This window comes from Acanthopleuribacter pedis (assembly GCF_017377855.1).
Taxonomy (GTDB): Bacteria; Acidobacteriota; Holophagae; order Acanthopleuribacterales; family Acanthopleuribacteraceae; genus Acanthopleuribacter; species Acanthopleuribacter pedis.
Window position 1 is genome coordinate 1 of sequence record NZ_JAFREP010000048.1, and the last position, 56,272, is coordinate 56,272.

General features: G+C 56.1%; 35 protein-coding genes and 1 rRNA gene. 22 read left to right on the forward strand and 14 right to left on the reverse strand.

The window, feature by feature from the left end:
* Positions 1 to 85 (forward strand): 5S ribosomal RNA (gene rrf, locus J3U88_RS31530); the annotation flags it as partial.
* Between the two features lie 1,237 nt (positions 86 to 1,322).
* Here the strand turns inward: rrf and J3U88_RS31535 are convergent.
* The 3 genes from J3U88_RS31535 to J3U88_RS31545 form a co-directional block, all read right to left on the reverse strand.
* Positions 1,323 to 1,772 (reverse strand): hypothetical protein, encoded by a 450-nt coding sequence (locus J3U88_RS31535; protein ID WP_207863010.1) that lies wholly within the window; start codon positions 1,770 to 1,772, stop codon positions 1,323 to 1,325.
* Complete coding sequence (locus J3U88_RS31540) at positions 1,773 to 2,288, reverse strand: RNA polymerase sigma factor (protein ID WP_207863011.1); 516 nt, start codon at positions 2,286 to 2,288, stop codon at positions 1,773 to 1,775.
* Positions 2,289 to 2,416: 128 nt separating this feature from the next.
* Positions 2,417 to 3,082, reverse strand: a complete 666-nt coding sequence (locus J3U88_RS31545; protein ID WP_207863012.1) for a nitroreductase family protein — start codon at positions 3,080 to 3,082, stop codon at positions 2,417 to 2,419.
* A gap of 581 nt (positions 3,083 to 3,663) precedes the next feature.
* Between J3U88_RS31545 and J3U88_RS31550 the strand changes: the two genes are divergently transcribed.
* Positions 3,664 to 8,208, forward strand: coding sequence for a SpoIIE family protein phosphatase (locus J3U88_RS31550; protein ID WP_341535206.1), 4,545 nt, complete (start codon positions 3,664 to 3,666; stop codon positions 8,206 to 8,208).
* Positions 8,209 to 8,211: 3 nt separating this feature from the next.
* On the opposite strand, the gene J3U88_RS31555 is transcribed toward J3U88_RS31550, so the two are convergent.
* A complete protein-coding gene (locus J3U88_RS31555) occupies positions 8,212 to 9,570 on the reverse strand; it encodes a DUF2252 domain-containing protein (protein ID WP_207863014.1) in 1,359 nt (452 codons plus the stop codon).
* Positions 9,571 to 9,840: 270 nt separating this feature from the next.
* Here J3U88_RS31555 and J3U88_RS31560 point away from each other — a divergent pair, with 270 nt between their 5' ends.
* The 8 genes from J3U88_RS31560 to J3U88_RS31595 all read left to right on the forward strand — a co-directional run bounded on the left by J3U88_RS31560 (position 9,841) and on the right by J3U88_RS31595 (position 19,729).
* Complete coding sequence (locus tag J3U88_RS31560; RefSeq protein WP_207863015.1) at positions 9,841 to 10,374, forward strand: chemotaxis protein CheX; 534 nt, start codon at positions 9,841 to 9,843, stop codon at positions 10,372 to 10,374.
* Between the two features lie 153 nt (positions 10,375 to 10,527).
* Positions 10,528 to 10,995, forward strand: coding sequence for a YHS domain-containing (seleno)protein (locus J3U88_RS31565; RefSeq protein WP_207863016.1), 468 nt, complete (start codon positions 10,528 to 10,530; stop codon positions 10,993 to 10,995).
* A gap of 218 nt (positions 10,996 to 11,213) precedes the next feature.
* Entirely contained in the window at positions 11,214 to 11,834 is a 621-nt protein-coding gene (locus J3U88_RS35155; RefSeq protein WP_207863017.1) for a glutathione S-transferase N-terminal domain-containing protein, read from the forward strand.
* A gap of 456 nt (positions 11,835 to 12,290) precedes the next feature.
* Entirely contained in the window at positions 12,291 to 13,286 is a 996-nt protein-coding gene (locus tag J3U88_RS31575) for a CAP domain-containing protein (protein WP_207863018.1), read from the forward strand.
* A gap of 176 nt (positions 13,287 to 13,462) precedes the next feature.
* Complete coding sequence (locus tag J3U88_RS31580; protein WP_207863019.1) at positions 13,463 to 17,293, forward strand: serine/threonine-protein kinase; 3,831 nt, start codon at positions 13,463 to 13,465, stop codon at positions 17,291 to 17,293.
* Between the two features lie 393 nt (positions 17,294 to 17,686).
* Complete coding sequence (locus J3U88_RS31585; protein WP_207863020.1) at positions 17,687 to 18,364, forward strand: hypothetical protein; 678 nt, start codon at positions 17,687 to 17,689, stop codon at positions 18,362 to 18,364.
* A gap of 57 nt (positions 18,365 to 18,421) precedes the next feature.
* On the forward strand, positions 18,422 to 18,790 hold the full coding sequence (locus J3U88_RS31590) for a VOC family protein (RefSeq protein ID WP_207863021.1): 369 nt from the start codon (positions 18,422 to 18,424) through the stop codon (positions 18,788 to 18,790).
* Positions 18,791 to 19,300: 510 nt separating this feature from the next.
* A complete protein-coding gene (locus tag J3U88_RS31595) occupies positions 19,301 to 19,729 on the forward strand; it encodes a hypothetical protein (RefSeq protein ID WP_207863022.1) in 429 nt (142 codons plus the stop codon).
* A 667-nt stretch (positions 19,730 to 20,396) separates the two neighbouring features.
* On the opposite strand, the gene J3U88_RS31600 is transcribed toward J3U88_RS31595, so the two are convergent.
* The 3 genes from J3U88_RS31600 to J3U88_RS31610 form a co-directional block, all read right to left on the reverse strand.
* Positions 20,397 to 22,670 (reverse strand): carboxy terminal-processing peptidase, encoded by a 2,274-nt coding sequence (locus J3U88_RS31600; protein ID WP_207863023.1) that lies wholly within the window; start codon positions 22,668 to 22,670, stop codon positions 20,397 to 20,399.
* A gap of 80 nt (positions 22,671 to 22,750) precedes the next feature.
* Complete coding sequence (locus tag J3U88_RS31605; RefSeq protein WP_207863024.1) at positions 22,751 to 23,347, reverse strand: gamma carbonic anhydrase family protein; 597 nt, start codon at positions 23,345 to 23,347, stop codon at positions 22,751 to 22,753.
* A gap of 140 nt (positions 23,348 to 23,487) precedes the next feature.
* Positions 23,488 to 24,570, reverse strand: a complete 1,083-nt coding sequence (locus tag J3U88_RS31610; protein WP_207863025.1) for a UDP-N-acetylmuramate dehydrogenase — start codon at positions 24,568 to 24,570, stop codon at positions 23,488 to 23,490.
* 398 nt (positions 24,571 to 24,968) lie between these two features.
* On the opposite strand from J3U88_RS31610, the gene J3U88_RS31615 reads away from it, so the two are divergent.
* Entirely contained in the window at positions 24,969 to 26,594 is a 1,626-nt protein-coding gene (locus tag J3U88_RS31615; protein WP_207863026.1) for an NAD(P)/FAD-dependent oxidoreductase, read from the forward strand.
* Positions 26,595 to 26,839: 245 nt separating this feature from the next.
* On the opposite strand, the gene J3U88_RS31620 is transcribed toward J3U88_RS31615, so the two are convergent.
* Positions 26,840 to 27,172, reverse strand: a complete 333-nt coding sequence (locus tag J3U88_RS31620) for a DUF6572 domain-containing protein (protein ID WP_207863027.1) — start codon at positions 27,170 to 27,172, stop codon at positions 26,840 to 26,842.
* A gap of 114 nt (positions 27,173 to 27,286) precedes the next feature.
* The gene (locus J3U88_RS31625) at positions 27,287 to 30,565 is read right to left on the reverse strand and encodes a S41 family peptidase (protein WP_207863028.1); all 3,279 of its coding nucleotides are present in this window, start codon (positions 30,563 to 30,565) and stop codon (positions 27,287 to 27,289) included.
* 485 nt (positions 30,566 to 31,050) lie between these two features.
* Here J3U88_RS31625 and J3U88_RS31630 point away from each other — a divergent pair, with 485 nt between their 5' ends.
* Positions 31,051 to 32,835: a hypothetical protein gene (locus J3U88_RS31630; RefSeq protein ID WP_207863029.1), complete on the forward strand. Its 1,785-nt coding sequence runs from the start codon at positions 31,051 to 31,053 to the stop codon at positions 32,833 to 32,835.
* 114 nt (positions 32,836 to 32,949) lie between these two features.
* On the opposite strand, the gene J3U88_RS31635 is transcribed toward J3U88_RS31630, so the two are convergent.
* The gene (locus J3U88_RS31635; protein WP_207863030.1) at positions 32,950 to 34,605 is read right to left on the reverse strand and encodes an ATP-binding protein; all 1,656 of its coding nucleotides are present in this window, start codon (positions 34,603 to 34,605) and stop codon (positions 32,950 to 32,952) included.
* A gap of 461 nt (positions 34,606 to 35,066) precedes the next feature.
* Here J3U88_RS31635 and J3U88_RS31640 point away from each other — a divergent pair, with 461 nt between their 5' ends.
* Positions 35,067 to 35,339, forward strand: a complete 273-nt coding sequence (locus tag J3U88_RS31640; RefSeq protein WP_207863031.1) for a hypothetical protein — start codon at positions 35,067 to 35,069, stop codon at positions 35,337 to 35,339.
* A gap of 340 nt (positions 35,340 to 35,679) precedes the next feature.
* Here J3U88_RS31640 and J3U88_RS31645 read toward each other — a convergent pair whose 3' ends face one another.
* The 4 genes from J3U88_RS31645 to J3U88_RS31660 all read right to left on the reverse strand — a co-directional run bounded on the left by J3U88_RS31645 (position 35,680) and on the right by J3U88_RS31660 (position 40,762).
* The gene (locus J3U88_RS31645) at positions 35,680 to 36,927 is read right to left on the reverse strand and encodes an MFS transporter (protein ID WP_207863032.1); all 1,248 of its coding nucleotides are present in this window, start codon (positions 36,925 to 36,927) and stop codon (positions 35,680 to 35,682) included.
* Between the two features lie 55 nt (positions 36,928 to 36,982).
* Entirely contained in the window at positions 36,983 to 37,825 is an 843-nt protein-coding gene (gene panC / locus J3U88_RS31650) for a pantoate--beta-alanine ligase (protein WP_207863033.1), read from the reverse strand.
* Between the two features lie 246 nt (positions 37,826 to 38,071).
* Positions 38,072 to 38,974, reverse strand: a complete 903-nt coding sequence (panB, locus tag J3U88_RS31655) for a 3-methyl-2-oxobutanoate hydroxymethyltransferase (protein WP_207863034.1) — start codon at positions 38,972 to 38,974, stop codon at positions 38,072 to 38,074.
* Positions 38,975 to 40,120: 1,146 nt separating this feature from the next.
* Entirely contained in the window at positions 40,121 to 40,762 is a 642-nt protein-coding gene (locus J3U88_RS31660; RefSeq protein WP_207863035.1) for a deoxynucleoside kinase, read from the reverse strand.
* 606 nt (positions 40,763 to 41,368) lie between these two features.
* Between J3U88_RS31660 and J3U88_RS31665 the strand changes: the two genes are divergently transcribed.
* From J3U88_RS31665 to J3U88_RS31705, 9 genes are all read left to right on the forward strand, one after another.
* Positions 41,369 to 42,763 carry a S1 RNA-binding domain-containing protein gene (locus J3U88_RS31665; protein ID WP_207863036.1) on the forward strand — a complete coding sequence of 465 codons (1,395 nt, stop codon included), beginning with the start codon at positions 41,369 to 41,371 and terminating at the stop codon, positions 42,761 to 42,763.
* 165 nt (positions 42,764 to 42,928) lie between these two features.
* Positions 42,929 to 43,621: a hypothetical protein gene (locus J3U88_RS31670; RefSeq protein ID WP_207863037.1), complete on the forward strand. Its 693-nt coding sequence runs from the start codon at positions 42,929 to 42,931 to the stop codon at positions 43,619 to 43,621.
* 370 nt (positions 43,622 to 43,991) lie between these two features.
* On the forward strand, positions 43,992 to 44,912 hold the full coding sequence (locus J3U88_RS31675; protein ID WP_207863038.1) for a DUF58 domain-containing protein: 921 nt from the start codon (positions 43,992 to 43,994) through the stop codon (positions 44,910 to 44,912).
* Between the two features lie 34 nt (positions 44,913 to 44,946).
* The gene (locus tag J3U88_RS31680; RefSeq protein ID WP_207863039.1) at positions 44,947 to 46,941 is read left to right on the forward strand and encodes a vWA domain-containing protein; all 1,995 of its coding nucleotides are present in this window, start codon (positions 44,947 to 44,949) and stop codon (positions 46,939 to 46,941) included.
* A complete protein-coding gene (locus J3U88_RS31685) occupies positions 46,941 to 47,687 on the forward strand; it encodes a DUF4159 domain-containing protein (RefSeq protein ID WP_207863040.1) in 747 nt (248 codons plus the stop codon). Before J3U88_RS31680 ends, J3U88_RS31685 begins: the two co-directional genes overlap by 1 nt.
* On the forward strand, positions 47,684 to 49,909 hold the full coding sequence (locus J3U88_RS31690) for a hypothetical protein (protein WP_207863041.1): 2,226 nt from the start codon (positions 47,684 to 47,686) through the stop codon (positions 49,907 to 49,909). The genes J3U88_RS31685 and J3U88_RS31690 overlap by 4 nt, the downstream gene beginning before the upstream one ends.
* Before the next feature lie 7 nt (positions 49,910 to 49,916).
* Entirely contained in the window at positions 49,917 to 53,039 is a 3,123-nt protein-coding gene (locus J3U88_RS31695) for a DUF4175 family protein (protein WP_207863042.1), read from the forward strand.
* Positions 53,017 to 54,747 carry a peptidase MA family metallohydrolase gene (locus tag J3U88_RS31700; protein ID WP_207863043.1) on the forward strand — a complete coding sequence of 577 codons (1,731 nt, stop codon included), beginning with the start codon at positions 53,017 to 53,019 and terminating at the stop codon, positions 54,745 to 54,747. Before J3U88_RS31695 ends, J3U88_RS31700 begins: the two co-directional genes overlap by 23 nt.
* A 94-nt stretch (positions 54,748 to 54,841) precedes the next feature.
* Positions 54,842 to 55,858 carry an AAA family ATPase gene (locus J3U88_RS31705; protein WP_207863044.1) on the forward strand — a complete coding sequence of 339 codons (1,017 nt, stop codon included), beginning with the start codon at positions 54,842 to 54,844 and terminating at the stop codon, positions 55,856 to 55,858.
* Positions 55,859 to 56,272: the final 414 nt, after the last annotated feature.

Sequence of the window (56,272 nt, forward strand, 5' to 3'; positions counted from 1 at the left end):
GGTTCCCATTCCGAACACCGTAGTTAAGTCCGATAGAGCCGATGATACTGGGGTTCGACCCTGGGAAAGTAGGTCACTGCCAGAGCCACACACTGAAGAGCCCGCGAAAGCGGGCTTTTCTTATTTCTGGATGTTTGTTGGTTCCCAGCGGGCGGGCTCGTTGACGATCTGGGAACAGGTAATGCATGTTGGTCGATCCGGCGTGTACCGGCCGTGGTTTTCCAAGAAATGAAATGCATGGCGGGGTGGTTGATCGGGCGTGTACCGGCCGTGGTTTTCCGATAAACGGAATGCCTGGCGGGGTGGTTGATCGGGCGTATACCGGCCGTGGTTTTCCGATAAACGGAATGCCTGGTGGGGTGAATCATCCGGCGTGTGCTAAACGTACACGCACACCGCCATGCGGGGCCCATGCTTTATTTGAACGTGAGGCGGCGCCGAACCTCTTCTCGCTGCCCTGGAGGGGCTAACTATGGCAGCCCGGGGTCAAGGAACGAAGTGACTGCAACCCTGGGTCGCTTCGATTAACCGGAAACCCAGTCCTGTAGGGACTGGCGGCGGAACCCTTTCCACCATCGGAACGCCCGTGGGGAAGCCCACGGAAAACCGTAACATTTGTTGGGTTCCTGATCGGAAAACCGAAACGCTCGCGTGCCAAGCCACGGAAAACCGAAACGCCCGCGTGGCAAGCCACGGAACACCGAAACGCCTGCACGGCAATCCACGGAAAACCGAAACGCTCGTTTGTTTTCTCGATGACATCGGCGTATCCCGAAAGGGCTTCGGGGCCGGCACTTTCAGCGCCTGCGTTTCGGGAACCGCGGAGACCCAGGGTCGGTCCCTTTTTCAAAGGGCCCGACCCTTCGCTGCCATAGTTAGTCCTTACAGGACAGCGGGTTGTGGTCCGCCTTCGGCGAACGTTTAAATCAACGGTGGGCCCGGCATGGCGGTGTGTTCGTCCCTTCAGGACGAACGGAACGAACGGGATCGCATTGGTCGGGATTCCATCGGTGGTTGCAACGACGCCCCCGGGGCCAACCGTGATGGGAGAACGAACAGGATCGCGATGGTCGGGACCACATCGGTGGTTGTAACGGCGACAAGGGTGCGAACCGCGATGCGGAAAACGAACCGGATCGCGTTTGTCGGGCATCCATCGGTGGTTGCAACGACGCCCCCGGGGCCAACCGTGATGCGAGGGATGAGCCGGTTCGCGATGGGCCGGCACCACAACCGAAATAGAAAAGCCCGCCTGACGCTTTGCGTCGGCGGGCTTTTCTATTCGTTGCGGAGCGATTGTGCTAAACCTTTGTGCCTCGTAGCTAGCGGGGGAGACGGTTCACCAAATCTTTTACCGTCGTATCCTTGCCCCAATCCGCAACATCCTGTTGGTAATTGATCTGGGCGACGCGGTCTAATAGCGCCGGCGTGGCTTGGGTGGTGGTCTCGAGCTGGGCCAGGACCGGTGCGGTTGGGGCTGCCTCTTCCGCGACGGGCTTGCTGTCGCGAATGTACGGGGTGATCGCCATGATCATGACCGCCGCGACACCGAGCACGTATTTCAGAGGGATCGGCTTGCGTTGCGGTTTTTCTTTGACCAGTTTGGTTTGGCCGATCTGCATCTCTTTTAATTTTTGGTCTAACTCGTTCAGCGCGCGAAAGTCCTGACTGCACTGCCGACAGGACAAAATATGTTCCCGCCAGTCTTTTAAATCGTTCTCTGCGCCCTGGTTTTTAAGCAGTTGGTTGAACTGGTCCAGATTTAAGTGCATTTAACGACCTCCTAAAACGGCAAGCTTCTTTTTGGTTCGCGATATCAAATTGCGAACTCTTCCTTCGCTGGTTCCCATCAGGACGCTAATCTCCTGATTGGAGAAACCTTTGAGGTAGGCCTGAATCATTTGGCGCTCTTCCGTTTTGAGTTGCGCCAGCAGGTTGTCCAACTGCATGCGTTTAAACGCATCCTGGTCGGCGCGCTCCTGCGCGTGATCGGCCAGTTCTTCTAGCTCCTCTTGATCCGCTTCCTGATCCAAGCTGCGAACGGCGTCCCACAAGGTGGTCTGAACCGTCCTGTATAGATAAGACTTGAAATTGACCACATTGTTCTCATTTTTTTTGAAATGAACCCAAAGTTTGGCCCAGATCTCTTGGGAGAGGTCCTCGGCATGGTCGCGGAGTCTGCCGCTGTAGTAGCGGTTGATCAAGGAAAAAACCAATTTGTGGTATTGCGCGACCTGTTGGGCAAACGCGGCCTGTTGGTCGTTGGTCGGATCGTCTGGTTGGTTCATGGTGGTACTTTTGAAACTAACGTTGCCGGGTCTGCCGGGCTGGAAACAGCCCACATTGTAGCGTCTTTAGCCGCTCGGGGGATGAAAAGGCGTGTACGGTCACCAACCAGACGGCACACGCCGAGACGCTAATAAACCTTGCGAATTGCCTCAATCGGTTTACGAGTTAGATCGGGAACCTGGGTTCCTTCTTTGGCGTAACCAACCGGCATCAACAGCACGGGAACCTCGTTTTTTGGGCGTTCCAAGATTTCGTTGAGGAAGGCCATGGGGTTCGGCGTATGGGTTAAGGTCTGTAAACCGGCATGATGCAGGGCGGCAATCAACATACCCGCGGCGATACCGACCGATTCGTTGACGTAGTAGTTCTTTTCGCGGCGGCCGTCGACAAAGCGGTAATTCTCCTTGAACACCACGATGATCGCGGGTGCGATATCGATGTACTCTTTGACCTCGTCTGTTCCGAAAATCGCCAAATCGTCTTTCCAGTCCTGGGGGAAACGCTGCTGGTAGTTGAGGGTTTCCTCGTGTTCGGCGGCCAGGCGAATTTTGTGTTTGATGTCGGGATCACGGACGACGGCGAAGAACCAAGGTTGTTTATGGGCGCCGGAGGGGGCGGTACTCGCGGTTTGAATGGCGAGGTCCAGTAAATCGTCGGAAACCTCGCGATCACTGAACTCGCGCACGCTACGCCGTTTGTCGGCATAGGCAAAATACTCGGTGGCACGCCGAAGCATTTCCTCCGGGGGAAAAGTCGGTGGCACATAGGTGATGGGGTTGTCTAAAGTTTTCATGGTGTGTCTCCTTTAAGTCGCCGCGAGGCTTGGGATGGGGGACCACCAGAATGACGAAGAAAGAAGGGGGCAAACAGAAGGTGCCCAAGAAAAAAGACGCAGAAAGCGCCAAATAATAAACGCTAGGTTATCACAGATGCCACGGCCTGTGGCCTCAAAGACGGTCTACCCGTTGGGGCGCTCCGGTCTGAGGACCTTTTTCTGTGATGCCTGGTACCTCGCCGCACGAAAAACCGTTTGAGTCACGTGCGCTCTTCCGGTTAGGCTTGCAAGCGTAAAGCGAAACCCGATCCCCTCTCTTGGCGTAATAATAGAGTCGGAATCCCTTTTAGGTCCTCTTCGTTTAAATCCCGCTGACCCATCTCGGGACGCGCGCCCTAAAAGTGCCGTTTTTCGGCAATCCGTACCATAACCTCGGGAGACCGATCTCCCACGGCGCCGCGGCCACTTTTGTTCCGGTGCCCCGTGCGGGAAAACCCGCGCCCCTTGTCGGAGGTAGACCCGTGCAGCTTTCTCAGCAACCCGCGAATCCCCTTGCCCGATTTTTGACCACATGCACGTATGCCGGCAGGTCTGTTTTGGTGTGGTCGCTCCTTGTCCTCGCTTGTGCGCCGCTCTTGGCGGGGCGTGAGGTACTGGTTGATAAAGTCTGGATCGCCGAGGAAGAGGGAGAGCCTTTTTCCGTAAAGCAGGTGGTGCAAGGGCCGCGTGGTTTCCTCTGGATCCTTACCGATGTGGGGCTTTTCCGCTATGACGGCTACGATTACTTGAAGATCAAAGCACGGCGGGGCGGGGGCGGACACCTCTTAAGCAACGATATTTCGGTCCTGTTCCGCGATTCACGGAAACGCATTTGGGTCGGCACCTCCGAAGGATTAAGCATTATTTCTGATCCGTTTGAACCCTTCCGCAACTTCGAATTCCAAGAAGGGCTCGATGAAGGCCTGCTCGACAACAATGTCAGCGCGATTAGCGAAGACAGCGAGGGTAATGTTTGGGTGGCGACCCGCGACGGTTTCAACCGTTACGACGAAGAAACCTTTTCTTTTGAACGTTTTGCGGTCCCCAATCTCGGCGAGAAAAAAGATACTTTAACCGAATCATTTGTCGTCGATGACGAAAACCAAATTTGGTTTGGTAATAAAATCGGGCTCTCCCGCTTCAATCCCCGCAGCCAAACCATCGCGACCCTCACGCCCGGGGCGCTGTTCGGCGTGGACGTTGCCGAGATTTCGGTTAAAAACCTCTTCCTCGACCAAAACCGACTTTGGGTTCTCTTCGAACGCGAGGTTGGCAGCGGCGCCGACATCGCGGGCCAAGTCGTTTACGACTTGGAAAAAGAAGCATTTATGTACCCCGAATGGGGTGGCGAGAATCCGCCGGACTTTGACCGTATCGCGGTGACCCGAATGATGCGAGACGCCGACGGCCGTTTGTGGTTAGGTACCCGCAAAAACGGGGCCTACCTCTACGATGGGAAACGCCGCCAATGGGAACATTTTGGCAACGTCGGCGGTAAATCGAACCAACTCTTCATGGGCTCGGTTCTGTGCCTGTATCAAGACTTAGGTGGGATCGTCTGGGTCGGTACCCAAACCGGCCTCAATAAGATCCTCGAAACGCAAAACAACTTCTTTCAGATTTTTGTCGGAAACTCAGAGGCATCCGAGGCGCCGCGCGATGTGCAGCGATTAACCGTTGATGCAAAGGGTGATCTGTGGGCCGCGGTGGATGATGTTTTGTACCGCCGTAAGGCGGGAAGCCGGGAATTTGAACGTTATACCGCGGATGATGACGACCCCACCGCCTTGCGTGAGGGGACCATTCTCAAAATCGTCTCCGATTCGCAAGGGGTGGTGTATGTTCTGAACAAATACGAGCTGCATCGTTTTGAGCGCGAGAAAAACCAGTTCGAACGGATGTTGGAAGGCGTGGGTGATCCCGATATAAAATCCTTCCTTGTGCAAAGCATCTTTGTCGACAAGAAAAACCGTTTATGGATGCCCGGCGGCGGCACAGATACGGATATCCGCATTGTGCGATTTGATCCCAAGTACGAAAAATTTAAGATCTTTTCTACCCAGAACCCCGACATCAATCTCCATCCGCAAAACCACTACACGGGGTATTGTGATCGCGAGGGAAGGGTTTGGCTGGGCGGTGATAAAGGTGTCCTAACCCGTTACATCGAGCGTAAGAACAAGTTCGTTCACTTCGAGCTGACCAAAGAGAAGGTTCGCGAGCGCAAGGAATTGCACGTTTACTCAATTACCAGTGACCCGTCCGGTAACTTATGGCTCTCCACCGGCTACTCCCTGTTTCGTTTTAATCCCGATAAGGAAAAATTTCGTCTTTTCGATTCTACGGACAGCATCCCCGACCGGGAAATCTATGCCGTGGTTGCCGACAAAACCGGTTACCTGTGGTTAACCCATGGGAAAGGCCTGACCCGGTACCTTCCCGAAACCCGCGAAGCGGTGAACTACAACATGCGGGACGGCGTTAACAACCGCTTCCACTGGGCTTCCTACGCCCATGACGCCAGAGGCATGATTTACTTCGGCGGCACCAACGGCATTACCATGTTTCATCCCAAAGAAATTCAGGCAAGTGATTACATTCCGCCGATCACCTTAACCTACGTCGATTCCTCTGAAGGCAAAATGTCGGTTCGTGCGCTGCAAGACGGCGGTACCCTCCGCCTTGCCTACGGCGAACTGTTTTTTAAGGTTGGGGTGGCCGCGATGGATTTTTCCCAGCCGCGCCGTAATTTGTACCGTTTCAAATTGGAGCCGCGCGACGAGGAATGGAGCTTACCCCAGACGAACAACGCGATTTCTGTGAAACACCTTTCGCCCGGTTTCTACAAGCTCCACATTGAGGGCTCTAACAGCAACGGTAGTTGGCGCCGCTTGGAACCGCCGATTCATGTGGAAATTGTTCCGCCCTTCTGGCGTTCGACCCCGGCCTTAATTTTCTACGCCGTCATGATTCCTTGTTTGTGGTACGGCAGCAACCGTTGGCGCTACCGTCACATGGCGCGTCGCTCCGCGGAACTGGAAAGCATGGTGGAAGAACGCACCGAAAGCCTGCGCCGCGAAAAACGCAAAACCGAGGAGCAGGCGCGTCAGTTAATGGAAATGGACAAACTGAAGACGCAGTTCTTTTCCAACATTTCTCACGAGTTTCGTACCCCACTGACCCTCATCCTTGGACCCCTGGAAAGCTTGCTCAACGCGGCGGGCGTACCCAGCCGAGAGCGTTTGAACCAACAGCACGAGATTATGTTGCGCAACGGCCGTCGTTTGCTTCGGTTGATTAACCAATTGCTGGATATCTCGCGGCTGGAAGCCGGCCGCATGAAAATGGCGGCCCGCAAGCTCAACATCACGGCCTTTGCCAAACCGATTTTGGCGGCTTTTGACAGCCTGGCGCGTACCCGCGAGATTAAGCTCAGTATCGAATCAACCGATCCCGATCTCGAGGTTTGGTTTGACGCGGAAAAAGTAGAAAAAATTCTGTTTAACCTTTTGGCCAACGCCTTTCAATTCACCGATAACGGCGGTTCGATCAGCCTGTCGCTTTCCGTTACCCGCGACAACCTGAACCGCGATGCGGTGCAGTTGTGTGTCACCGACACCGGTTGCGGCATTGACGAAAAACAGCGTGTCCACATTTTTGATCGTTTTCGCCAAGTCGACGGATCCCATACCCGCGAACGCGAGGGGACCGGTATTGGGCTCTCGCTGGTTAAAGAGCTGGTCGGCTTGCATCACGGCCAGGTATGGGTCGAATCGGAAATCGGCAAGGGCAGTTCCTTTTTTGTGGTGTTGCCGCTGGGGAAAAAACACTTTAAAGCGAAGGAACTGTGTCAAGAACACAGCGATCCCGATCAATTCGCCGCACCAGGCCAAGCCCAAATTGAAATCGCCCACTTGCGCGATGAGCAGGAAAAGGCGGGCGCCTTGCGTGACCGCGGCCTGGGCGAAACGGTGCTGGTCGTCGACGATCACCCCGACATTCGCGATTACATTCGCAACACCATGGAAACCGATTACCGTGTGATTGAGGCGGTCGACGGCCGTCACGGGCTGGAAATGGCGCGGCAGCACAAACCGGACCTCATTATTAGCGATGTCATGATGCCCGTGATGGACGGTTACGAGATGTGCCGCCAAATCAGACGGGACCGCGACCTCAACCACACCCCGATCATTATGCTGACCGCCAAGGCCAGCGACGAAATGAAGGTCGAGGGTTTGGAAATCGGCGCCAACGATTACATTTCAAAACCCTTTAACGCCCGTGAGTTGTGTGCCCGTGTTCGCAACCTGCTCAACATCCGCGAGCAGGAACGCAACATGAAACGTTCGTTGGAAATGGCGCACAAGGCGCAGGTGTGCATGTTGCCCGCCAAGGTGCCCAGCTTCGAGGGGCTCGAAATCGCGTCCTTCTCCCAGCCGGCCCGTGAGGTAGGCGGTGACTACTTTGATTTTGTGATGCGCGACGGCGGGCGTTTGGGTGTGGTGATTGGTGATGTATCCGGTAAGGGCATGCCCGCGGCGCTGTACATGACCATGACCAAAGGGTTGGTGCAAGCTTATTCCGCCGATACCGACTCGCCGAAGGAAGCGCTGAGCCACATTAACCGGCAGTTCCACCGCGCCTCGGCCGCCAACATCTTCCTCAGCCTGCAATACGCCATTTTTGACCCTGAGAAGGGTTCGATGTTGATGGCCAACGGCGGGCACAACCCGCCCATCCTTTACCGTCGCGAGCAGCAAACCACCGAGTTTGTCAAAAGTCGCGGCATGGCCATCGGCTTGGAGTCGGGCAATGTGTTTGACCGCGTGGTTGAAGAGAATACGATCACCGTGGCGCCCGGTGACATCCTGGTCTTTTACACCGACGGTATTGTCGAGGCCATGAACGAACAACACGAGGTTTTTGGTGAAAGCCGTTTGGCCGACTTAGTGCGGGCCAACCACGAGATGACGCCCAACGAGTTACTCGAGGTCGTCCGACGTGAATACGGTGGGTTCGTTGGGCACATGGACCAGTTTGACGATATGACCTTGGTGATTGTGCGCATCCCGCCGGCGCAGGCCGGCAGGACCGCGGCCTGAAGATTACCCAAGCGATCCCTGATCCCGCAGTTTACAGAACAGCGCAAAATCGATGCTTACCTGTTTGGCGTAACTTTCGGCAAATAAGCGCACTTCCTCCTGGAATGCCGCGCGGTTCTTGTGGGTCAGGTCGGTGACAGCCTCCTCAAAGATGTGGCTGATGCGTTGGCTGTCGTAATCGCCGTCGCCGCGCGCGTGGCCGCCCGCGAGAATCGTGCCCCAGTGGTGGGCCATGTCGTGAAAGTCTTTGCGTTTGTTGAGTTTTTCCAGCTTAAAACTCTTTTTGAACGGTGAGCGCTCGCGCACGGAAAAACTCCGTCCCAGAATCGTGATCGAACCCAGATGTTTGCCGGCGTCCATCAACATGGCTTTTTGGGCCTCGGCCACCCGTTGGCCCGACTTACTTTCGTCGTGAATCTCAAGCAAGCGGTCCCGTTCGGCCTGTTCCAAAAAGGGGAAAAAGGAGGGCAGTCCCTGCTGTTTGACGTCGAGAATCCGACAGGTATGAGGGTCGTTGTCCTCACCGCGAATGAGCACGTAATAGCGCGGCGTCCCGAGCGAGCCGACGCCGGCATGAATACGGAGCGCCGCGTCCTGAACCTTGAAATAGTCTTTATTCCCGCGTAGATCGGAGTCGAGATGATCCTTGTAGACCTTAATGGCCGTGCGCAGCAAGCGCAGGTCGTCGTTGGTGATGGGTTCCAGCAGTGGGTCGTCCAAATTAAAGCGCCGCTCGGTTCCTTCAACCAGGGTCCAATCTTCCAACATGGCTTGGCGCGAGTTGCGCGTGATGGCTTTGGTAAGGAATTTTTTGAGGGGGCCGCGGGCTTGGTCGATGGTGACCTTGTCCAGGTTTCGCCCTTCCTTGCCGCGGGCGATCTCGAGTTCGTTGAGGTATTCGTGGGTGAACTCGTCGATAAACGCCATGCGGTGTTTGCGTTTAAACGTATTGGCCTCGCTTTGTAAATACAGCGAACAAGCGCCGCGCCATACATCAAAGAGGTAGTGGGTGATCCACGATTCGTCGAAATCGTTGAGATCAAAAACCACATCGCCCTCGGCGTCGGCAAATGCACCAAAGTTGTTAATATGCAGATCGCCTTGGATCCAGGTGTTGGTGTTTTCACTGAGGAAGCGGCTGTTTGCGAGCAGGTCGGCCGCGGCCAAATCACGGTAAAAAAGATGGGCGGTGCCCCGATAAAAAGCGAACGGCGATAGGGACATACGGCGGTATTTTTCGCGACGGTCTTCCTCGCGCAGGCCGCCGTTGACACGGGCCAGCTCGACTTCGAGGATGTGCTTGCGCGCGCGACCGCGCTGTTTCCGCCATTGGGTATCGCCCGCGGAGCTGCTGTTCTTCAATTTCGGCCTCCTGGTTGGGATGAATGAGATGTGAGAATTCTGTGAGCATAACCCAAAGGGCGCCAACCGCGAAAGAGGGGGCCGCCCCCTCCTGGTAAAGCCGCGATTCAATTCAAGCGTTAAAAGCAGTGGGAAGAACCCCGGGTTCATCCATGCAAGCCTCTTTCGGTAGCTTCGTTTTAGTGCTAAGCTGTTTCCCGTTCATCCCGGATAATTTTTTTATACTGTATTGCACCGGTCTCGAGCGCCGGCTGCTGTGGAGTCGTGTTTATGGACGTAGGGAGTTTTACTAAATTGAACATCAACCCCGTACTCATGAACTGTGTTGTCGACGGAACCATCGCCGGTTTGGCGATGACCGGTATTAAACCGGAGGGGGTCGGTGTGTCTCGTTTCACCACCGCCGCCAAAGCGTTGTCCGTCATCGTGGGTTTACACGGAACCCGTAACGGCAACATGACCCTTAACCTCAGTGAGCGGACCGCCATGTTCCTGGCGGGCGAGTTGCTCGGCACCAAATTCGATGAAATGAACGAGGAAACCATCGACGCCATTTGCGAAATCGGCAACATGGTGGCAGGTAAGTTCCACACTCTGCTGCACAGCACACCCTGGCGGTTCGACGGCATTTCGCTGCCCGCTTTTATCTTCGGTGCGAACTACAACATGTACCACCTGAAAAACATTGTGACCGTGTCGGTGACCTTTGAGATTAAAGAAGTATCCGTGGTTCATATGGCCGACAAGTTTTTTACCTCGAGTATTTCTTTGCTGGGATCGGCACCTTCCGCGCGTCGTCGTTAAGGTGCCTAAGTCTATGGTTTTAAAGCGAGAACGGGCGCTAGTGCCAGGGTTCGTCTCAAAGAAAAAACAAAGAAATGACTGGTTGATGGAATGGTTTTTGGTCCTCGACTGTACCTCTATCTGACAAAAACAAACCTTTTGGAGGGTGTTTCCATGAACCTACTGTCATCAAAAAATGCGGCCGCTAAAACCTTTTTTTCCACTTTGGCCGTCTTGTTTTTTTCCGGTGCTTTGTTGGCTGTCGAACCGGTTAATCAGACCTTTTTCGGGGTCGCCATCAAAGGTTACGATCCCGTGGCGTACTTCACCGAATCCAAACCCGTCAAAGGCAGCAAAGAACACAAGCTTGAATGGAACGGTGCCACTTGGTATTTCGCCGGCGCGGAAAACAAAAGTGCCTTTGAGAAGGAGCCCGAAAAGTACGCGCCTCAATACGGTGGTTACTGCGCTTATGCGGTCAGCCAAAATGCCACCGCCGGCATTGACCCCGACGCTTGGAAGATTCTCGACGGCAAGCTCTATCTGAACTACAACGCCAAAATTCAGAAGAAATGGGAAAAAGACATTCCCGGTTACATCAAGCTGGCCGATGAACACTGGCCCGGTCTGTTGAAGAAATAAACCGCCACATAACCCATGAACACAAAGGGGATGTTACCTTCGGGTGATGTCCCCTTTCTCCTTTTGCGAGAAATTCTGCCTCGGCGCAGACAAGCCCGCGAAGCCGGCGTATAACTAACTTGGTATCTGGTGTGTTGGTGAATCCGTTTGATGGCCGACCTTATGCATGTCCGGTCCCGGTTTCCCAACAGAGGTGACCTAAAACGAGTGAGGATTCCGTGTACCAGCTTTACGATTACCCTACCTCCGGGAACGGCTACAAAGTCGCCCTGCTTCTGCACCAACTCGATTTGTCCTTTCGTTATCTTGAAACCGATATTTTGGCCGGGGAAGCGCAATCCCCCGCCTTTTTAGCCCGCAACCCCAACGGCAAGATCCCCGTGCTGATAACGCCGGAGGAGCGGGTACTGAGCGAATCCAACGCCATTCTGTTGTACTTGGCGGAGGGGACGCCGTTCCTACCCACGAGCCGGGAAGCGCGCTTCGAGGTGAACCAATGGTTGTTTTGGGAGCAATACAGCCACGAGCCCTACATCGCCACCTCGCGGTTTTGGTTGCATCACCCGCAAAGTGGATCCTTTCAAGACAAAATTGCCGAGCGCCGGCCAGGCGGATTAAAGGCCCTGGCGATGATGGAAAACCATTTGGCGAAAAACGATTTTATGGTCGGTGACGGTTACAGCGTGGCCGATATCGCCCTATACGCCTACACCCACAAGGCGGATGAAGGTGGGTTTGCCTTGGCGGATTATCCCGCCGTTTCCGCGTGGGTCGCCAGGGTCGCGGCCCAACCGCGCCATATCACCATCGAGGAAAAAACCAACTTTACCGGGACCTGATTCAACCGCCGCGGCCAGATCGACAGGTGTCGGCCCGGCCGCGGCATGTACTAGCCCGCATTTCTCACAAGGGTTCGTTGCGAGAAGCTGAAAGCCTTGTAAATACAAAGGTTATGGGCGAGCCGCGGCGCAGGGGGCCGACCATTCGCGGGGCCGACCATTCGCGGGGCCGACCATTCGCGGGGCCGACCATTCGCGGGGCCGACCATTCGGCGTAGCAGCTGAGGCGAAGCCGGCTCGACCGAGTAATGCGGCCGGCCACCCCGCGGAAGGCCGCCCCCTCGTAATCGCATGGGTTGCCCCGTAGCAGAATTCCTTGTGAGAAATGCGGGCTAGGATTGCGTCAAAAGCAGGGGGTTGTGAGCAACCTCCTGTTCTTTTTCAGCACTTACCTATATATTGCATGTCGGATCAACGCAAACTCTATCTTGTCAAAATTAAAAAGGCGGCGTTTTTATGACCAAGTTGTTGCAAGGTGCCCTTTTCACGTTGTTCGTATCCACGGTCTGGCTTTCCGGGCAAGAAGCGGTGGATCGTCAGACGGGCGACGTTCAAGCCGCCGACCCGATGCAAGCCGTGGTGCACCGGCCTAGCTACTTCGAATCTTTTTCACGAGAAAAAGGGACCGGTCCCACCTTTGAAGAGCAAGTGGTTGCTCTGGTGAATATCGAGCGGCTGAACAACGGTGGTTTGCCGCCGTTAAAACAAAACAGCCTGCTGGATCAAAGCAGCGAAACCCATAGTGAGAACATGGCCGTGCGTGACTTTTTCGCCCACTGTGACTTGGATACCCGTTCTTCAATGGGTGACCGGATGACCGCCGCCGGCTACGCGTGGAATTCGGCCGGGGAAAATATCGCGGCAGGCCAAACGACACCGGAAGCGGTGATGACGGCCTGGATGAACAGCTCGGGACACCGCGCCAATATTTTGCGAACGAGCTTCCAAGAAATCGGGGTGGGTTACTTTTTCCAGAGCGCCGACCAGAACAATGTGCGCTTTGACGATACCGGTGATTGTAACGCCAACCGCACCGGGGGCCCTTTTCGTCATTATTGGACGCAAAACTTTGGCCGAAGCGGCGCCATTTTTCCGCTGGTGATCAATCGCGAGGCTTATGTCACGGAAGTCCAAACCGTCGACCTTTACATCTACGGGCAGGGGACTTTTTCCGAAATGCGTTTCCGAAACAACAGCGGCGCCTTCTCCGAATGGGAACCCTTTGCAACCGAAAAAACCTGGAACCTCGATTTCGGGAACGGCATGCACAGGGTCACGGTCGAACTGCGCCGGCCAGGTGGCGCCACGCAGCAGGCTTCCGACACCATCGTTTTGGAACTGCCCTGCGTGACCGAGGCCTTTTGGTACCAGCAGGTAGAAGATTGGCAAATTTCCAACAACCTAACCGTGCTTGATTTTATTGCCATGAGGGATAATTTCTGTAGCCCTTGATATGACCCCTTGGGCCGTTGATCGGCGCTGTACATCGTTTTAACGAGGACTTTCATTCTCTTTGACGCGGTTGGCAAGCTGATCGTAAAATCCTCGCGCCCGCCGGTTGCCTGCCTGGGTCTTTCGCGCTAACTTTAGAGAGACAGGTGTAACACGTGGCGCAGAGAGGACGAGTGTTGGATAACCAACCCCCCGACGACGGCTTGGCGCGTCCGCCCAAGAAAAGTCGTGAAGAAGCTTTGAAAGAATTGTCGCGGTTGGTTCGAGCCGCCGGCGCTGATCACCTAGAGCCGTTTTTGGATTCACTCAGTGTCCCTACCGGTGAACCGGATCCCAGTTTGGGCGGGGCCTTTGTCGAGGTGAAAATCGGCGCGCAAGTCGGTAACTACCGCATTGAGTCCTCCATCGGCCAAGGTGGCATGGGCGTGGTGTATCTCGGCGCCAAAATTGGCAGCGAGAACCTCAAAGTGGCGCTCAAGGTGTTGACCTACACCCAGCCCGGCTACAAAGATCTCTTTCTCAAAGAATGCGCGATCCTGGCGACACTGAAACACCCCAACATCGCGCAGCTCATCGACACCGGTTTTCTGCCCGACGGCCGGCCTTGGCTGGCCATGGAATACGTCGACGGTTTGCGTCTGGACGACTATCTCGCCCAACAAGACCACCCCATTGATGATCGTTTGGAACTTTTTATCAAGATCTGCGACGGCCTCAGCCACGCCCACCAACGCATGGTGATTCACCGCGACATCAAACCCAAAAATATTTTGGTAACCGAGGACGGTTTTCCCAAAATCCTCGATTTCGGCATTGCCGTGATTCTCAAACCCGACGCGGAACAAGCGAGCACCGTCACCCAACTCGCCGAACAAATGATGACCCCGGAATACGCTTCACCCGAGCAGGTCAACGGGCTTCGGCTCGGGGCCGCCTCCGACGTCTACAGCATGGGCATCATGCTTTACGAAATGCTGACCGGTGTAAAGCCTTATCAGTTCGGCAGCTCGGGCATCAGTGAAATCCTGCGCGTTGTCAACCACACCACCATCACCAAACCCAGTTCCGTGCGCATCGAGGGCCATTCGCTGTCGGTTGCAAGCACGCTACGGGGCGACCTCGATACCATCGTGCTCAAAGCGCTCGAACGCGATCCCGAACGGCGTTATCCCAGTATGGAATCCTTTGCTGCCGATATTCGCTTTTACATGGAAGGTTTGCCGGTTCAGGCGCGACCCGCGACCGCCATGTACCGCTTGCAAAAGCTGGTGCAACGCCATCCTTGGCCGATTGCCATGGGCGTCGGCACCCTGGTCTTTTTGTTACTTTTCGCGGTTTTTGCCCAGTACCAGGCCGCGTTGGTTGCCGCCGAGCGGGATGTCGCCAAACGCGAGCAGCGTACCGCCGAGCAGGTGACCCAGTTTTTGGTGGGCATGTTTGAGCAGGTCGACCCGGACCTCGCCCAAACGCAAGAAGTCACCGCTTATCAAATCATGGAGCAAGGACGGGGCATGGTTGATCAATCGCTGAACGATCAGCCCGAGGTTCAGATTCAGTTACAGGCTTCCATGGGCCAGGTTTACCGCGCCTTGGGTGATTACCAAGTGTCGCGCGCTTTGCTGGAAGAGGCGCTGCGCAAGATTGAAGATCCAAGCGCCGCCGTGGTGCAAAAGTTGGAACTGGTCGATACCATCATGCTTGCCGGCGATTATGAGGACGCGCAACGTCTTTTGGCCGCGCTGATTCACGAGCCCATCGAACACAAGAACAGCGTGGCACGGGCGCGAATTGACCATCTTAACGGCAAGCTTTTGTTTCTGACGGGCCGCTTCAAAGAAGCTTCCGAGGCTTTTCAGCGTGCCCAAATTCAGCGCGGTGTTTTGCCTGTTTCCGATCAAATCGGGCTCGACGAGGACCAAATCGCTTTGTATGCCGCTTGGGGATTTCCCGAGCGCGCCGTCGCCTTGCAAAATACCTTGTTGGAAAACCTGCATGGGCTCTATGGCGAAACCCATTCCGCCATCGCCCGCGGCTTGGCGCGTTTGGGTGAATTGTACTTTGAAAAAGGTGACTTCGACGAGGCCGGCAACTATTACGACCGCGCCGAGGCCGTTTACGGCAAGTTGTATAGCGACGAACACCCCGCCTGGGTTGACTGCCGTTTGCGGCGCGCGCGGTTGCTGGAAAAACGAGCGCGCTTCGATGCTGCCGAGGCCCAGCTCACCTCGGCTCTGGCGCTCGCAGAGAAACACCTGGGCCCGAACCACCCCAAGGTGGTTTCCGTCAATCTAGAACTCAGCCGATTTTATTTGCATCAGGGTTTGTTTGAGGCTTCGGAGAAACATTGGCAGGCGGCGCGAGACGTCGCGGAGAAGGAACTTGTCGAAACCCATCCCGAACGGTCGGCGGTGGTTTTGCAACGCGCGCGGTTCCTGCGGCGCCTGGGCCGTCTGGACGAGGCCCTGGCCATGAACCAAGAGGTGGTCAAACAGCGGTTTGCGCAGTACGGCGAAGCCCACCCCAAGTCCATTAGCGCCCTGCGAAACTTGGCCGCATCCTATCTGGACATGAACGACAACCAAGCCGCCCATCGCCATGCTTCAAAGGCGCTTTCTTTGGCTGAAGAAGTTTTGGGCCACGAACACCCCGATACCGTGAGCTTGATGAGCAGTGTCGCCACGACCTTGTTCCAGTTGAACCGCATTGATGAGGCCCGCATTCTCCAGGAAGACCAGTTGGCCTTAAACGAGAAAATTTATGGGCCCAACCACCCCAAAATGGCGATGGCGCTACGGGGTTGGGCGCGATTTTTGGAAATGACCGTTTCGCCCAAGGCAGCCGTTGCCCCCCTGGAACGGGCCGTGGCGATTGAAGACAAGGCGTATCACAAACCCCACCCGCAAGCGGCCATTACCCTGGAAGCGCTGGCAAAGGCCTATGCCGCCGTGGATGAAGACGAAAAAGCGATGGCCGCGATGGAGCGGTCGGTTGCCATTGGTTCCGGTTTTTACGGCGCGGATCATCCCCAAACGGCGATGATGTTTGAATCACTCGCAACCCTTTACTTCTCCAAGGATGACTTTGAAAACGCGCTCAAGAGCCATAAGAAATCGCTGGCGATCAATTTAAAAGTGTACGGCGAAGAACACGGCAGCGTTGCTCGCAATTACCATAACATTGCGACCAATACGAGTGGGGCCGGCGACAGGCCGAGCGGCTTAAAGTACATGAAAAAGGCATTGGAAATTCGCCGCAAAGTGTTTGGCGAAGATCATTTCGAGGTTGCGATTAGCCTCGAAGGGGTCGGCCAAATCCTAAGCCAAATGGGGCGTCTTCAGGAAGCGCTGCCCTACCTGGAAGAGGCCTACCGCAAGGAGCGCAAAGGTTTGGGTGACGACCACCCGGAGCTGGCCTACAGCATGACCTCCTTGGGTTCCTTGTACCGCAAGATGAACCAGTACGAGAAAGCGCGCCCCTTGTTGGTTCGCGCCGCCAAGCTGCGTGAGGAAAAGCTGGGCGAGGGCCACCGCTTGACCATGAGCAGCCTGGTGCGCATGGGTCAATTCCACTTTGAGGCCGGCGAACTAGAAGTGGCGATTCCCTTTTTGGATCGTGTGATTGATCTATACGCCAAATACCAGCGTCCTTCGCATGATCGCGCGATTGAGGCACGTCGCCATTTGGCAGGTGTGCATTTCGCGCTCCGTGATTACGATGCTGCCGAACGGGTCATTGAAGAAGCGCTCCAATTGACGGAGGAACGCGATGACGATATCGCCAAAATTCTGGTGTTGCGCGGCAAGATCGCGGAGATCCGGGGTTTCCCCCGCAAAGCGATTGCGGACTGGCAAGAGGCGCTGACCGTTTACGAGGGCCGGCGCGGTTCACCGGGCGCCGATCTTCCCGACGTGTTGGACCTGATCGGCAACCTCTTGCAACGCCTGGGTGACACCGAAGAAAGCCGCGCTTACCTTCAGCGTTCCGCGGAAATCCGCGCCCAAAACTAACGGGAAGACACCCGCGAGGTGGATCACGAATGGACCGAAAAAACGCTTGAATGTGTGTTTGCGAATTCCACCGGAAGCCGGGTTCGGTACAAGGCTGAGATGACGGGCACGACTTTGGTGGTGCCACGGATTCATAGTTTGGGGAGAACCTTGAGTTAGGAGGCCGGCGAGCCGAGGAGGAGTCCAAGGCTCGCCTAGTCCTAAGACTAGGTTACTAGGATTTGGAGAATGGTTTGGTCAGCGAAGGTAGCGACCTTGTTGTTCCGGTTCAAAGGTCTGCTTAGCTGGACCTTCGCCGAAAAGGGTTTAGGAGACCAAAAGCAAATGTAATATCACTCATATATTAAATTTCAGGCTATTTCTTCTCATTCTTTTGCCTATAATGTGGGCATTATGGAACGGCAAGACTATCACATCCCGCCAGCCGAATATTTGTGTGTTGTTGCGCCACGAACGCCGCTTGCTCTTTATCTTGAAGAAGCAAGGAAGCTTCTTTTGCACTACCCTGGCATTCTTGAGCTTATCCGTGCTGACCTTGACGCGCAGCTGAAGTTGATCCTTAAAGAAGATAAAGATGATTTTCGGCAACAAGTCGTTGAATCGACGGCGGTTAACGCTCATGCTGCATGGTCCAAGGATTCAGCCCTCATCTCCGGCTTCATCGAGCGAATCTGGCGACCTGGTCAAAAACTAAACCAGGTCGGCGTTGGAAACATGGCTGTTTCTGGTATTGAGGAAAGGCTTAGTGACCTGAAAAAACTGGATTTCGAGATCTCAAACGCCCGGGGCCGGAACGGCGCAAAAGAACACCGTAGAGCGCTTTACCAGGAAGTCATTGACCTTGCCGAGTATACCAGCCAAGACATGAGCGAAGAGTTAAAACGCATAAAGAAAGAAGCTGGCAGGAAGTCGATAAAATCAAGCCTCTTAGCGAAACTAGAGCGGTTAATTCAGTGGCTGAAAAAATTGGTAAACCTGGGACAGATGGTTCGCTGTGGTTTGGACAGGGTAAGGGCTGAAATCACGGAGAAGATTCTCGCGTTTAACTTTTTAAGGGCTTGCCGCCTCTAGGAAAACTGAGCAGATACCTTTTCGGCTAAGGTCTCGCTGGAGATATTTGGAGAACTCATGTTTGACCACGTCGTATTCGGAGTCAGCGATTATGCTGCGAGCAAAGAATTCTTCCTTAAGGCACTTGAGCCAATCGGAATCGCCATAATCTCGGAAGGGCCGCTCGGAGTCGAACTCAGCGCGGACGGCAAGTCTTCACTATGTCTCAGAAGAGCCGGGGAAAAACCAGGACATCTCCATCTAGCGTTCACAGCCGAGAATCGGGAACAAGTCCAAGCCTTTTATCGCGCGGCGTTGGAGGCAGGCGGCAAAGACAATGGAGCGCCCGGACTGCGTCCGAACTACACTGGACAATATTATGCGGCCTTCGTCCTTGGCCCGGACGGGCACAATATCGAGGTCGTTTGCCACGAATCTGAGGTCTAACAGTTCGCCGCGGTTGACCGTCGTCCCGCCACGCGGGCCTACCCGAGCCAGCCTGTCCGGGGTTCACTGGTTTCGAAGACCGACGCTGACCGTGCCTCCGTCACTGGTTCGCTTACCTCCAAGGCAACTGGTCAAAATGATTTGACCATGTCGATCTGATCTTGTTGTCTGTCGGCGCCATTCCTCAAGAAATCTAAACTGGCCGGCCGGCGGCCATATAGGAATCCACTTCCCCAATTTCTATGTAATAGTTGGAGGACTCCAGGAAGGTCGATGCCGACAATCAGGTAGCCCCAAAGAAAGAGTTGGGAACGTTTCCCAGTTGGTGCTCTGGTAAGTCCCAAATCTAAATTCGGCAGCCTCGTTTCCACTGCAAGAATTGCTTTTGAAAAGGCTATGTAAGGAATAAGAGCGGAAGAGGGACCATGCAAGAAAAAAGAACACATTACCCCCTCCCCCTCTATAAATCAGTTAAACTTCTGTGAGAGCTGAAAAAAAAGGAATAATTTAGTGTATTTAAAAGTTGATAAATTAAAAATTAGCCTCTTACAATTTGGACAGCTTTTTTTGGCTGACGCCTCAGAGGAATCACTTGATTATGGTTATGAAAACGTTTACGAATGGATGTATGTAGATATCCCTGGATATGATTTTAGCTTGAATATCTCGCGAGAACATGGAGTGGCTGACCTTGATGATGCGGTGCTTGATGAATACGAAGGTAACGAGGCAGCGTTAAATGAAATTCTTGATCCTGGACCCATTTACATAATTGGATGGGACCGTGTTAATGATTGCTTAATAGATGACCTTTCTAATCTTTTGATATTTAAAATTCATGAAATTTCAAACTCAAATATGACGGTTTATCCGGGACGAATCAATATAGACCAACCTGGCCCTGAACCACTGTTTCATATTAAGAAAAAAGAAATTTAACAATGAAGCATTGTGGATATCTGCCCATTCCCAACTTTTTTCCAAAGCTTGGTTTAATTGAATAGTTCTTAAAGAAGAGATAAGGTCTTTGCAGTTATCAACTTGCAAAGTCATGATGGAATTCGATATTTCTTTTGACGGAGGTCGTCATCAATTCTCGATGCGAAAATCGAAAAAATGGTCTTCAATAATCAAGAAGCTTATCGCTCTTTCGAGTAAAGATTGCCCCTATAATTGATCGGAAGACAGCAGCAAAAACCCACAAAGAGTTTTTGAATACAACACACCCATGCTGACTTCGAGCTGGACCTTCGCCGAAAAGGGCTTAGGAGACCAAAAGCAAAAGCCATATCACTCATGATACCGTTCGAATGATCCTGTGTTCTGCTCAAAGGTGGCCAGGTAGGTGTCGGTGGTGGTGAAGATCCGGCCGTCAAATCCATGGCGTTGGTCCAACTCGGGCGCCGCCATGGCGCGCAAGGTTTCGGTGCATTCCTTCGTTTGCCAACAGAATCATCTCCCTGGCAGCATCCTTGGCCGACAAGGCGCCATGCTGGGTTCGTCGTTTTCGCCATGGGTATGGGTCTACCCGGCGGAACGTTGGCCCAAAAACAAAAAACCCGCGCCGAGACGCGGGTCTTTTAGGTTATTTGCGTTTGGTTGGGGTTTAGGGTACCAAGGAAGGGTTTTTCTCCTTGAGGGGGCGGGTGCCGGGTGAGACGCCCGCGATGCCTTCGTTGGTCAGCCAAATGAAGTCGCGCAAAACAAACAGGCCTTCTTCCAGGATGTAGTCGGGGACTTCGACCTTGTCCTCTTTTTTATCCTTTTTCGCGACCTTGCTTGCGTCCTCGCCCTCGGGTTTCTCAGCCGCCTCGGCGTCGTCTTTTTTGGGTTTTTTGGCGACGACTTCTTCTTCATCAGGCACCACTTGATCGTTCTCAAGCACGAACTTGCCTTCGATTTTGATCAGGCTCTTGCGTTGTTTGCGCGCCTCGTTGCGGTTGTCGTCGATTTTTTCCAAACGCTCGCGCTCTGCTTTGCGCTCGCTCAACTTCAGGGACAGGGTGTTGCGGTCGCGCTGCGCTTGGCGATACGCCTGGTCTTCTTTTAGATAACCGAACTCCGGTTCTTTGGCGATGCGTTTGGCCGAGTTGGCGCGTAAGGTTGGCTCCAACGCGGTAACCATACGGAAGTTGGTGTAGTCGGCCGGCTTGATTTCGTCCCAGGCCAATGCGTGCTCCAGGTTCTCCTCGCCCACTTCCAGATCGTCGTAGGGGGAGGGCAAAATCACGTCGGGCACCACACCTTTGAATTGGGTGGAACCGCCGGAGATGCGGTAGAACTTCAGCGTGGTCATTTTCAAAGCGCCGGCGACGTCCTCGGTGAAGGCGCGGCGCATTTGTTTGTTCAGCGGTGTTTGCAGTGAGAATACGTTTTGAACGGTGCCTTTGCCGTGGGTTGATTTGGAACCGATCACCAGACCGCGGTCGTAGTCCTGGATGGCGCCCGCCAAGATTTCGGAGGCCGATGCACTGAACACGCTGGTCAATACCGCCAGCGGGCCGCGGTACACGATGTTCTCGTCGGGATCGCTGTTGACGCGGATGCGGCCGTTGAGATCTTTGATCTGAACCACCGGACCCTCTTCAATAAAGAGACCGGTTAATTCGATGGCCTCGTCCAAGGCACCACCGCCGTTTTGGCGCAAATCAAGCACCAAGCCGTCGATTTTTTCCGCCTCCAGTTTGCGGATCAAGCGACGTACGTCGCGGGTGGTTGACTTGTAGTTGGGATCGCCCGCGATCTTCGCTTGGGTGTCCATGTAGAAACTGGGGATTTCAATCACGCCCACGCGCATCGACTGGTTGTTGGGGCCTTCGATTTCGCGAATCTCGGCACGGGCGTCCATGGCGGTAATTTTTACCTTGTCGCGTACCAGGATCACTTCTTTGGTTTCGGAATAATCGGCCGCATCGGCGGGAATCATGTTCAGGCGGACCGTGGTGCCCTTGGGACCGCGGATTTTTTGAACCACCTTGTCCAGGCGCAGGTCGACGATGTCTTCCCATTCGCCGTCCATGCCTTGGGCGACGGCCACGATTTTGTCTTCTTGATCAACCTGACCGCTTTCAAAAGCGGGGCCGCCTTTCATCAGCGCTTGGATCACGGTGTAACCGCCCTCGGAACGCAAGGTGGCGCCGATGCCTTCCAAGGAGTGACCCATTTCGATGTCGAAGTTCTCTTTGGTAATGGGTTTCAGGTAGGAGGAGTGAGGGTCAAAGCTACGGCAAACCGAGGCCAAAAAGGTTTCCAGCACGTCGGTGGCGTCGACATCGCTGTTGTTGCGCTTCAGGCGCGCGTAGCGCTTGCGCAGGATGTCCATCATTTCGTCTTTGGGCGTGCCTTGCAGGCTGAAACGCAGCATTTCCGCCTTGAGGCGCAGGCGCCAGAGCGCGTTGAGTTCGGCCTCGGTTTTGGCGTAATCCGCCTTGCTGCGGTCCGGTTGGTACATTTCGTCCTTTTCAAGATCGAAATCTTCTTCCAACAGTTTCAGGATCACGTCGGCACGTTGGTCGACGCGGTTGCGCAGCCGGTTGTACATGGTGTAGGCCTTGGAGAGGTTGGCCGGGATAACGCGCAGGTAGTCGTCGAACTCACTGTCCCAAGCGCTGAACTCTTGAATGTCCGACTCGAGGAAAAAGAGGCGGTTGTAGTCCAGGGTCTCCAGATATTCTTTAAAAATACGTTTCGAGGTCTCGTTGTTGAGGTCCAAACCGCTGTAGTGGTAAATACTTAGGTAGTTTGAGACCAGCGAAGCCACGTAGGGTTGGTATTCGACGGGTTTAAGATGTTGCGGTGGTTGAATGTCCTTGTCCGCGAGCAGCGAACTTGGGACGATCAAACACAGCAACAAGAGAACAATTATTTTGCGATAGACCATGGGACCCCCAGTGCTTCGAGACTTCTTATGATTCTAAGGTTTTCCTTACGAAACGCGGTGTTAAAAGTTACGCTTCGGGTTTAGGCGGAGGCGCCGACGAGGCGTTTCTGCCTGGCTTCAGCTTCTCTACGGTAGAGGTTGTCGGCCCAGGTGGTGAACTGACCTTGGGCTTGGTAAGCGGCCGCGTAAGCGACGTAATGTTGGGAACGTTCAATCAGCATGGCTTTCTCTTTTTCGGTGAGTTCCCGCACCACTTTGGCGGGACGTCCCAGAATTAAAACGCCGGGCGGAAAGTGCTTGCCTTCCGTGACCAAGCTACCCGCGCCGATCATGCTGTCGTGGCCGATGACCGCGCCGTCCATGACCGTGCTGTGCATGCCGACCAGGACTCGGTTCTCAATGGTGCAGCCGTGAGCCAGAACATGGTGACCGAAGGTGACGTCGTCGCCGATGGTGAGGGGATGCATGCCGAACGAGGTGTGAAAGGTACAGTGGTCCTGTACGTTGGTGCGTTTACCGACGCGAATTTGATGGACGTCGCCGCGAATGGCCACATGGAACCAAATACTGCATTGTTCACCGAAAACCACGTCGCCGTTGATGCGGGCGCTGATATCGACGTAACAACTCTCGGGGATTTCGGGCGATTGCGCGAGATGGGGCAGAGAAAGTTGCATGACACACTCCTTGGGGAAAACTAAGCCGGACGCGGATGACGCGGGTGCATCGTCGCCGAAGGAAGCGTCGGGGGTCGCCGAGAGGCGCCGCGAAATCCGTGTGGTGGGGAAGGCTGATCCTCTATTCTACAGGAAAGGGCTCAACAATTTTTCGACCAAATCGGATCTTCGCTTAACAAAAGGGGTTCTGGTTCAAGTTCAATGCCAAAGGTGGTCAAAACCCCCTGTTGAATCGTCTCTTTGAGGGCGAGGATCTCGGAAGCCTTGGCATTGGCGCGATTAATCACCGCGAGGCAGTGTTTTTGGGAGAGGCCCGCGCCCCCGGCAACGTACCCTTTGTGGAAACCGGACCGCTCTATCAGCCAGGCGGCCGACAATTTGACGCGGCCCCCATCCATCGGCCAAGCCGGGTGGTCGGTCGGGCAACGTTCCTGGAAGGCCGCGTACGCCGCCGCATCGATCATCGGATTGGTGAAGAACGAACCACAGCTTCGTGCGTTGGGATCGTCCGCGTCCGCGACCATCGATTTCTCACGGCGGATCGCCAGAACCGTCTCGCGTACCGTCGCGAGGTCGAGTTGGCCGTCGAGGCGTTTGACCAGCTCGGGGTAGGTCGGCTGGGGTGTGCCGCCTGGTTTGAGGTCAAAGGTTACGGACAGAACCACGGCCCGGCCGCGAAGCCGGCGCTTGAAGATGCTGTCGCGGTAGGCGAATTCACAGTCGGCATTGTTGCGCCGCTGGATGGTGCCGCTTTCCAGGTCAAGCGCCGTTACCGCGAAGATGGTTTGGGCGACTTCCTGACCGTAGGCGCCGATGTTTTGGATCGGCGCGGCGCCGACCAAGCCGGGGATCCCGGACAAACAACTGATTCCGGCCCAACCTTTGGCGACGCAATAGGCGGTGAAGGCGTCCCAATTCTCGCCCGCCGCGGCGGTAACCCGCACGCGGCCGTCGTCGAGGGGCACCGAATCGATGCCCTTGAGTTGCATGTGGATCACCAAGCCGTTGAAGCCGTCGTCGCCAAAGAGCAGGTTGCTGCCGCCGCCCAGCACAAAAAAGGCGAGGTCGCGCGCACGTGCCCAGGCAATCAGTGCTTGGAGCTGTTCGCGGGTATGGGCCGCCGCGAAATATTTGGCCGGGCCGCCGATGCCGATGGTGGTCATGGGTGCCAAGGGAACCTGTTCTTGAATGCCGAGCCTGTTTTGGGAAAGCGGATCAACCATCGATGTCCGTCCTTTTTATATAACCTGAGAAACGCGATAACTCGTGGTGATTTTAGCTAATCCTCTGGGCTGCAACGGCCTGTAAAAATGCTCATCGCACCCGGCGGGTGCGTGTCGTGCGCGACCCCGGTCCGCTTTTTCCAAACCATTTCGCACCAGATCATTAGCTAAAATCCCTCACGCTTATCGCGCTTCTTAGGTATAAGGATACCCCGTGAACAGCCTATTGTAACTGAATCGCCGTGTCGGGAGGCTCGCCGTGACGCGGCCACTCGGGTATACTGTGCGGTTGGGCGGCGGCGCGGCCGACGGCGACGCTTGCAGCCCAAACGATTCAGCGTGTCCCACCAAGGGTGTGGCCGGCGCGTTTTGGGACCAATGTGTGGGGTAGTCCTGTTTTGACTTCTTTTCTGTACCAAATAAACAACCTGAGAATCCCTGTAGAAGCAGCGCCGGGCCTTTTGCCCGGCCGCATTGCCAAAGAGCTTAAGATCAAAACCAACCAAATTGTTTCGGTCACGCTGGTGCGCGAGGCGATAGACGCCCGCAAGAAACCGCGTGTTTTTCGCGTGGTCAACCTGGCTTTCACGACGCGAACGGCACTCGCGGAACCGTTGCCGAACCAGGTCAAAAAGCTGGAGCGCGATCCAAAAGAGGTGCCGCGGCCCGAGACCTTACCGCTTGCGCAACCGCGCCCCGCCGAGAAACCGGTGGTGGTGATTGGGGCCGGCCCCGCCGGATTGTTCGCGGCCTTGGCTTTGTGTGAGGCGGGTGTGCCCACGGTGCTCCTGGAACGCGGCAAACCGGTGGAAACGCGCATGCGCGATATCGGTCAACTGCGTTCCCACGGCGTTTTGGACCCCGAAAGCAATGTGTGTTTTGGGGAGGGCGGTGCCGGCACCTATACCGACGGAAAGCTGTATACCCGCATCAAACACCCCTTTGTGCGTTGGGTGTACCGTCGCTTGGTGGATTTTGGTGCCCCCGAACGAATTTTGGTAGACGCCCATCCCCACCTCGGTACCGATAAATTGGTGAAGCTGGTGAAGGAAATGCGCCTGCACCTGATCGCGCAAGGAACCGATGTGCGCTTCGGTGCGCGGGTTACCCGCGTGGTGATCGAAAAAGGAAGCGCGCGAGGCGTGGAACTGGCCGACGGTTCTTTCATAGCGGCGCGCGCGGTGGTGCTGGCTGTCGGCCATTCGGCCCGCGATACCTTGGCGCAATTGCACCAGGACGGGGTGCGCATCGAACCCAAACCTTTTGCCGTGGGTGTGCGCGCCGAACATCCGCAAACCCTGATTAACCAGTCGCAATTCGGCACCCCGCAACCACCGGGCGACTTGGAGGCGGCGGCCTACCGCTTGACCCACCAGGCTGACGACCCCCGTATCGGCAAACGCGGCGTCTATTCCTTCTGCATGTGTCCCGGTGGTTTCATTGTTCCCAGTCCCACCGAACCCGAACACATGGCGATCAACGGCATGAGCAATGCCAATCGCTCCGCGCCTTTTGCCAATTCCGGCATTGTGGTCCAGGTAACGCCCGAGGATTTGATCGCCGAGGGTTACCAGGAACATCCGCTGATGGGCATCCAGTTCCAACGCGATTTAGAAGCCGTTGCCTTCCGCGCGGTCAAGGAGCCGTTTCGGGCGCCGGCCATGCGCATTGACGATTTTGTCAAACGCAAGGCGAGCGGACAATTGGCCGCCGGCCATTTTCGGCCGGGTGTCGAGGCGATGGACCTCTGGGACGTCTTGCCTCATTGGATTGCGACCCCCATGCAGCAGGCCTTCAAACGCTTTGATCGCTTGATTGCCGGTTATGCGAGCAGCGAGGGCAACATTTTGGCCGTGGAAAGCCGCACCAGTGCGCCGATTCGCATCACCCGCGACGCGCGTTTTGAGGCCGAGGGCGTGCGCGGCCTCTTCCCCATCGGCGAGGGGGCTGGTTATGCGGGCGGTATTGTCAGCGCCGCGGTGGACGGTTTGCGCGTGGCCGAAATACTCATCGGCGAACCCTAAAACAGCGCATTCGGGTCGAAGGTTCAAACGAGGGGCACAGGAACGTCCCTCCTCCCTAAGCGAGGATCCCGTTGGATCAGCGGGAAAGAGCCCTGGGATTCGGCGTCAATTTCAAACAGACCGGTGATCGGTGAGAAGGTGTAGCAATCGACCCGGTCTTTCAGGGGCCGAAAAATGGTGTAGCGCGGCAACATCACTTCTTGGTTGTCGCAATGGTAATCACACACGAAATTATGAGAAACGCCTTAATAATTTTCTAGCAGACCTTTGCGGAGTTCGATGCCCGCTTCTTTGAGTTCTTTATGCAGTTCTTCGTACACCGCGCGGCCTTGGGTGTTAAAACGGCCGGGACTCATCAGATTGATGACCGGGTCGCGGTGTTCCGCGTCGGGATAAGCCGTCACCAGGTTGCCGCTTTCGATGAACGCGCGGTAGGAAGCGATTTTGGTGCGCAACAGCGCCTCGTGACGGTCGGGGTCCTCGTTCCAGTGGAGGTGATCGCTAATGGTCAGAACCACCTTGCCGCTTTCGCGGTCGACACCGATAAAATCGACCTTATCCGCCTCGAGAATCGTCATCATCAACCTCCATGGTGTTTGGTTCTCTGTTTATAGCATGCCCGGCGAAAAATTAGGGCGACACAAAAAAAGGGGAGACCGCTGTCTCCCCTTCGATTGTTGGTTGGGAGCCGGCTAGCCCCCGATTTGTTTGAGCAGTTCGTCGACCGCGCGTTTTAATTGGGGGTCGCTGTCCGCTTCATTCGGGCCTTCTGGGACAATCACGTCGGGAACGGCCGGGCCGTTTTCCATGTTTTTGTCGGTTGCCTTGGCGTACCAGCCGCGGTAAGGACGGCGCACGCGGGTACCGTCGATCATGGTACGCGCGCCGGTTGAAATCACCGCGCCGAAGGTGGGTTGGCCGACCACCAGACCGCGCTCGGTTGCTTGGAACGCGTGGCTGAAAATCTCGGCGTTGGAGTAGCTGTACTGGTTACAGAGCGCAATTGCCGGGGCGGTCCAGGCCGAGAACGGCATGCGTTCGCCGTACGGATAGGTTTTGGCGAATTTCGCTTTTTCCTTCTCCAAATCGGCCGCGGCGCCGCGCGGGATGGTGTAAGCGTGTTGGCGCACGCTCAAGACCATCATCATGTAGTCCGTGGTCCAGCCGCCGCCGTTGTAACGGACGTCGATGACCAAACCTTCTTTGCCTTGGCCTTGGGCGATCAGTGAGGTTTCAAAGGTGTAGAAGCTGGACAGATTCATGCCGCGGATGTGCACGTACCCGAGCCGGCCGTTTGAGTACTTCTCAACCAGGGCGCGCCGTTCATCCACCCATTCCTCGTAGACCTCGGTGCGAACCGATTCCAGCGGGCGGATGACCACGCGGCGTTCTTCGCCTTTGCTGTCGGCGACCTGGAGGACGGTTTTCTCCTTGGCCGTGCCGATCAACAGCTCGTAGATGTTTTGGTCGGCTTGCAGCGTTTCACCGTTAACCGCGAGGATGCGGTCGCCTAGCGCGAGTTTGGACGACGGGCGATCAGCCGGCGTGTCTTCGATCACATGGGCTACTTCGAGTCCTTTTTTGGTGGTGCGGAAGGTGACGCCCAGCTTGCCGCTGACCTCGTCCTCGGTTTCGTAGCGGTCGCCGCCGAACATGCCCAGGTGACTGCCGTTGAGTTCACCCAGCATCATGCCGAATACGTCGCGGAAATCGCGGCGGGTCGAGGCGCGCAAGGCCCAGGCACGGTACTTTTTGTGGGCCGCGTCCCAATCCGCGCCGTGGAACTGGGGATCGTAAAACCCGCGGTCCATCATGCGCCAGGCTTCGTCGAAGATTTGCGCCATTTCGGCACGGTGGTCGATGGTGAGATGGGCGCGGAATTTGATGTTTTTGCTTTTGCCGTCGGGCAAGCTAAAACGTTTAATTTTGCCGGGACCGACCGCGGCGAAGAGGTTCTTAGCCTTGGCGTCCACGGTCAGACCGCGCAAGCCCGGGCTGTCGGCAATTTCTTCCAGTTTGGAACCGTCCCAATTCACCTTGTAGAGTTTGTTGGGGAAAAAGGCGTTTTTGGCTTGGTTGCCGCCAAAGAAGATCATCTTGCTGTCGGCATCAAACGCGATGGGTACGCCCAAGCCTGAGGTGCGGGTGACCTGGACCAGCCGTTCGTGGATGTTTTTGAATTCGATGGTGATCGCTTCAACACCCGCGTCTTCCTTCTCCTCTTCGCCTTCTTCGTCGTCACCGTCTTTGTCTTTTTCAGCGTCGTCTTTTTTGCCCTTGCCCTTGCCTTTGCTTTTGGGTTCTTCGTCCTCGCTTTCGTCCCAATCTTCCTTGGTTTTGAGCCAGTCCTCTTTGTTTAGCCACAGCAGCCACACGTCGTGGTCGGTGCCGTCCCGGGCTGAGGAAAAGGCCAGTTTTTTGCCGTCGGGGCTCCAGATCGGCCGGCGGTCAACGCGCGGGTGCAAACTGACGTTGGTAGCGGGTCGTGAACCGTCGATGGGTTGCAGGTAGATGTCGTTGTTAAAGGTGAGGTCTTCCTGGACGTAGGCGACCCAGCGGCTGTCGGGACTCCAACTCAGATCGTCCGGGGGCGACCAACCCTCGTACAGGGCTTTTTCGTTGCTAAGCGCCTTGTCGGCGAAGTCGGCCACGATCAGATGGGATTCGTCGCGCAGGAACAACAGCTTCTTGCGGTCGGGCGAGGGTAGCGGGTCGGTTTCGTCAACCTCGGTTTCGGTCAGTCGGGTGAGGTTGAAGTCCAGCGTTTTGAAAAGGTTGGGTTCGTCATCGTCGGCGGAGCTAAGCGCGTAGAGATCGTATTGGCCCGCGCGATCCGAGGCAAACACCAGCGTTTCATCGTCCAGCCAAACCGGGCTACGGTCAAAGGCCGGGTTCTGCGTCAGGCGAACCGTGCGGCTTTTTTTGTCGTCGTTTTGGACCAAATAAAGTTCGCCGCGAATCGCGAAGGCGATCAGCTTGCCGTTGGGTGAGACGGCCACATCCCCGGCACCGTCACTTTTTACCTGACGTTCCAGGTTGGGGAAACGGCTGTCGCGGGTGATGTTAATCGCCAGCGGGGCCGAATTCTTTTCGCCCGCGCGCTGCAGGAACAAGCGGGTGTCGCGTTCGTAAACCAAGACCGAGCCGTCGGCCGAGGCGGCGAAGGTGCGAATATTTTCGTCGTTGCCTTCCGTAATCAGCACCGCATCGCCCTTGGGTTTGCCCGTGTTATCCAGTTCCAAGCGGTAGAGGTTGTACAGGTCGTTGCGGTCGCTGCGAAACACCAACGTGCGTTTCCCGGTCCAGCGCGGGGTGTCGTCCGTGCCGTCAAATTCGGTAAGTTGGTGGTAACTCTTCTTTTTGATGTCGTACAACCAAAGTTCGCGGTTGGCGGGGCCGCGGTAGTGGCGGCGCCATTTGCGGGTGGCACCGATCACGAACGCCATGTAACGGCCGTCGGGGGAAATCGAACCCTCGTGGCCGAGACCGTCCATAAATAAGGTGGGGGTCCCGCCCGTGAGGGGGACCGTCATAAATTCGTCCAGCCAGCCGAATGGGGCGTGGGCGCGATTGGTGGCGAACAAAACCTGTTTGTCGTCGACCCAACCGCAGAGCGCGTCGTCCGCATCGTGGAAGGTCAGGCGTTTGGGCGTGCCGCCCTGGACGTCGACCACCCAAACATCGCGGTTGCCGCCGCGATCACTGTTAAAGGCGATCTGTTTCCCGTTCGGGCTGAAAAATGGGTTTTCGTCAAAAGCCTCGTTAATGGTGAGGCGGCGTGCGACACCGCCTTCAATCGCTTGCAGCCAAATATCGCCCTGAAACGAAAAAGCAACCCAGGCGCCGTCGGGGCTGACGGCCGGTTGGCGTGCGAACGGCGGCTCTTCGGCGGAAAGGGGCAGACCCAACACCGTCATCACCGTCAAACACAGCAAAAAACGGGTGAGTCGTCTTGAAAAGCAATGCAACATGTGTACTCCCTGAAAAAAGTTCCCTCGGTCGGCCTAAATGAATCAATAGGAACACGAATGTTCGTAGGTAAGTCGTTCCCGCGGCCGGAAAGGTTTTGGGGTGCCGAGGGCGTCGGCAAAAAAACGCGGCATACTCACTAGGTTAACGCGTAAGGGCACCTTAAATCAGGTCAGCGCGTTTTCCTAGAAGCCGTCGGAAAGTCGTCAAATGCGATATGCGAATCACCATGCCCGTCACCCACCCCGAAACACCGCGTAAAGCGCTGTCGGCGCCGGGTTTGTCTCGGTAGGCGGCATTTTGGCCGAGGTGCGCGGATCGGACCGATTCCTGTGATTCGGAAATACGACCTCATCCTAGCACAGGCCGCCCGCCGCGGTGTTCTGTCTCCACTTATGTTTCCTATTGTCGTACTTCCTCAAAGAAAGCTCACACGGATCGGGTTAAAGTAAGGCGGTTCATCTTTTGGCCACTGAGGAGCGCGCGCTTGCGAACAGTATTGGAACATCAACACTTGTTCCCCTTGGGGGAACGCCTGGGACCGGATTCGCTGTATGTGGAACGCGACACCGATATTCACAACTTTGAGCAATGGTTGGCCTGGATACCCCGGGGTTTGGCTCAGAGTCGGGCATTGGTTGCCCGCGCGGGAAGTGGGAAGTCGACGTTTTTGCAACGTTTGTTTAACCGGCTTTGGCAACAACGCACCGACTGCGTTCCTTTTTATTACGAAATCCCGGCCGCCTCCATTTGGCTGCCCAATCTCGCCGAGCATTACTTCCGGGTTTTTGCCTCCCATTACCTGGCCTTTCGTTTGATGAAACCGGATCGTGTAACCCAACTTTATGATTTTAAAGATATTGCACGCATTGCCGAGGCCCAACAACTCCACGCGATTGCCGAGGATGTGCACCAGTTACAGGTGTTCTTTAGCGGCGGTCGCAACGACCAGGCTGCCGAATTGGCGTTTAGCGCGCCCCATCGCTACGCCCAAATTTTTAAAACGCCGGTGGTGGTCTTGCTGGATGAATTCCAGCGTTTGGGTACGGTGGTGACCAGCGACGCCTTAAAACAAGTGCGCGAACCCTCGGCTGTTTCGTTCTTCGAGCCTTGGCTGGCTTCCAAAAGCGCGCCGGCCCTCCTGGCGCTTTCCAGACGCGGTCGGCAGGCCGCGATGATCGATCCTTTGGTTCGCGCCGGTGCCGTCACCCTCTACGATTGGGATCCCTGTCTGTCTTTTGAAGAAGGGCTTGAGGCCGTGTTCCGTTATGCCCAGGATTACAACGTCGGGTTGACCAACGAAAGCGCCCTATTGCTGAACAGCATTACCCAAGGCGATGCCTGGACCATCGCGCAAGTCGTTCGCCGTGCCGGTCGTGCCGCGCTTGATCTCGACAGTTCCGCCGCCGTCAAACAAGCCGTGACGCGCGTGATGAGCGAGCGCGACGAGGTGTTGGCGCTGTCGTGGATGTTGGCGTTCGAAAGCTCCGCCTTGGATCTCGACGACCCCTTGATGCGGCGACTCTTGTTTGTGTTCACCGACCGCGCGGGCAAAGACTGGAGCGTCGCGCAATTGCTGGAACATCTCGAACTCGATGAAACCCAAGAAACCGCGCTGCAAACGCGGCTGGACATGTTGCACAACGCCGGCTTGATCTTGACCACCACCCGCCACCGTGTCTACCAGGGCCACCGCGACCCGACGCTCCAGTTGGTGCTTCACCAGCGTTTTGCGCCCGAGGGCGGGGCCGCCCGTGTTTTGGAACCCGTTTACCGTCACCGTCTCAAAAGCTTGCGCAAACACTACCCCACCTTGGAGAGTTTGCTACACAAGGTGTCGCCGCGTTTCGCCGCGCTCCAGTTGGGTTACGACATGCGCGAGCGCGCCGAATTTACGCTGGACACCTACTTCGATCATCTCGACGACGCGTCCGTCTTTCGGGTTGGGCGCGTGTTCTGGCAGTATGTGGCCGAAAAGCGGATTGGTGACAAATGCCGCTTCGACCTCAAAATTACCGACCAAAAAGGGCGGGTGCTCCTGGTGGATGTCATTTGTGGCGAACGCTGGGTGGACGTGGACACCGTCCACGACTTTCTCTCGCGCATCCGTTTCTTTCGAGAGGCCGAGGGCACGGCCGAGACCTTCGCGGGTCTGCTCGCGCTGGAGGGCTTTTCACCCAACGCGCTTAAGCTCTGTGCCGAAAACCAGATCGGTGTCACCACGCAACTGCGTTATTTGCGCACCACTTGGAGCGAGGAAGCCCTGAACTGAGGCGGCCGCGATGTAAGCTTGCCCGCCGCGGGCGCCATGGTGGTCGGCTTTGACCCGCCCGCGCCGTTTCAACACAACCAACGGCGTTGGGTCGTGACCACCACCATTCCTGGGTTAGGCGTCCTTGCGGGTTTCCTGAACTTGAACTCGGGACTTGACCGGGAAGGCGACCTTAAAGGTGGCGCCGCTTCCCGGGCCGTTGCTATGGGCCGTTAAGGCGCCGCCCAACTCCGCCATGATGTTGGCGCAGGCATGCAGACCGAAACCCAAACCGCCCTCTTTGGTGGAATAACCGGAGCGGAAAATATTGACCAGGTCGCACTCGCCGATACCGACCCCGTTGTCGTTGATCTCAAACAGGATCATGGTTGCGGCGGCATCGTAATGGAGCGACACCCGAATCAAACCCGGCTGGTTGATTTCGGCGTGTTTGACGGCGTCCCTGGCGTTTTTCAGCAATTGCTGCATGACAAAACGAATTTTGTTGACCGGCAGAAACGAGCGCGGTGTCGTTTGGAAGTCGAGCGCGACTTTGATTTTGGCCTGGGCCAGCGAGAGCTGTTCCAACCGCAGTACTTCCTTAAACAGGTTGGCTGGATCGATTGCCTGGGCAATCGATCCCACGTGGGCGTACTCCTGTTGGGAAAAAATGGTGTCCTTGATGTCTTTAATGAACTTCTCGAGTTTCTGCGCCTCCTTGCTGAGGTGCGCGTGCTCGCGGGTTAATTGTTTGCCGACCTCGAAGTAATAGGTCGTCAGTTGCCGGCCGCGCGGATCTTTTTCGAAAAAGGTTTGCCGCTCGTCTCCCTGGGCTTCCACCAGTTGTGTCGCTCGCCGCACCTTTTCAATCGCCGACTTTCGCAAAGTTTCGTTAATGACGTGGCCGCTGATGTTGAGGCTGTTGAGCGTGTTGCCAATGTGGTGCAGTACGCCGATGGCGATTTCCGCCATACCCGCCTGGTGCGCGTTTTCGATCATGCCCTGTTGGGTCGCGTGTAATTGGGCGGTGCGTGCCTCGACCAGCTTTTCCAGGTTCTCCTTGTGGTGGTTGAGTTCCTCGTGGTTTTCAAGCAGTTTCTGGTAAGAGTGATGCAGTGCCGATTGCATTTGGTTAAAAGCCGAGACCACGTCGTCCAGTTCGTCCGGTCGCTCCTGTCTCGACCTGCGCTCCAGGGTTAACGCTTCACTGGGATCGTCGAGGCTGAAATCCCGTGCCTTGGCCGCGATTTTGTCCAGGTGGCGAATGAGAATCTGGTTGAAAATAAACAGCATAAACGCGGAAACCAAAAAGGTTTTAATCGCCTGGGTGACCAATACAATCGAAACGCGGCGCCGCAAGCGCTGGTACACACCGTCCATGCCCGCCTCGACCGTCAGCGTTCCCAGGTGGTTACGCACCCCGTCTTTATCCAGAAAAAGCGGCACCCGGCGCACCAGTTTGGCGCCCACGGCCGGTTTGCCCACCGCGATGGTGTCAAAGTCCACCGGTTCTACCCGGACATAAACCACGTCCGGTAACTGCAGGATCCCATTCAGGTGTACCGCGACCTGGGCAAAATCGATGTTCCATACATCGTCCGTGATGGATTGAACAAAGCTGTTGTCGATTTGTTCCATCTGCGCATTGAGCTGGCCCACGTCGCTGTTGTAGTCCAGGTAGAGCTGAATTGCGGTGGCAACCAAGGTGAAAACCGAACTCATCAGGAGAATGTTAAAAACCAGTCGGCCGGCAATGCCGCCGCTCCATTTTATTCCGGTTTTGAAGGTCACCTTGCGCCTCGTTGTTGTGTGTTGAATTGAGTGGTGGCCGTGGTGCGGCCTGTTCGGGAGGTGCGACGTCCTCGGGAAAACACCGCTTTTCTTAGTTTGTTGGGGTAGAAGACATTGCTTTGATTGCAAACAGGGTTTTGGGTCTGTCCGGTGAATCGAACTTTTCAATTAGGGGGATACGATTGTTAACGACCCTTTTTACCGAAAACATAAAAAGAATGGGCTGAAACACGGGTTGCAGACCTTATTGCAAAAAACAATTCCCAGCCGGCTTGGGTAACGGGTTCGGAAAAAAGCGGTTTTTTGCATAGGGTGTGAAATGCTACCCAAGTGTGCGAAGGCCCTCGGCTAAAATACCGGGGTGTTTTTCCGGGTCAGCGGTGGGTCGGCTCGCCGCCATTTTGGGGGACGCCTTCGACCCTGACCTGTGGTAATGTGACAAAAAAACGGGAGCAAGCGCTATGTTTTTGTGTTTCGAAGCGGATGGGAAACGGTCTGCGTTCCCCGAGTCGGTCTTGTTGGGTGTTGACGAAAATGGATTCACCGTGCAAAACGGCGGCGGAAACCGACCCGTCACCTTCTTTCGGATGGACGCGTTCCAAGGTGCCTGCCAGAACTTCCAACAGGCGCTCAATTGGGTGCGTCGTAAGCAGGGCACCCAGCAAGGTGCCCAGGGGCAAGCACGGCCCCAAGCGGCGCAAGCCGCGAACCTGCCCAAGCAGCCCAAGTTCTAGCCCGCATTTCTCACAAGGAATCCTGCTACGAAGCCGAAACCCCTGCGATTACAAGGGGGCGGCCATCCGCCTTACTCGGTCGAGCCGCCTTCGCCTCAGCTGCTATGCCGATAGGTCGGCCCCGCGATAGGTCGGCCCCGCGATAGGTCGGCCCCGCGATAGGTCGGCCCCCTATGCCGTCTCTCGGTCGTTATCTTCGTACTCACAAGGCTTTCAGCTTCTCGCGACGAATCCTTGTGAGAAATGCGGACTAACCCGTTTCACGCGACCGCGCCGGCCTTTTTCGCCGGCCGTTGCCACCCCGTGGTTTCGCTAAAATCCTCGCGCGTGTTCGCGCTGCCTAGGTTTCATGGTCGAGTGATTCGTCCAGGTGGCCGAGCTGCGGCAGCATGACCACAATCAGAACCACCAAACTCAGCGCCAAGCCGACCAAACTCCAGTTGGCTGGAATATCGAGTTTCGTGAGCGCCGTCCAAACCAGGCCTGAGCCGACGATGCCGATGTAATTGCAGAAGTTAATCGCACCGAGGATTTCACCTTTTTCACCCAGCGGCGGTTTGGCCTGCATGTACGCCGCCATCGGGACGTAGTACAAACCGGAGCCGATACCCGCCAGGAGGAGCGAGGTGTAAATCATGCCCATCGGCATGCTGGTGAAATACAGCAGACCCTCGCCGACGGCGACACAGACACCGCCGAGGATGATCGTGCGTTTGCTGCCCAGTTTCTTTTCGATCAGGGAGCAGAGCAGGCAACCCAACATAATGCCGGCCGACAGTGCCGCGAGAAGGAACGAGGTACTGCGTTCGTCGAGACCGAGCAAGCGGGTGCCGTAGTTGTTAATTGCTTGGGTGACGATGCCGCCGGAGAACCAGAAAAACGAGGCGGCGATGACCGTGTCGAGCAGGGGTTTGTCGTGCCAAATCTTTTTGAGGCTGCGGCCCATGTTGCCGAAGGGGTTGATGCCGAACGGGATGTCGGGTCGGTTGGCCTGGCGCGGTTTAATTTGGTAGACCGTAAGGATGCCCAGGATGGAGATGCCCATGCAAATGACACCGGCCCACCACAGTTGACCCTTGAGGCTGTCGGTGAGAATGCCCGCGAAGGCCATGCCGAGGATGATCGCCAGGAAGGTCGTCATTTGGACAATGCCGTTGGCTTTCACCAGCAGGCTGGTTTGCACGATTTCGGGGATGGCGCCGTATTTGGCCGGGCCGAAGAAGGTGGATTGGGTTCCCATCAAAAACAGGGTGAAGAGCAGGAGTTCCCAGCTTTGCAGGTAGAACCCGAGGGCGCCCAGCCCCATGATCACCCATTCGCCGACCTTGGAGGCGCGCATCACCGTGGTTTTGGAGAAGCGTTCGGAGACCAAACCCGCCATGCCGCTGAACAAAAGGAAGGGCACGGAGAAGATGACCATCACCACGCCTTGTTTGTCGTCGGCGGAAATGCTGAGTGCCATGAACAACATCATTTGTTTGAAGACGTTGTCGTTAAAGGCACCCAGGTATTGGGTCAGCGTGAAGGCGATAAACGAGATGTTGCCGAGTTTGTCCGCGGGCTGGGCGGTTGGGGCCGTGTTGCGCAAGGGAAACTCCTTCACGAAGGGATTGTTGGGGTGAACGCGCTTGGAAAAAAGGGGTTTAGCCGACGGCCGCGTTATCGATCAGGCGAATGCCGCGCAACCATGCGCCGAGGAACAAGCGGGTGTCCGCCTCGAGTTGGGTCACCTCGTTAAGGAATTCGGGTTCGCGGAACGCCAGGTAGTCCAGTTCCAAACCTTGCGGCCAAGCCTCGGTTAATTGGGTTTTGAGGGCTGTTGCATCGCGTTCGCCCGCCGCGAACGCAGCCTTTGCTGCTTGCAAGGTGCGGTACAGCGTGCGGGCTATGTCGCGATCCGCCGGCTTGAGGTAGCGGTTGCGGCTGCTCATAGCCAGACCGTCGTCCTCGCGGACCGTGGCGCAGCCGACCACGTCGACGTTGAGGTAAAAGTCGGCCACCATGCGGCGGATAATCGCCAGTTGTTGAAAATCTTTTTCGCCAAAGTAGGTTTGGTGCGGGCGCACCAGGTTGAGCAGCTTGAGGACCACCGTACAGATGCCCGGGAAGAATTGCGGCCGGCTGACCCCACACAGTTTGGCGGCCAAGTCGCCCGGCAAGACGCTGGTTTGTGCCTCGGCGGGGTAGAGATCGGCGACGTCCGGGTACCAGACCAGGTCGCCGCCCGCCGCCGTGGCCAGTTCGAAATCGCGGTCGTTGTCGCGCGGGTACGTGTCGAAATCCTCGTTGGGTCCGAATTGGGCGGGATTCACAAACACCGAAACCACCGTGAAGTTGCCGTCGTTGCGGGACGCTTCGACCAGGGCTTGATGGCCGCGGTGCAGGCTGCCCATCGTTGGCACAAAACCGATGGTGTTGCCCTCGCGACGTTGGTGTTCGAGGATTTGGATCATTTCATAAGGATGGCCGTCGATGCGTTGGCTCATGATGTGCTCCTTTGGCGGGGGTCGGGAAACCGTACCCACAACGCGGGCCGCGCCCATCGGCGAGGCGACGGCGAAGCAAGCATGATTGGGTACCCTTGAGACATGCGCCATCATGGCACATTTTGGGTAAGGTTACCGAAAGAAGTGCGTCAGGGCGCATCAGGTTAACCCCGGCGTATTATGAAAAAAGCCGTTGGGGGCGATCCCAACGGCTTCGGAAAAAGGTGTTACGAGAAAAGAGGGCGGTTAGCCGACTTTGGCGGTGAGGCTTAAGTCGCCGCCGTAAAGCTGGATGTTGTCGGCCTTCTTGCTTGGCTTGAACGATTCCTTGAGGGTGGGGAAGGCGCCGTCGTGAACCGCTTCGATGAAGGCGGCAAGGCCGTCGCCGCCCGTTGCCGAGAGGTCGGCGAATTGGCGGACGAACTTGGGGGTACGCCCGAAGCTCATGCCCAGCAGATCGTGGGTGACCAAGACTTGGCCGCTACAGGCCGGACCGGCACCGATCCCGATGGTGGGAATGTCGAGTTTGCCGGTAATCTCCTCGGCCAGGTCGTAGGGGATGCATTCGAGGACCAGGGCGAACACGCCCGCGTCTTGCAAGGCGAGTGCATCGTCGACCGCGCGCTGCCATGACTTAAAATCTTTCCCTTGGACTTTGAAGCCGCCCAGCGCGTTGACCGATTGCGGGGTCAAACCAATGTGGCCCATAACGGGGATTTCGGCGTCTAAAATCGCCTCGATCATGGGGATGCGTTTGCGGCCACCTTCCAGCTTGACCGCGTCGGCACGGCCTTCGGTGATGATGCGGCCCGCGTTGCGCACCGTTTCTTCGCGGCTGATATGGTAGCTGAGGTAAGGCATGTCGCCGACGACCAGGGCCTGTTGACGGCCGCGGTTGACGGCGCGACAGTGGTAGACCATTTCGTCGACCGTCACTTCCAGCGTATCTTCTTTTCCCTGAACGACCATGCCGAGGGAGTCGCCGACCAGGATCATGTCGGTCCCGGCGCGGTCGACCAATTGGGCCGTCCAGTAGTCGTAAGCGGTAAGCATCGTGAGTTTTTCTCGCGACGCAACAATCCCTGGCACCGTCTTTTTGCGGACAGGGGGCTTCTTGGAGTTGGTTGACTCCTGCAAAGGTGAACTCATGTGTGTGTCTCCTACTACAAGCCCGTTTGGGGTCTCGTGTATCCATCCTGAGGGCGTCGTGTCATCCGCGGGGAGGATGTGAACCCGCGGGGAAAGCGACGGACAAGCGCAGGGAAATCAAAAACAGACCTGACCGCCCCGAGGATCGGGGTCGTTTCGGTAAATAGGTTCCATGCGCGAGGAGAGAGTATAGCACAGACCTGAAGCATAATTCAGGCAAGGATCAAAAAGGGCCGGGCTCGGAAAAGGAAAAAGAAGATAGTGGTAGAGGGGACAGGAGAATGAAAAAGGAAACGGGGGTGATGAAAACGGGAAACGGGGATGATGGGGTGGTTGTTCCCGCGTGTGCTGAAAACGGGAAACGGGGGTGATGGGGTGTTTTTCCCGCGTGTGCTGAAGGTACACGCACACCGCCATGTGGGGCCCACCATTTTTTTAAACGTTCGCCGAAGGCGGACTTCAACCCGTTGCCCTGAAAGGGCTAGCTATGGCAGCCCAGGGTCGGGCCCTTTGAAAAAGGGGCCTACCCTGGGTCATTGGGGTTCCCGAAATGCAGGCGCTGTAAGTGCCGGCCTCAGTGCCAACGCCAGTCCCTTCAGGACTGGGTGGGCGGTGAATCGGGGCGTCCTAGGGTGGCAGTCGCTTCGCTCCCTTACCCCAGGCTGTCATAGATAACCCTTTCAGGGTAGCCGGCAGTGGTTCGGCTTCGCCTCACATTCAAATAAAGCATGGCCCAGGGATCGGGGTGTGCGTGTCCCTACAGGACACGCGTGGTCGAGCTCGTCCCGAGCCGGAGAAATGCGTGGTCGAGCTCGTCCCGAGCCGGAGAAATGCGTGGTCGAGCCCGTCCCGAGCCGGGGAAACGCGTGGTCGAGCCCGTTCCGAGCCGGAGAAATGCGTGGTCGAGCTCGTCCCGAGCCGGAGAAATGCGTGGTCGAGCTCGTCCCGAGCCGGGGAAACGCGTGGTCGAGCCCGTCCCGAGCCGGAGAAATGCGTGGTCGAGCTCGTCCCGAGCCGGAGAAATGCATGGTCGAGCCCGTCCCGAGTCGGGGAAACGCGTGCCCGGGCTGGTCCCGAACCGGCAAAAGGCATAGCGGAGCCTGTCCCGAAAGCATGCCAACCAGGCAGGTCCCCATCCAGCCTATCCTAGCCGGGGATTTGCGGCGTGAAGTAGGTAACCCCGCGCAGGGTTTTTTTGAAATATTCTAAGAGGTCGTTGATCGCCGCGCGGTCCTTGGAAAAGTTGACGTGGTTTGCATTAATAATGATTAGTGGCGAGGCTTCGTAATGGAAGAAAAAGCGATTGTACGCTTCGACCACGTTCTCGATGTACTCCGGCGAGATGTTGAACTGCTTGATCTCTTTGCGCTTGCGCAGGTTCTCCAACACTTTCTCGGGCGACATCTGCAGGTAGACCACCAGGTCGGGGGCGACCTGATCCGCCGTAAGCATCGGGTACAACTTTTCGTACAGCGCCAACTCGCTGTCGCTCAAGTTCTGGTAGGCGTAGATGCGGTCCTTTTCAATAATGAAATCAGTGACGATGGTTTGCCGGAACAGGTTGGGTTGACGCAAACCCTGAAGTAACTGGAACCGGTTGAGCAGGAAAAAAAGCTGGGCTTGGAAGGCGGCGCCGTTGCGGTTTTTGTAAAAGTCCCACAAAAAGGGATTTTCGACGAGGTCCGGCGTCAGTTCGGCCTCCAATTCTTTGGCGACCAGCCGGGCCAAGCTCCGTTTCTCACAGCCGAGCGGGCCTTCAAATGCAATGTAGGAGTAAGGCGAAGCCATGGACCTTCCCTGATGGTGATGTGGAGCCCGTCACGGGGCGGGACGGCCTGATGCGCGACCCCGGCCGGCGCACACGCCCGACTTGGTTCCGTCTTGCCGTTGATCACGTTCATTCCAGGCCCAAACTATATCACCGAAGCAGGCTGTGCTCAAACCCAACTCAACGCGGGTTTCGGCCCGACGTCGACCCCGCCGCCTTTTTGAGGTATCATGCTCGCGCTGGGTTTGTTGGCGGGAAGGCTGGGTTGCCGCGACACACTTTCAACAGAATTGCACGCGCTTTACCGGTCACTCTGGTATATAGTAATAGCGGGTCAGTCTGCTGTCTGCTTTGTGTGCTTGCTCGTTCGACCCCTTCGGGTTGAATCCCCTGAGTTGCGCAAGGGTTGCCTTTCCTTCAGTCGCTAGCGCCGTTCGTCGGCGCCCTCCGTGACGAGCAGAACCTTCTGATCATGACCAACCGACCCGCGGAAGCTGTTTCTCCCCCGAAACTGTTTCCGACCATAATCAATTGTTGAGGCGCTAACCGACAAACCGAGCCTTTACCGCTTGTTTTGTCTTCCCGCTGTGTCGGAGACAGTGCCGTGAGTCTGGAGCTAAGTAAACATGGAAGAGCAACAAGAACCCAGTTTTGAACAACTTTTAAACGAATCTCAGGCCAACGAAGTCAAGTATGTTCAGCCTGGCCAAAAATTGACGGGTACCGTGGTGATGGTGTCCAAAGGTGTCGCTTATGTCGACATCGGCATGCGCACCGAAGCACAACTCACCATCGATGAAGAAGACGAGCGTTCGAGCGCCCTCCAAGAAGGCGCGCAAGTCGAGGTGTTCGTCGTCAAAAACAAGCAGCCGATCATCCTGAGTTTGGATCCCGTGATGGGGTTCGGCGACACCAGCAAAATCGCCGCGGCTTACGAAAAAGGTCAACCCGTTGAGGGGAAAGTCCAAGCCGCCATCAAAGGCGGGTTTGAGATTAACGTTGACGGCGTGCGTTGTTTCTGTCCCATCTCCCAGCTTGGTTTCCGCAACGAAGAAGATCGCGCCGCCGCGTTGGGTCAAACCTTTCCCTTCAAAGTCATCGAATTTGAAGCTGCCGGCGACAACGTCGTTCTTTCCCGCCGTGCATTGCTTGAAGAAGAACGCCAGAAGAAGATGGCCGCAACCCGCGAGAAGTTGCAGCCCGGCGCCGTATTGTCCGGCAAAGTTCGCGACATTCAATCCTTCGGTGCTTTTGTCGATCTCGGCGGCTTGACCGGTTTGGTTCACATCAGCCAATTGGCGCACCACAATGTTCAGCGCGTTGAAGACGTTTTGAGCGTCGGCGAAGAAGTCGAAGTCAAATTGTTGGAAACCAAAATCGACAAAAACGGCAAAGAGCGCATTTCCCTTTCCATTAAAGCGCTTCTGCCCGACCCCTGGGACGAGCTGCCCTTCGAAATGGGGCAAACCGTGACGGGCACCGTTGTTCGCAAAACCAACTTCGGCGTATTTTTTAACCTGGTCCCTGCCGTGGACGGTCTCTTGCCCATGCGCTTCATGAAAAAAGCCGGCAAGAACATCGACATCGACAGCTTCCAAGATGGTGATCAAGTTGAGCTGGAACTGGTTGAGATCAACCTGCACGACCGCAAAATCGCCCTGGCGCTCCCCGGCTGGAACGAAGAAATTCGCTCAAGCCTCAAGCCCGGTGACGAGCTCAAGGCCGAGGTGATCAAGGTCATCCCCGCCGGCGTGTTGGTTCAGTGTCTCGAGGATCCCGCCCGCGGCTTGATTCCCAAGCGCACCATGAAACAGGGCGCGATGAAGAACATCCTTGAAGCATTCGCACCCGGTTCTCAGCACTTGGTTGTTTTGGAAGAAATCGATGATCGCGGCCGTTACACCTTCGTCCTCAAAGGTGATTCCACCTCCGTTGACGACGGCACGCTGGGCCAATTCCTGGGACAGGAAGAAAGTCTGAACAACAACCCCTTTGCGACCTACTTCTCGGATCGCAACTAAGGGTTTCCCCAAATCCCTGGACCGCGTCATCCCGGCGCGGTTCAGTTAACCCGCATCGCTCCCCAAGACTTCCGCCGCGGAACTTTTGGGGCGCATACGGACTGGGTTTTTGGTTTGTCCATACGCGCTTCCTCGGCCGGGTACTCATCGATAGGAGCGACGTTCGTGACATCTTTTTTCTCTTTTTTTTCCGGCCGGACCCTTGTTCGTATGGCCGCCGTTCTGTTTGCGGCTTTTTATTTCACCGGTTGTGTGCAAATCAACCTCACCATGAATCTGGCGCCCGATGGGTCCGGGGTCACCCAAATCCGTCTTGAAATGCTCGACCAGATGCACGATATGTTGGAGAACATGGCCCGTCAGTCCGGCAAAGAAATGCCCTTGTTGGATGAGGATCGGCTCAACAATTACCTCGCCGACAACGCCGGTCAGTTGCGCAAGTACAGCAACACTGTCAAGGACGGCGTGCGCGTGATCGACGCCGTGGTGTTTGTCAAAGACGTTGCCGCCTTTATGGACGCCACCTCCAATGAGTTGATGCGCCTTGAGCGCGATGGAAACAAAGCCCGTTGGCACCTGATGAACACCGAAATGTCCCAGGCCTTTGCCGCCATGGATGACGCGTTGCTCGCCAACCAAATGCAAATGATGCGCAGCTCCATGAGCGGGCTCAATGTGCAAATGCAAGTAACCGTGCCCCATATCGCCGATACCAACCTCCAGAAGGTCGGCAGCACCACCGCGCGCTTCCTGCTCGATTTTGACAGCCAAATTGGCGAAAAAAGCGGGGACGAGGCGATTGCCGCCTTTCGTGCCTTGCTCGAGCCCAAATACGTCGATATCACCGGTCTCAAATAACCAATCGTGAACGGCGGGTCGCGGCGGTGGTGGGTTCGTCCGACCCCGACCCGCCCGCCGACCGCGACTTTTTGGCGTGGTTTGTTGACCGGCCGGCGCGGTGCTTTTTGCCGCCCCAAACCCTTGTATTCCCGTTCTTTTTGGCGCCCGTGGATGTGGAAAGATGAATTTACTGTTATAAATGATGAAACGAAATGGGCGCAACTCTCGCATAAATAGGGAAACTCTTTTCGGTACGCTTCCTGCTACTGGAAGACGGCCTCGGCGCAGAGCGACGCGTTGTGTTCGTGAAGACACCGCTTGGGTTTCCAGCGACAGCGCCTATTGTGTGACCATACAAACCGCCCCGCGGTTGGAGGAGTGAGCGGACTTGAGCACCGGTCAAATTGGAAACTTGAGCCCAGAAGTTCTGGTCGGCATCAAAAGCTTGTTGGTTCGCGCGCGGACCGTGGTGGAAGGGGCTCTGGTGGGTGAACACGTTTCACCGTTTCGCGGCGGCTCGGTTGAATTCGCCCAACACCGCTCCTACAGTCCCGGCGACGAGCTGCGCTACATCGACTGGCGTTTGTTTGCACGGACCGACAATTACCACGTCAAACAGTTCGAGGTAACCACCAACTTGCGGGCTTACCTCTTGCTGGATGCCAGTGGTTCCATGGATTACCCCCGACCCGAACAAGGGGTCGGCAAATTTCAATACGGCGCCATGTTGGCGGCCGCTTTTGCTTATATTTTGATTCGTCAGTCCGATTCCGTGGCGCTTTCGACCCACGGCGAAAAAGGCGTGATGTTTTTACCCCCGCGGAGCCAAGTTGCCTATATTCAACAAATTTGTGATGTGATCGATTCGGTACAACCGCGCGGTGATCAGGACATCATGGGCCTGTTGCAACATGCTCAGGATCGAATTGTTCACCGCGGAATGGTCGTTCTGTTTTCCGATTTTCTTGTGGATGTCGACGCCTTGATGGCCAAGATCCGCATCTTGAAAAGCCGTGGTCACGATCTGATTGTGTTCCAGATTCTCCATGCCGATGAACTGGAGTTTCCCTTTAACCGGTTTTACCGTTTTGAATCCATGGAAGACAGTCGCTTTTTGGTCGCCGACAGCAAACAAATTCGCGCGCAATACCTGGAAGCCTTGCAAGAGCACCAGGAACGCTTGGGCGCGGCGATGCGTAAAATCGGCGTTGATTACCACATCGTACGCACCGATCAAGAGCCCTCGCGGGTGCTGGCGGCGTGCCTGAACGGTCCGATGCGGGCCCAGAAGCTGCGCAAAATGTACTAATCCCCCGAGACGAATTCTTTCGAGGTCGCTATTTATGAGCCTGCTCAACATATCTTTTCTGGCGCCGCTCGCTTTTGTCGGGTTGCTGGTCCTTGGGATTCCGCTTTACCTGCACATGCGCCACAAGCCGCGTGCTGAGCGCTACGCCTTTCCCGCCATCGACTTTCTGCTGCGCGCCGAAAAGAAACGCAAACGTCGTTTCCATGTGGAGCAGTGGCTCCTGATGCTGTTCCGCCTCTTGATCGTGTTGTTTTTGGTTCTGATTTTCGCCAAGCCTTACGTTGATGAAAAATTCGGCGCCTCGGGCCTGAAGGTTAACGCGCCGCTGGTGGTGTTGCTCGACGATTCCGCCTCGATGATGGCCGCACCCGACGGCGAGCGCTTTTTCGAACGTGCCGTGGAGCAAATCGGGGATATGTTGTCGCAGCGCGGTGGTTCGGCGCCCACGCTGATCATGCTCGCATCCAACCCAGACGCCTTCCTGGACCGGACCACCACCACGGAAGTTGCCTCCGTCCTGGCCCAGCTTAAGGCGACCACCGGCTCGCCCAAGCTTGACGACGGCTACCGCCGCGCCCTCGAAATCGTGAAAGAAAAAGATTGGCAGCAAGCCATTTTGCGCATTTACACCGACGGCAGCCTTTCGGCTTGGTCGCAAATGCCGACCGAGCGGGACGGCAACGTGGAAGTGATTTACAACGCCATGCGGCGCGAGCGCGGTGTCGAAAACCTCGGTTTGGCCAAGGTCGACCAGGTGGTTGCCGACGCGAGTTCGATTGAGGTCGATTTGATGAACGGCGGCGGCCAGACGACCGCGGCCGATCTGCGGCTTTCCTTTTCCGACGGCACCAACCTGACCCATCCGTTGCGCCTAGACGGCTTCGACCGTGCCGTGCATCGCTTTGGGATGCAAGAAGAAATGCCCGCCACCCTGACCTTGCAATTGCCGCCCGATGATTTTGATTTGGACAACGAGGTGATTTACGCGCCGCGCGGTAACCGTCGCCTCAAGGTATTGATTCTCGACGGTGATCCCAGCCCCGAGGCCTTGCACGCCGAGAGTTTTTTCTTCAAAAACGCCTTGGGTCTGGAAGAGAGCAAGCAATACGGCTACGACCTCGACATCATTAGCCCCGCCGGCTTGAGCCCTGCCAAAATTGATTGGGCCGACGTGGTTTGCCTGCTCAATGCCGACCTGCCCCAGGGCGCGCTGTTAAAACAGGCGCTCGACGCCGGCAAAGGCGTGTTTATCAGCCAGGGCGCCCGCGTTGACACCAAGGCTTGGAACGGATTTTTGGGCGAATACGGCTTGGAGTTATGGGAGACCAAAACCCTGGATCCACCCATCCCCGCCGGCATCCGCGAATTTGACCACCCGCTCTTTTCACCCTTCGAGCAGGATGCCTGGGCTTCCTACATGGAAGGGATGAACATCGGCAAGTTTAACTTGATCACTGTTGGCCGCGGTCAGGCCAAGGTGCCCATTGCCTTTGCCGACGGCACCCCCTTGCTGGTGACCATGGACCTGAAACCCGGCCGACTCGCGATTTGGACCAGCTCGCTTGATTTGGACTGGAACAATTTTGCGCTTAGCTTCGGTTACGTTCCCTTCGTTCGGCAGATGATGCGTTACCTTGCCGAGCAGGAAGGCGTCGCCGGTTACCAGAACCTCACCGTTTCCGAGGTGTTGGAACAGGACATTGCCGCCTCACTAAACCCCAAACACATTGCCGGGCCGTTCCGCGGGTTGGATATTGCCGGACCAAAACCCGGCATTTATACGCGTGATTTAGATAACCGCACCGAGTTTGTCCAAGTTCGACTCGACGACGCCGAGTTGGACTTCAAATCCTTCGACCAAATCGGCGAGAGCGGTGATAGCGAAGGCGCCTCCATGATGGAGCAAGCCGGTTTCCGCAGTTACGTTCGGGCCGAGTTGGCACCACAAGTGCAATGGATGTTGTTTGCCATGATTCTTGTCGAGAGTTTGGTGGCCGCTCGGGTCAGTCGACAGTGGGGGAGGCGCTAATGGACCGTCGTCGTTTTTTACTTACCGGTGGGGGCATCCTCACCGCCGCCTGCCTGCCCGCCCTCGCGGAACGTTCCGGCGCCTTTCAATACAGCCTGTTGCGTTTGGGCGACCAGTGGGAAGAACGGCGCCGCGCCCTGGTGAAGCTCAGCTTCGAGGTGCAAAAACGATGCAACATTCCCATCGAAACCACGCCGACCGTGATCAATATTGGGCAAATTGCCAAGGTGAACTCGCCGTTTTTTGTCATCAGCGGCGGCACCGCCTTCAAACAGCCCGGCCAAGGCGACGCCCGCGCCATGCGACTGGTACTCAACTCAGGTGGCATTTTGTTGTTTGACGACACCTCGCCCGACGGCGATACCGCTTTTTACCAAGCCGCGCTGACCTTCATGCGCAAGGTCTACCCCGAACTCGAGGGGCCTTTTCCGCTACCGCGCGATCACGCCGTTTACCAGAGTTATTACCTTTTAAAAGAACCACGCGGACGCCTCAACAAACGCGATTACCTTGAGGGCTGGACCATGGGCGGCCGTACCCGTGCTTTTTTCTCTCACAACGATTTGCTCGGCGCCATGGAGGCCGACCAGCTCGGTAGTTGGCGTTTCAATATGGAGATCGGCGGTGGGTTCCGGCGCGAGTTGTGTTTCCGCCTCGGCATCAACATGACGTACTACACCTTGACCCTGAACTACAAAAAAGACCGGGCGTTTCCGCCGATTATTGAGAGGAGGCGTCGCATATGAACGGTTGGCCGCAACTGGAGCTACAACCGATCGGTCCGCTTTGGCTTGAAATCGGCGTGCTGCTCACCACCATCGGAATTTTTGTTTATTCCGTTTACGCGACCCAATATCAGCCCGTCAAGGTTCGCGTGATTTCCGCGTTTTTGCGGTTCTTGCTGCTGGCCTCGGGTTACTTTTTGCTGCATCATCCCACCCTCACCCGCCAAGTGATCGAGCCGCAACCTTCGCGCATGGCCGTCCTGATTGACCGCTCCGGGAGTATGGGGGCCGAGGTTGAAGACGGCAGCTCGCGTTACCAAAAGGCCTTTGACGTGCTGGACGACCTGCGAGCCGCCGGTACGGATTTTGACGTGTACGAATTTGATCAAACCGTGTCCGAGCCGCTCGGCGCCGTGCCCGCCCCGCGCCGTTTGTCCGGCAACCGGACCGACTTTTACGGCAGCTTGTCCCAGTTTTTGGGCAAACATTCTGATTACACGTCGCTTACCCTTTTATCCGACGGCCACGACCTGGGTCGGTTCAGTCAGATGTCCGTTGAGGATACGCGCCAGTGGTTGAACCGTTTGAACGCGCCGCCCATCAATACCGTGCTTATTGGTGACCAACTCTCCGGGCCCGAGGTCGCCATCCACTCCATCGACGCGCCCGCTTTTTCCTTTGTGCGTGCGCCGCTCACCATCCGCGCCACCATCATCGTGCGCAACTTGGACGGTTTCCAAACGCAAGCCCAGCTTCTCGATGGTGAGAACATCATTCAAATCAAAGACTTGGTATTGGATGACCAGGGGTTTGGCACCGTTGAGTTTCAGTTTTATCCCGAACAACAGGGCGAACATCTTTACACCATTCACATTCCCCCGCACCACTTGGAAACCAATACCGAAAACAACAGCCAACAGGTTTTGGTTGATATCGGCCGCGACAAAATCAGCGTGTTGCACATTTCCGGGAGCATTACCTGGGACTTGCAAGGTTTGCGCGCCATGTTCGAACGCGACCCCTTGGTTGATTTAACCGCCTTCTACATTATGCGTACCCGTGAACATGTTCAGATTGGCACCGACAACCGCAGCATTCCCCACGACGAAATGGCACTGGTCCCTTTTCCCACCGAAGAGATTTTCGACCGCCAACTGTTTGGTTTCGACGTGGTCGTATTCCAGGATTTTGACGCCGGTAACTACTTCAGTGATTCCTACCAGGCGCGGCGTTTGATGAGCAAAATCAAAGAATTCGTCCAAAACCACCACGGTGGTTTTGTGGTGGTCGGGGGGCCGCGTACCGCCGGCGGTCCCAGTCTGGGGTTGACCCCGCTGGCAGAAGTGTTGCCGTTGGTACCGCCCAATTACCGTACCCCGTTCGACGCCGAGACCCATGATTCCACCTTAACCGATCAGGGCAAGAACCATCCCATCCTGCGTTTGTTCGACGGCGACACCATGAAATTTACCGGTACCATGGCGGGGGTTCGCCTGAACGAAGGGGCGGAAACGCTGTTGCGCGACCAAGGGGGCCGGCCGCTCCTCAGTGTCATGGAGCCGGGAAGTGGCAGAACCTTGTTTCTGAATACAAGTTCGAGTTGGCAATGGCAGCGGGACGCCCTGGCCGCCGGCAAAACCGGTGAGTCCTACTACGATTTCTGGGAACAGGCGTTGAAGTGGGTCATCCAAGATCCCTCCCTCAACCAGGTCCGCATTACCACCTCCAAAACCGCCGCCGACCCGCTCAAGCTCGATATTGAAGTGCTGTTGCGGCAACGCAACTACCAGCCCGCCGCCACCACCGAGGCCGTCCTGCAGGTGACCCCGCTTGATAACCGCGGCGATCCCGTCTCGCTGACCTTCACCACCGATTACAGTGGTCGTGCCGAGAAAACCTTTACCGCCGAACGGCCCGGTTATTACCGCTTGGCCTTCACCGAGGGGCCCTGGTCCGAGTTGTCGCGCCCGCGCACCCTGTTCCTGGGCGGTTCCCAAGACGAATTGCGCAACCTCGACTTGGTACCCGAGACCTTGCAGCGCTTGGCCAACTACACCAACGGTTCGTTTCAGTCACGGGTCGACCGCTTCGAGGGTCGTCAATTGGCCATGAAAACACCCGAGGACAAACACGTCATCGAAACGCATCGTGTCAAAATTCGCAATTGGATCTGGAGCTTGCCGATATTGCTTTTGATCGCCAGCCTGGAATGGGCCGTCCGCCGTTCCAGTCAACTTGCTTGAGGTTGTTATGCATCAACTCCATCACAGTTTGAGCCAATACGGCCGGCGCCTCCTCCTTACGCGCGCCTGGCGCACGGCGATGCAATGGTTGGCGGCGCTCGGCGCCTACTACCTGCTTTATTTCCTAGCCGTCCTTGGGGTGAAAAGCTTTTCACTAACCTGGCCGGGCCTTTTGTATCTGCCGACGGCCCTCACCGTCGCCTTTGCCGGCCTGGGCCTTTGGCGCTTCTGGCAACTGCGCAATGCCCGCGAGGTCGCCCGCCGTTTGGAAGTGCTGCACCCACACATGGCCCTGCGTATCCGTTCCGCCCTGGATTTTGTGGAGGGCAAAAGCGATCAATCCGACGCCGGTCTCCGCGAGGAGTACGTCGGCCAAGTGGTGGACGGCGTACAGGCGTTGCCCCACGGCGAGCCCGCTCGCTTCAAATGGACCCGCTATGCCGCGAGTTTAACGGCGGTTAACCTGGCCTTGCTCCTGCTCTTTTTCGGTGATTTGTCCAACAAGTTCTACAACCCCAGCATCAGTTTCGGTCAAACCCACCTCGATCTCAATGAGGGCAGCATTACCATTTTTGAACCCGAATACACCCAAATCCCCGGCCGTACCTTGCCGCTGAAGCCCGGTTCCTTTAGCGCTTATCCCGGCAGCCGGGTTCGCTTTATGATCGACTTACCCGAGGGCACCCGCCGCTTGTTCTTGGAACAGGATGACGGCAAACCCATTGAATTGCCCATGACCGAAACCAATCAGGTCGCCCATGAATTCGTCCTTTTGCAGGATACCGCCGTGAAGTTCCTGGTGGATGACGCCCACAACGGCGGGCAAACCCAGCCCTACCTCTTAAAAGTGAAACAGGACCACATCCCCGAGGTCCTTTTGCGCAGCCACACCCCCGAGGGCATGCTCAACGTGTTGGATCCGCTCATCGTGGAAGTCGAAACCAAAGACGACTTCGGCGTAAAGATGCTGGAGGCCGTGGTGACCTGGGAAGGGGGCGAGAAGCGCATCCCGATTGCCGTTCCCGTCGAGCGGAAGAACCATTTCATTACCCGCAATCAATGGTATTTGAGTGATTTGGATCTCGATAAAACCGCCCGGTTCTCGATTTACTTCGAGGCCCGTGACAACAATCCGATTAACGGACCCGGCGTGGGGCGCTCACGGGAGTTGACCTATGAATTGGAAAGCCCCGAGCGTAAGTACGACGAGTTTATGGAAATCGCCAAGCAACTGCTCGACACCATGACCCATACCCTCGGCGATAACCTCGATACCGAACTGCCGCCGCGCCCGGAAGAAGTTGCGCTCCGTGAGGCCAAAATCCTGGGGCAAAGCATTCAGCAGGGTTTGTACCGCGGCTCTGAGCTCACCAACCTGCTCATTACCAAGGTTCGCGAGACGCCCAACATCACCCGGCTCGACCAGAACTTCCTCTACAAGTACCGCAACAACATCAGCCGAGCTTCGCGCATGCGGGCCGAGATGGAAACCTATTACAACCGCCGCGGCGCCTTTAACCATCTGCGTACCAACCACCGGCACGAGGAGATCCGCCTCGAGAATTTGACCTATGAACTTTTGTTGCAACTCAAGATTTGGGCCGTTTTGGAACTGGAACGCCAAAATAATGAATTGGAACAGAACCTCGACCAGCTCCAACAATTACTCGATAACAGCGAGAACATGGACCAGCAAGAACTGATGAAAATGTTCGAGAAACTCATGAATGAGGTCATGAAAGAGTTTCAGGAGATGATGGAAAAGGCCGCCCAGCAGATGGACATGTCCATGGAAGAGTTCATGAACATGGACGCCAACAACTTCCAACAAGATCAAATGCAGGAAATGCAGAAAAAGATCATGGAAGCGCTTAAAGAAGGCGACATGGAAAAGGCCAAGCGCCTCATGGAGGAAATGCGCCGCCAAATGCAAGGTGCCATGAATTCCATGCAGCAGGCCATGGGTGAAATGTCGCCCGAGATGCAGGAGATGATGAAACAAATGCGTGAGTTCATGGGTCTCCTGCGCGAACTCAAGGCACAACAAGAGAAGTTGGAAGGGGATACCCAGGGCCTCCGCCGCGAGATGGATCAGAAAATGGGCGGTAATCAAGCCCAACCCTCGCCGCAACAACAAGCCGAACAAAAGAAAATCATGGAGAACATCCACCGCAAAATCTCCGAACTCCACAACCGTCTTGTCGACTTCAACACCGAAACCCTGATGGACGAACTGCAACAACGCCAACTCGATTTGGAGCAACGGCTCGAGACCGAGGATCTCAGTGACCGGCGGCGCCATTCCGTTCGCAGCGAATTGCGTACCCTGCAACAAACACGCAAGTTCATCGAGCAAAATGGTCTGGACCGCTTGCAAAACGCCACCCTGCGTTCCTTGGAACAAACAGAAAAAATGCAGGAATACCTGGATCAAGGCGAGCTGATGCTCAGCTTGGAGACCGGCCAAAAACTCGACTCCTTTTTGAGCCGGGGCGAAAACGTCGCCCACCGCAGCGTCCCCGACGGCATGGAAAACGATCCGCAAGCACGCGAAACCTTTGGTGAAGCACGCAACGAACTGATGGAAATCCTCGACGCCCTGCGCGGCCTGCGGAACCAAATGGAACAAAAACGCCAAAACTTCATGCAACAATCGGGTGAAAACCAGCAGGAACAACTCGCACAACGCCAACAACAGCTCCAGGAAATGATTCAGCAATTCCAGCAGCAGGCTGGGGATTCTCTGGAAGGTTCGCCGCTGTTCCAAAAGCTGGGCGATATCCAGCGTTCCATGCGCTCGGCCGAGGGCAAGCTAAATAATTCCCAATTGGAAGGGGCCGTTCAATATGAGCAAGATACCCTTCAAAGAATCGGTGAGCTGATGGAGCAACTTCAACAAGCCCAGCAGCCTAGTCCTGGCAACCCCATGCCGATGATGGGTGGCATGCCCATGCAACGCGAGCGAATGCAGGGTGACCCCCTTATCAAGGACTTCTATATTCCCGATAGTCAGAAAAAGGCTTCTCGCGATGAAATGAAAGACGCCATCCGTAAACAATTGCAAAAGAACTTGCCGGATGAATACGGCAAAGAAATCAGGAAGTACTATGAAAAACTCATGGACCAATAACTTCATTCTTTGCGTGTTGGCGGCCGTTCTCTGTTGCGGGAACCTCGCCATGGCTCATGGCGGCGGTAGTCCGCCGGGCTCCGGCCAAGACGAGGGTTCGCTCGAGGATCGGCGCGCGGCTTTTGAAGCCGCCTTGCGGGATGTACTCGATGAGGAACAGCGCAAAGCCTTGCGCAACGCCTTTGATCACTCCGAGACCATCGGCGAGATCATGACACTGCTGCGCGCCTTGCGCCCGGAAGAAGCCAACCGCGTCCGTGAGCAAGCCAAATTGCCCAAGGACTTCGATCACCTGTTCCACGGTTGGGTATTGCACCAACAAGGCCTTTACGAAAAAGCGCACCAGCAATTCAGCAAGGTGGATAAAGCCACGCTTGAGGTCGACGGCTATTTGGCCAACCGTTACGATGAACTGATGAAAACCGCCGCGGCGCTTCAGGACTTCGAGGTATTCGAGACCCAAAATTTCAGTATTCGCTACCAGGACGGCCCCGACAAAGTCATGCTCGCCTACCTGCCCGACATTCTCGAACGGGTGTATTCCGAATATGCGCGCATTTTTCAATTTACGCGCGGCGAAAAAATCATCGTTGAGGTCATGCCGGACTACAAGCTTTTCTCCTACGCCTCCGCGCTGACCAAATCCCAAATTGAAACCACCGGGACCATCGCCCTCTGTGTTGAGAACCGGTTGGTGATGATGACCCCGCGCCGCGTCGCCCGCGGCTACTACTGGCCCGACGTCATCGCCCACGAGTACGTGCACTACATCCTCACCAAACACAGCCATGACAAGGCACCGCTTTGGTTTCAGGAGGGCGTCGCCAAATATTTTGAGGCCAAGTGGGAAAAACCCGACGCCGATCCGCTTGGCGCCATGCTCGAAAGCAGCTTGGCCAGGGCCATTAAAGCCGATAGCTTCTTGACCGTTGAACAGATGATGCCGTCTTTTGCCGCCCTGCCTACCGCCGAACTGGCGACCCAGGCCTATGCACAAACCGCCTCCATGGTGGACTATCTGTGCCAGAGCAAAAGCGAGGATGTGATTTACAAAATCGCCGTCGATCTGCCCCAGAAAGGCGACATCGACAGCGTGTTGTCCGACATGTTGGGTGTGCCCTTCAGCACCTTTGAAGAGGACTGGAAGAAATGGGCGAGGACCCGCGATTACAAAGTTCATTTCGAGGTGGACCCGTTTCAAGGCGTCACGTTGTTGGACGAGGACGCCTCGACCGAGGGCATTGCCGAGCTGGACAAGGAAAACGATAAAGGCCGCAAACATACCCGTTTGGGTGATCTGCTTTTGGAGCGGAACCGTTACCAAGCCGCTTTGCAGCAGTACCAGAAAACCGTGGTTGCCAACGAAACCATTCACCGCCAGATTTTGTTGCGTATGTTGCGCTGTCTCCAGTTCTTGAACCGTCCTCGCGACATGATCGATTTGATTCAAGAGAACGTGCCGGTTTTGCATGAGGACGCCACCATGTTGGTCCATTTGGGGCGTGCCTACCTGGAATTGGACGATAAAGCCTCTTCCGCGGCAAACCTTCGCGCCGCTACGCGCGTAAACCCCTTTTACCCGGATATTTACCGACTCTTGATGCAGACCTACGATGCCGAAAAAGACGCGGCTGAGATTCAAGAAATTCAGCGTTTGCTGGAAACGCTGAACAAAAAACCCGTGGGGAACAAAGAAACCAAAACCTAACTGTTCCCGCCTCCAAACCGCCTTTTTCCGGCGTCCGGTTCCCCGGTTCCGCGTGAAAGGTGGTGTCTATCCCCCATATTATGAAGGAGTCTCCATGACGCGTGTTGCCTCGCCTGAAGTGGACCAAGATGTGTTCCGCGAAAAAGTAAAAGATGTGCATTCCGGTTACGAGGATCTCAAACGCGAGATCGGTAAAGTGGTGATCGGTCAGCACAAGGTCATCGATTTAATGATCATTTCGATGTTTACCAGCAGTCACTCCTTGTTGATGGGGGTGCCGGGTTTGGCGAAAACCTTGTTGGTCCACTCCTTGGCCGACTCCACCAGCCTTTCGTTTACACGGGTTCAGTTTACGCCGGACATGATGCCGAGCGACCTGATCGGCACCGAGATTTTGCAGGAAGACCGTTCCACCGGTCAGCGTGCTTTTAGGTTCGTAAAGGGACCTTTGTTCACCAACATGTTGTTGGCCGACGAAATTAACCGGACCACGCCCAAGACCCAAGCCGCGCTGCTGCAATCCATGCAGGAACGCCAGGTTTCCGCGGCGGGAACCACCTACCAGTTGGACCCACCGTTTTTGGTATTTGCGACCCAGAACCCGATTGAGCAGGAGGGCACCTATCCCTTGCCGGAAGCGCAGCTCGATCGTTTCTTGTTCCGTATTGACGTCGATTACCCCCAGCATGACGAAGAGATCCAAATGGTTATGAACACTACCTCGCGCGCCGAGGCGACCATTGAACCGGTGTACACCATCGACCGTCTGTTGGCGCACCAAGCTTTGGTTCGTCGTATTCCCGCGAGTGAAACCGTGGTCCGTTACGCGGTGGCTTTGGTTCGCGCGACCCGACCCAACGGGGAAGGCGCCAACAAGTTCGCCGAGGAAAACATCCGCTGGGGCGCGGGTCCGCGTGCGAGTCAATCGTTGATTTTGGCGGGGAAAGCGCGGGCCTTGTTGCAGGGTCGTTTCGCCGTCGAAAAAGAAGACATCGACGCCTTGGCCGAACCCATCTTGGTCCACCGCATCATGCCGACGTTCAAAGCGGAGGCGGAGGGCGTGACCGCACGGAATTTGATCGAAAAGTGTCGGGAGATGACCCGCGTTTAGCAAGGTCTTCCACAACGGGGCCCGATCCGGTAAACCCTGTTGTGGCCCGCAAACCGATATGACGGGCCGGGCCTTGATCCGGCGAACCCTGTTGGGTTCAAACACGGGAATAACGGAACATATGGACGGGCCTTGATCCGGCGAACCCTGATGGGGTTCAAACACGGGAATAACGAAACATTTGGACGGGCCTTGATCCGGAGAACCCTGATGGGTTCAAACACGGGAATAACGGAACATATGGACGGGCCTTGATCCGGCGAACCCTGTTGGGGTTCAAACACGGGAATAACGGAACATATGGACGGGCCTTGATCCGGCGAGCCCTGTTGGGGTTCAAACACGGGAATAACGGAACATATTTGGACGGGCATTGATCCGGCGAACCCTGATGGGGTTCAAACACGGGAATAA

What these genes read in the sequence shown, in the direction of transcription:
- J3U88_RS31535 (WP_207863010.1), bottom strand. Translation starts at nt 1,772, where the DNA reads ATGCACTTAAATCTGGACCAGTTCAACCAACTGCTTAAAAACCAGGGC.
- J3U88_RS31540 (WP_207863011.1), bottom strand. Translation starts at nt 2,288, where the DNA reads ATGAACCAACCAGACGATCCGACCAACGACCAACAGGCCGCGTTTGCC.
- J3U88_RS31545 (WP_207863012.1), bottom strand. Translation starts at nt 3,082, where the DNA reads ATGAAAACTTTAGACAACCCCATCACCTATGTGCCACCGACTTTTCCC.
- J3U88_RS31560 (WP_207863015.1), top strand. Translation starts at nt 9,841, where the DNA reads ATGGACGTAGGGAGTTTTACTAAATTGAACATCAACCCCGTACTCATG.
- J3U88_RS31565 (WP_207863016.1), top strand. Translation starts at nt 10,528, where the DNA reads ATGAACCTACTGTCATCAAAAAATGCGGCCGCTAAAACCTTTTTTTCC.
- J3U88_RS31575 (WP_207863018.1), top strand. Translation starts at nt 12,291, where the DNA reads ATGACCAAGTTGTTGCAAGGTGCCCTTTTCACGTTGTTCGTATCCACG.
- J3U88_RS31585 (WP_207863020.1), top strand. Translation starts at nt 17,687, where the DNA reads ATGGAACGGCAAGACTATCACATCCCGCCAGCCGAATATTTGTGTGTT.
- J3U88_RS31590 (WP_207863021.1), top strand. Translation starts at nt 18,422, where the DNA reads ATGTTTGACCACGTCGTATTCGGAGTCAGCGATTATGCTGCGAGCAAA.
- J3U88_RS31600 (WP_207863023.1), bottom strand. Translation starts at nt 22,670, where the DNA reads ATGGTCTATCGCAAAATAATTGTTCTCTTGTTGCTGTGTTTGATCGTC.
- J3U88_RS31605 (WP_207863024.1), bottom strand. Translation starts at nt 23,347, where the DNA reads ATGCAACTTTCTCTGCCCCATCTCGCGCAATCGCCCGAAATCCCCGAG.
- J3U88_RS31610 (WP_207863025.1), bottom strand. Translation starts at nt 24,570, where the DNA reads ATGGTTGATCCGCTTTCCCAAAACAGGCTCGGCATTCAAGAACAGGTT.
- J3U88_RS31620 (WP_207863027.1), bottom strand. Translation starts at nt 27,172, where the DNA reads ATGACGATTCTCGAGGCGGATAAGGTCGATTTTATCGGTGTCGACCGC.
- J3U88_RS31625 (WP_207863028.1), bottom strand. Translation starts at nt 30,565, where the DNA reads ATGTTGCATTGCTTTTCAAGACGACTCACCCGTTTTTTGCTGTGTTTG.
- J3U88_RS31640 (WP_207863031.1), top strand. Translation starts at nt 35,067, where the DNA reads ATGTTTTTGTGTTTCGAAGCGGATGGGAAACGGTCTGCGTTCCCCGAG.
- panC (WP_207863033.1), bottom strand. Translation starts at nt 37,825, where the DNA reads ATGAGCCAACGCATCGACGGCCATCCTTATGAAATGATCCAAATCCTC.
- panB (WP_207863034.1), bottom strand. Translation starts at nt 38,974, where the DNA reads ATGAGTTCACCTTTGCAGGAGTCAACCAACTCCAAGAAGCCCCCTGTC.
- J3U88_RS31660 (WP_207863035.1), bottom strand. Translation starts at nt 40,762, where the DNA reads ATGGCTTCGCCTTACTCCTACATTGCATTTGAAGGCCCGCTCGGCTGT.
- J3U88_RS31665 (WP_207863036.1), top strand. Translation starts at nt 41,369, where the DNA reads ATGGAAGAGCAACAAGAACCCAGTTTTGAACAACTTTTAAACGAATCT.
- J3U88_RS31680 (WP_207863039.1), top strand. Translation starts at nt 44,947, where the DNA reads ATGAGCCTGCTCAACATATCTTTTCTGGCGCCGCTCGCTTTTGTCGGG.
- J3U88_RS31685 (WP_207863040.1), top strand. Translation starts at nt 46,941, where the DNA reads ATGGACCGTCGTCGTTTTTTACTTACCGGTGGGGGCATCCTCACCGCC.
- J3U88_RS31690 (WP_207863041.1), top strand. Translation starts at nt 47,684, where the DNA reads ATGAACGGTTGGCCGCAACTGGAGCTACAACCGATCGGTCCGCTTTGG.
- J3U88_RS31695 (WP_207863042.1), top strand. Translation starts at nt 49,917, where the DNA reads ATGCATCAACTCCATCACAGTTTGAGCCAATACGGCCGGCGCCTCCTC.
- J3U88_RS31700 (WP_207863043.1), top strand. Translation starts at nt 53,017, where the DNA reads ATGAAAAACTCATGGACCAATAACTTCATTCTTTGCGTGTTGGCGGCC.
- J3U88_RS31705 (WP_207863044.1), top strand. Translation starts at nt 54,842, where the DNA reads ATGACGCGTGTTGCCTCGCCTGAAGTGGACCAAGATGTGTTCCGCGAA.